Source organism: Flectobacillus major DSM 103 (genome assembly GCF_000427405.1).
Lineage (GTDB): Bacteria > Bacteroidota > Bacteroidia > Cytophagales > Spirosomataceae > Flectobacillus > Flectobacillus major.
In genome coordinates, this window is the sequence record NZ_KE386491.1 from 3472461 (window position 1) to 3530131 (window position 57671).

General features: G+C 38.7%; 46 protein-coding genes (2 of these 46 cut by a window edge). 22 read left to right on the forward strand and 24 right to left on the reverse strand.

Translation table 11 applies throughout. The features are described 5' to 3' along the window. The 4 genes from FLEMA_RS0131890 to FLEMA_RS0131920 form a co-directional block, all read right to left on the reverse strand. Window positions 1–25, reverse strand: partial view of a type III polyketide synthase gene (locus tag FLEMA_RS0131890; protein ID WP_044172204.1) — the start only. 1064 nt of this gene lie to the left of the window's left edge; the window shows 25 of its 1089 coding nt (coding positions 1–25); its start codon is at window positions 23–25; its stop codon lies off the left edge, out of view. Window positions 26–197: 172 nt separating this feature from the next. Next, complete coding sequence (locus tag FLEMA_RS70895; protein WP_044172207.1) at window positions 198–974, reverse strand: alpha/beta fold hydrolase; 777 nt, start codon at window positions 972–974, stop codon at window positions 198–200. Between the two features lie 207 nt (window positions 975–1181). Continuing rightward, window positions 1182–2615, reverse strand: a complete 1434-nt coding sequence (locus tag FLEMA_RS0131905) for an MFS transporter (protein ID WP_026997862.1) — start codon at window positions 2613–2615, stop codon at window positions 1182–1184. 184 nt (window positions 2616–2799) lie between these two features. After that, a complete protein-coding gene (locus tag FLEMA_RS0131920; RefSeq protein ID WP_026996403.1) occupies window positions 2800–3228 on the reverse strand; it encodes a Dabb family protein in 429 nt (142 codons plus the stop codon). 187 nt (window positions 3229–3415) lie between these two features. Here FLEMA_RS0131920 and FLEMA_RS70900 point away from each other — a divergent pair, with 187 nt between their 5' ends. After that, window positions 3416–3997 carry an NADPH-dependent FMN reductase gene (locus FLEMA_RS70900; RefSeq protein ID WP_044172210.1) on the forward strand — a complete coding sequence of 194 codons (582 nt, stop codon included), beginning with the start codon at window positions 3416–3418 and terminating at the stop codon, window positions 3995–3997. A 145-nt stretch (window positions 3998–4142) separates the two neighbouring features. Here FLEMA_RS70900 and FLEMA_RS0131945 read toward each other — a convergent pair whose 3' ends face one another. Further along, complete coding sequence (locus FLEMA_RS0131945) at window positions 4143–4844, reverse strand: molybdopterin-dependent oxidoreductase (RefSeq protein WP_044172212.1); 702 nt, start codon at window positions 4842–4844, stop codon at window positions 4143–4145. A gap of 484 nt (window positions 4845–5328) precedes the next feature. Here FLEMA_RS0131945 and FLEMA_RS70905 point away from each other — a divergent pair, with 484 nt between their 5' ends. The 3 genes from FLEMA_RS70905 (at window position 5329) to eutC (ending at window position 9124) form a co-directional block, all read left to right on the forward strand. Beyond that, a complete protein-coding gene (locus FLEMA_RS70905) occupies window positions 5329–6702 on the forward strand; it encodes an ethanolamine ammonia-lyase subunit EutB (protein ID WP_044172214.1) in 1374 nt (457 codons plus the stop codon). A gap of 380 nt (window positions 6703–7082) precedes the next feature. Beyond that, complete coding sequence (locus tag FLEMA_RS70915) at window positions 7083–7979, forward strand: YitT family protein (protein ID WP_044172219.1); 897 nt, start codon at window positions 7083–7085, stop codon at window positions 7977–7979. 380 nt (window positions 7980–8359) lie between these two features. Next, window positions 8360–9124 carry an ethanolamine ammonia-lyase subunit EutC gene (gene eutC / locus FLEMA_RS70920; RefSeq protein ID WP_044172224.1) on the forward strand — a complete coding sequence of 255 codons (765 nt, stop codon included), beginning with the start codon at window positions 8360–8362 and terminating at the stop codon, window positions 9122–9124. A gap of 72 nt (window positions 9125–9196) precedes the next feature. Here the strand turns inward: eutC and FLEMA_RS0132075 are convergent, their stop codons facing one another. After that, the gene (locus tag FLEMA_RS0132075; protein ID WP_229359467.1) at window positions 9197–9865 is read right to left on the reverse strand and encodes a metal-dependent transcriptional regulator; all 669 of its coding nucleotides are present in this window, start codon (window positions 9863–9865) and stop codon (window positions 9197–9199) included. 296 nt (window positions 9866–10161) lie between these two features. Here FLEMA_RS0132075 and FLEMA_RS70925 point away from each other — a divergent pair, with 296 nt between their 5' ends. Continuing rightward, window positions 10162–11472, forward strand: coding sequence for an Nramp family divalent metal transporter (locus FLEMA_RS70925; RefSeq protein ID WP_044172226.1), 1311 nt, complete (start codon window positions 10162–10164; stop codon window positions 11470–11472). Between the two features lie 254 nt (window positions 11473–11726). On the opposite strand, the gene FLEMA_RS0132150 is transcribed toward FLEMA_RS70925, so the two are convergent. The 3 genes from FLEMA_RS0132150 to FLEMA_RS0132170 all read right to left on the reverse strand — a co-directional run bounded on the left by FLEMA_RS0132150 (window position 11727) and on the right by FLEMA_RS0132170 (window position 15014). Next, the gene (locus FLEMA_RS0132150) at window positions 11727–12563 is read right to left on the reverse strand and encodes a phytoene/squalene synthase family protein (protein ID WP_026996404.1); all 837 of its coding nucleotides are present in this window, start codon (window positions 12561–12563) and stop codon (window positions 11727–11729) included. A gap of 85 nt (window positions 12564–12648) precedes the next feature. After that, entirely contained in the window at window positions 12649–14121 is a 1473-nt protein-coding gene (gene crtID / locus FLEMA_RS0132155) for a bifunctional phytoene desaturase/3,4-desaturase (RefSeq protein WP_026996405.1), read from the reverse strand. 380 nt (window positions 14122–14501) lie between these two features. Further along, entirely contained in the window at window positions 14502–15014 is a 513-nt protein-coding gene (locus tag FLEMA_RS0132170) for an RNA polymerase sigma factor (RefSeq protein ID WP_026996406.1), read from the reverse strand. Between the two features lie 389 nt (window positions 15015–15403). Between FLEMA_RS0132170 and FLEMA_RS70930 the strand changes: the two genes are divergently transcribed. Continuing rightward, window positions 15404–17728: a TonB-dependent receptor gene (locus tag FLEMA_RS70930; RefSeq protein ID WP_052354148.1), complete on the forward strand. Its 2325-nt coding sequence runs from the start codon at window positions 15404–15406 to the stop codon at window positions 17726–17728. 196 nt (window positions 17729–17924) lie between these two features. Here FLEMA_RS70930 and FLEMA_RS70935 read toward each other — a convergent pair whose 3' ends face one another. From FLEMA_RS70935 to FLEMA_RS0132270, 4 genes are all read right to left on the reverse strand, one after another. After that, window positions 17925–19499: a glycerol-3-phosphate dehydrogenase/oxidase gene (locus FLEMA_RS70935; protein ID WP_081681341.1), complete on the reverse strand. Its 1575-nt coding sequence runs from the start codon at window positions 19497–19499 to the stop codon at window positions 17925–17927. A 150-nt stretch (window positions 19500–19649) separates the two neighbouring features. Then, on the reverse strand, window positions 19650–20042 hold the full coding sequence (locus tag FLEMA_RS0132260) for a DUF3299 domain-containing protein (protein WP_374755632.1): 393 nt from the start codon (window positions 20040–20042) through the stop codon (window positions 19650–19652). A 141-nt stretch (window positions 20043–20183) separates the two neighbouring features. Then, the gene (locus tag FLEMA_RS0132265) at window positions 20184–21431 is read right to left on the reverse strand and encodes an ABC transporter permease (RefSeq protein WP_026996409.1); all 1248 of its coding nucleotides are present in this window, start codon (window positions 21429–21431) and stop codon (window positions 20184–20186) included. A 51-nt stretch (window positions 21432–21482) separates the two neighbouring features. Further along, the gene (locus FLEMA_RS0132270; RefSeq protein ID WP_026996410.1) at window positions 21483–22124 is read right to left on the reverse strand and encodes an ABC transporter ATP-binding protein; all 642 of its coding nucleotides are present in this window, start codon (window positions 22122–22124) and stop codon (window positions 21483–21485) included. Window positions 22125–22488: 364 nt separating this feature from the next. Here FLEMA_RS0132270 and FLEMA_RS70940 point away from each other — a divergent pair, with 364 nt between their 5' ends. Then, window positions 22489–23565: an alpha/beta hydrolase gene (locus FLEMA_RS70940; RefSeq protein WP_044172233.1), complete on the forward strand. Its 1077-nt coding sequence runs from the start codon at window positions 22489–22491 to the stop codon at window positions 23563–23565. 111 nt (window positions 23566–23676) lie between these two features. On the opposite strand, the gene FLEMA_RS0132325 is transcribed toward FLEMA_RS70940, so the two are convergent. After that, a complete protein-coding gene (locus FLEMA_RS0132325) occupies window positions 23677–24885 on the reverse strand; it encodes a GTP-binding protein (protein ID WP_026997865.1) in 1209 nt (402 codons plus the stop codon). Then, window positions 24861–25259, reverse strand: coding sequence for a MerC domain-containing protein (locus tag FLEMA_RS70945; protein WP_044172236.1), 399 nt, complete (start codon window positions 25257–25259; stop codon window positions 24861–24863). The genes FLEMA_RS0132325 and FLEMA_RS70945 overlap by 25 nt, the downstream gene beginning before the upstream one ends. Before the next feature lie 120 nt (window positions 25260–25379). Between FLEMA_RS70945 and FLEMA_RS70950 the strand changes: the two genes are divergently transcribed. Next, window positions 25380–25931, forward strand: coding sequence for a hypothetical protein (locus FLEMA_RS70950; RefSeq protein WP_044172239.1), 552 nt, complete (start codon window positions 25380–25382; stop codon window positions 25929–25931). 79 nt (window positions 25932–26010) lie between these two features. On the opposite strand, the gene FLEMA_RS0132360 is transcribed toward FLEMA_RS70950, so the two are convergent. From FLEMA_RS0132360 to FLEMA_RS0132380, 3 genes are all read right to left on the reverse strand, one after another. After that, entirely contained in the window at window positions 26011–27225 is a 1215-nt protein-coding gene (locus FLEMA_RS0132360) for an ATP-grasp domain-containing protein (protein WP_026996414.1), read from the reverse strand. 348 nt (window positions 27226–27573) lie between these two features. After that, window positions 27574–29034, reverse strand: coding sequence for a leucyl aminopeptidase family protein (locus FLEMA_RS0132370; RefSeq protein WP_026997866.1), 1461 nt, complete (start codon window positions 29032–29034; stop codon window positions 27574–27576). 88 nt (window positions 29035–29122) lie between these two features. After that, window positions 29123–29344: a DUF2795 domain-containing protein gene (locus tag FLEMA_RS0132380; RefSeq protein WP_026997867.1), complete on the reverse strand. Its 222-nt coding sequence runs from the start codon at window positions 29342–29344 to the stop codon at window positions 29123–29125. Between the two features lie 604 nt (window positions 29345–29948). On the opposite strand from FLEMA_RS0132380, the gene FLEMA_RS70955 reads away from it, so the two are divergent. Continuing rightward, window positions 29949–30689 (forward strand): copper homeostasis protein CutC, encoded by a 741-nt coding sequence (locus tag FLEMA_RS70955; protein ID WP_044172244.1) that lies wholly within the window; start codon window positions 29949–29951, stop codon window positions 30687–30689. 212 nt (window positions 30690–30901) lie between these two features. After that, on the forward strand, window positions 30902–31861 hold the full coding sequence (locus tag FLEMA_RS70960; RefSeq protein WP_044172247.1) for a glycosylasparaginase: 960 nt from the start codon (window positions 30902–30904) through the stop codon (window positions 31859–31861). Between the two features lie 274 nt (window positions 31862–32135). Here FLEMA_RS70960 and FLEMA_RS0132450 read toward each other — a convergent pair whose 3' ends face one another. The 3 genes from FLEMA_RS0132450 to FLEMA_RS0132470 form a co-directional block, all read right to left on the reverse strand. Next, complete coding sequence (locus tag FLEMA_RS0132450; RefSeq protein WP_026997868.1) at window positions 32136–35810, reverse strand: PVC-type heme-binding CxxCH protein; 3675 nt, start codon at window positions 35808–35810, stop codon at window positions 32136–32138. Window positions 35811–36043: 233 nt separating this feature from the next. Beyond that, window positions 36044–37159, reverse strand: a complete 1116-nt coding sequence (locus FLEMA_RS0132460) for a Gfo/Idh/MocA family oxidoreductase (RefSeq protein ID WP_026996419.1) — start codon at window positions 37157–37159, stop codon at window positions 36044–36046. A gap of 42 nt (window positions 37160–37201) precedes the next feature. Then, the gene (locus tag FLEMA_RS0132470) at window positions 37202–38029 is read right to left on the reverse strand and encodes a sugar phosphate isomerase/epimerase family protein (RefSeq protein WP_229359469.1); all 828 of its coding nucleotides are present in this window, start codon (window positions 38027–38029) and stop codon (window positions 37202–37204) included. 268 nt (window positions 38030–38297) lie between these two features. On the opposite strand from FLEMA_RS0132470, the gene FLEMA_RS70965 reads away from it, so the two are divergent. The 3 genes from FLEMA_RS70965 to FLEMA_RS70975 all read left to right on the forward strand — a co-directional run bounded on the left by FLEMA_RS70965 (window position 38298) and on the right by FLEMA_RS70975 (window position 43128). Then, complete coding sequence (locus FLEMA_RS70965) at window positions 38298–39182, forward strand: AraC family transcriptional regulator (RefSeq protein ID WP_044172250.1); 885 nt, start codon at window positions 38298–38300, stop codon at window positions 39180–39182. Between the two features lie 278 nt (window positions 39183–39460). Continuing rightward, window positions 39461–41284: a glycosyltransferase gene (locus FLEMA_RS70970; RefSeq protein ID WP_044172253.1), complete on the forward strand. Its 1824-nt coding sequence runs from the start codon at window positions 39461–39463 to the stop codon at window positions 41282–41284. 305 nt (window positions 41285–41589) lie between these two features. After that, on the forward strand, window positions 41590–43128 hold the full coding sequence (locus tag FLEMA_RS70975) for a GH3 auxin-responsive promoter family protein (protein ID WP_044172256.1): 1539 nt from the start codon (window positions 41590–41592) through the stop codon (window positions 43126–43128). Between the two features lie 89 nt (window positions 43129–43217). Here the strand turns inward: FLEMA_RS70975 and FLEMA_RS0132625 are convergent, their stop codons facing one another. Then, the gene (locus FLEMA_RS0132625; protein WP_026996425.1) at window positions 43218–43994 is read right to left on the reverse strand and encodes an outer membrane beta-barrel protein; all 777 of its coding nucleotides are present in this window, start codon (window positions 43992–43994) and stop codon (window positions 43218–43220) included. Between the two features lie 87 nt (window positions 43995–44081). Between FLEMA_RS0132625 and gldB the strand changes: the two genes are divergently transcribed. From gldB to FLEMA_RS71010, 7 genes are all read left to right on the forward strand, one after another. Next, window positions 44082–45107: a gliding motility lipoprotein GldB gene (gene gldB, locus FLEMA_RS70980; RefSeq protein ID WP_044172258.1), complete on the forward strand. Its 1026-nt coding sequence runs from the start codon at window positions 44082–44084 to the stop codon at window positions 45105–45107. Between the two features lie 119 nt (window positions 45108–45226). Beyond that, window positions 45227–47122: an ABC transporter ATP-binding protein gene (locus FLEMA_RS70985; protein WP_044172261.1), complete on the forward strand. Its 1896-nt coding sequence runs from the start codon at window positions 45227–45229 to the stop codon at window positions 47120–47122. Window positions 47123–47126: 4 nt separating this feature from the next. Continuing rightward, window positions 47127–47561 carry a Fur family transcriptional regulator gene (locus tag FLEMA_RS70990; protein WP_044172264.1) on the forward strand — a complete coding sequence of 145 codons (435 nt, stop codon included), beginning with the start codon at window positions 47127–47129 and terminating at the stop codon, window positions 47559–47561. Window positions 47562–47716: 155 nt separating this feature from the next. Beyond that, window positions 47717–48796 (forward strand): LptF/LptG family permease, encoded by a 1080-nt coding sequence (locus tag FLEMA_RS70995; RefSeq protein ID WP_044172267.1) that lies wholly within the window; start codon window positions 47717–47719, stop codon window positions 48794–48796. A gap of 298 nt (window positions 48797–49094) precedes the next feature. Further along, the gene (locus tag FLEMA_RS71000; protein ID WP_044172270.1) at window positions 49095–49988 is read left to right on the forward strand and encodes a DMT family transporter; all 894 of its coding nucleotides are present in this window, start codon (window positions 49095–49097) and stop codon (window positions 49986–49988) included. Between the two features lie 217 nt (window positions 49989–50205). Further along, on the forward strand, window positions 50206–51603 hold the full coding sequence (locus FLEMA_RS71005; protein ID WP_044172273.1) for a DUF6056 family protein: 1398 nt from the start codon (window positions 50206–50208) through the stop codon (window positions 51601–51603). A 27-nt stretch (window positions 51604–51630) separates the two neighbouring features. After that, the gene (locus FLEMA_RS71010) at window positions 51631–52593 is read left to right on the forward strand and encodes a glycosyltransferase (protein ID WP_044172276.1); all 963 of its coding nucleotides are present in this window, start codon (window positions 51631–51633) and stop codon (window positions 52591–52593) included. Window positions 52594–52640: 47 nt separating this feature from the next. Here FLEMA_RS71010 and FLEMA_RS0132870 read toward each other — a convergent pair whose 3' ends face one another. Next, on the reverse strand, window positions 52641–53600 hold the full coding sequence (locus FLEMA_RS0132870; protein WP_026996433.1) for an AAA family ATPase: 960 nt from the start codon (window positions 53598–53600) through the stop codon (window positions 52641–52643). A 233-nt stretch (window positions 53601–53833) separates the two neighbouring features. On the opposite strand from FLEMA_RS0132870, the gene FLEMA_RS71015 reads away from it, so the two are divergent. Both FLEMA_RS71015 and FLEMA_RS71020 read left to right on the forward strand, forming a co-directional pair. Further along, window positions 53834–55165: a DUF58 domain-containing protein gene (locus tag FLEMA_RS71015; protein WP_044172279.1), complete on the forward strand. Its 1332-nt coding sequence runs from the start codon at window positions 53834–53836 to the stop codon at window positions 55163–55165. Window positions 55166–56025: 860 nt separating this feature from the next. After that, window positions 56026–56379, forward strand: a complete 354-nt coding sequence (locus tag FLEMA_RS71020; RefSeq protein WP_044172281.1) for a LytR/AlgR family response regulator transcription factor — start codon at window positions 56026–56028, stop codon at window positions 56377–56379. Window positions 56380–56465: 86 nt separating this feature from the next. Here the strand turns inward: FLEMA_RS71020 and FLEMA_RS0132945 are convergent, their stop codons facing one another. Next, window positions 56466–57671: the 3' portion of a Glu/Leu/Phe/Val family dehydrogenase gene (locus FLEMA_RS0132945; protein WP_026997870.1), read on the reverse strand. Its footprint extends 69 nt past the window's final position; only the last 1206 of its 1275 coding nucleotides appear in the window; its start codon lies beyond the right edge, outside the window; it ends in the stop codon at window positions 56466–56468.

Sequence of the window (57671 nt, forward strand, 5' to 3'; positions counted from 1 at the left end):
TACCAATGGCGGTGATATAACTCATATATAAGTAGCTATGGGCGTTATGCTGTGGGCTATTAAAGGGATTTTTGATTTAGGCCTTCAATGGCTCACTAACAATTCTATTGTACAGATAATCTTTGGCTTACACCAATATTTGATATACGAATTTTGGCCTAAAATTGTTTTGAAATTGTCAACTATCTGTCTTTTTGTCAAAAAATACCGTTTTTCAAGTAATATTGATGCACTTTCTCTACAATCTTGGTGTGTCCAACTTCTAATATTACCGTTTTTTGCCGAGTAAGTTGTTTGCTAAGTGGTAAAATATTGTTGGGAGGCAATAAGCTGTCATATTTTCCTACAAAGAAATGAAATTGGGTTGTTGTTTTCTCTGCCAAATCTACTAAAGTATCTACTTTTACCGCAAGCCGATGAAAGCCTACCCAAGATTGATAAATCAATTGTTGCTGACGAGGAGTAGCAAGCATATTTTCGGCCAAACGAAGTACACTTTTATTGATAAAACCCATTTTTTGCATAAATCGACCTAGCTGCTGGAATTGCTTTTGGCGACCAATCACACGCCTAAAGATAGCTCGCCCCAAGCTTGAGTGGGTAGCCAATCTGTAAATAAGGCTTTGTTTGATACCATCTGGAGCAATCAATACTACGTCATCTATTTGACCTGAGCATGTAGCAAATGTAGCCAAGGCGAATCGACCGCCCATACTAAATCCCATAACAGAAAAACGCTCAATATGATTTTCGGTCAGAAATTGCCCTAAACTTTGTTGCCAAAGCTGAAGTGTTAGCCAGTCGTGTGGATGATATTGGTTTTTGCCATGAAAAGGCAAATCAAAAAGGTAGCAGGTATAAGTTTGTGAAAAACTTTTGGCAAAAGGAGCAAAACAAGAAAAATCCTGCCCAATACCATGAAAGGCGAGCAGGATTTTTGACCCATCCCCGATTTTTTGAAAAAGCAATTTCATTGCTATAATTTTGGAAATGAAAGGAATAAGTAAATATACTAAATGGTAAATACCGAGTTAGCGGTGAACAATATTTGGATATATTCTTTCGGATTTGTGAGGCTTTCTGCTCTTTTATCAATAGCAAGCATACAACCGCCTCACCCAAACCCTTCAATCCGATACAATATCCAAGGTTTTGTGCATTTCTAATGCTGTGCATTGAAATTAGTGCCCCTTACCACCACCTTTTACAACTTCTTTATCAAAGTCAATATTTTGTTTTCTGAGAACTGCCTGAACACGAACTCCAAAGAAGAACAAATAGGCAAAACATGCTACCGCCAATAAGTAAGATAACTGAATACCTACTTTATCAGCAATTACGCCTTGTACTACAGGAATAACAGCTCCGCCCAAAATCATCATAATCAAAAATGCAGCCCCTTGATTGGTATATTTTCCTAAACCAGCCGTAGCCAATGAGAATATTGAAGGCCATAATACCGAACAAAACAAACCACCACTAATCAATAAGAATAAGGCGATTTTTCCTGTAAAAATTACACCTAACAACGACGTTATGGCACCGCATGCCGTATAAATCAATAAAGTTTTTACGGGTTTTTCTTGGCTTGCAAAAAATGCCCCAATCATAATCAACACACAAAAAGCATACGGAAGTAAATCTGACACTTGGTTGCCTCCTAGTGCATTTACACCCAACACAATGGCAAATGCTACAAAAGGCACTACTACTTTGAGGATATTACGAGTGGTATCGCTAAAGCTAAAGTTTCCAATTGAGGCTGTCCAACGCCCCACCATCATACTTCCCCAAAACAAAGAAACGTATTTAGAAATCTGAGAAGATTCTAGGTTTTCGGTTACTTTTAGGTATTCGCCCAAATTACTACCTACTGTTACTTCAACACCTACGTACACAAAAATGGCTGTCATACCCAATACCAATTGAGGGTATTTCAATGCTCCTGTTCCAATTTCTACATCTTCATCATTGGTGATTCGTGGCAATTTCGACATTTTGAAAAATACCGCAAATAAGGCAAATACAACTCCAAGAATCAAATACGGTGCTTTTACTGAATCGATAGAAGCGTTTTTGGCAGCATCGGCAGAAATTGAACCAAAAATTGCATAGCTAATCAAGGCCGGGCCAATTGTACCACCAAGGTTGTTGACAGCCCCACCCAAGTTAATGCGTTGCGAACCAGTAGCGGGGTCGCCCAAGGCAATCATGAATGGCTGAGTAGCAGTTTGTTGCAAAGAAAAACCAAGGCCTACAATAAATAATGCTGAAAGAAGAATCGGAAAAGATTTCATTTCGGCAGCAGGATAAAATAAAATTGTACCCACAGCCGATATTATTAAGCCGTAAATAATACCATTTTTGTATCCAATTTTGTTCAGAACGTCGCCTTTGATAATTCCAGAAACAACAAAATAAAGAATTGATCCTACAAAATAAGCTGCATAAAAAGCAAAATCTACTAATTGTGCTTGCCACTGTTGAAGTTCAAATTTGTCTTTAAACAAAGGAATTAATATACCATTTGATGCGGCCACGAAACTCCAAAAAAACCACACTGTTACCAGGGTGTAAAGAGCAGACTGATTACTTTGGGTTGAAGAATTTGACATAGTTTAGTAATTTGTTAAAAAAAGAGAATAGACAACTTTTGCCTAAAACTACTACTTTTTCTAGCAAAAATTATCTATTCTTATCAAAAAGCACGTACTATATTTTATTTTTTTCAATAATATTACATATATTACCGATTTGTAAAATACCTACACTTTTTAGTCTTTATATTTTGTCAAAGCCTTAAATAGCTATTGAGTCGTATACAACTACTTTTGACCAAAGGTGCTTGTGGTCGTCTATGAATTTTTTGTGGAGAGGATGCACCAAATATTTCTCTTCGTCTTCTTTTGAAGCAAACAATAACAATACCGAAAAGGTATAAGAGGCATCGGTAACGGATTTATCAAAGTCGTTGATAGATGCTTTGCCAATATGAGCACTCTTGATTTGCTCAATTTTACCCAATGCTTTTAAGCCTGCCAATAATTGGTCATAAGCCTTTTGGTCTTTGTTGTTTTTCAACCAAAAGAAAACATGATGAGAAAACACAGGTAATGATTTTGATACAGCAGCTTCGGCTGTTTGTGTGGCAAGCGTAGCAATAACAGCTCCTGTAGCTAGGCTTTGTGCCGATTTCTCAATAAATGTTCTGCGAGATGAGTTTTCCATGATGATAATTTTCAAATTAAATATGATAAGCCAATATACTCATTACATTTGAAGAATCAGTAGGTTTGTGTGGGGCATTCATATATTTTGACTTTTGAAACCAAACTAATTCACGCATTTTGTAGTTAAGCCTTATATATTTGTCATTTAACCAAAACCACACTGTTGTTTTTTGATTTTCTCGCACATGAATATTTCAATCATTTCGACCTCTCCAAGAAAAAAAAGTAATTCACTACGTTTTTCTAAATACCTACAATCGCTGGTAAAAGACGCTGGTATAGCCTCTGTTGAGTTAGTAGATTTTGAAACCTACGATGTCCCTTTTTTTGGACAAGGGTATCTCAACAAGAATCATTTGAGTACTTTCCAAAGTACCCTCATTGCATCATGGGAAAAGGCCGATTTGATATTCATTGTAATGCCTGAATACAACTGGTTTCCAGATGCTGAATTTATTAATTTATTAAATCAACTTGGTGGTAAAGATTTTGCTCATTTATTTGGTGAAAAAACCTTTGCCTTGGCGGGTGTGTCGAGTGGGCGAGGTGGTAAATTGCCTGCAATTGAAATGACAACGATGCTTGGTAAGCTTATTAATTTCTTGAATCAATACTCGGTTATTTCGCCAAGAATTTATGAATCGCACGAAACGGCTATTAATGTAGATGAAAATGGAAATGCCACTGGCAACGAAGTGTATAATACAACTGTAAAAGCTTTTGTAGAGTATTCGATTGAAGTGGCTAAACGCTGGAAAAAAAATTAATTCATAACAACATGAGTCAGCCAGAATTTAGTTGAATGAGTGATTCTGCTATTGAACATAAAAACAGAAGTCGTCCCGATTTTTTTGATTAATAGTCAATAAATTATCCCAAAATTCGGGAGGACTCATGTTGTCACTATTGGGTCTAGCTATATCTATCATTCCGCCAAGGATAGGCCGTATTTGAATATCCTCTTTCCTCCCAAAATCCCAATTTATTTTCGGGCAAAAAAGCAATTCTTTTAATCCATTTTGAGCCTTTCCAGGCATATAATTGTGGCGTAATCATTCTTAATGGGCCTCCATGTTCAAGGGGCAATGCTTCGCCATCAACGGTATGTACCAACATTACATCGGGCTTTAGGGCTTCTTCCAACGACACATTGGTGGTATAGGTGTCATATCCATAGCACATAATATGGGTAGCAGTTTCTTTGGGCTGAACCAACGCTGCCAAGTCGAGTAGCCTTACGCCTTTCCAGGTCATATCGAGTTTTGACCATGTTGTTACACAGTGAAAATCAGATACGTCTTCGGTTTGGGGCAATGCCAAAAAGTCTTCCCATTTTAATACAACAGGGTTTTCTACCTCGCCATCAATCACCAAACGCCATTTATCTAAGGGAATTTGTGGATGATAGCCCAAGTCTAAAACAGGCCATTTTTTTGTTATTGTTTGCCCAACAGGTACTTGCGGCATCCCGTGTCGATTAATAGGGCCTTTTCCCATCGGATTTGCATCGGCAACGGAAGGTGTGGCCTGTATTTTGTCTTCAAAACGAGCCTTCAATTTCATTCTCGCTTCAATGATTTTATCTAACTTTTCGGAGTTTTGTTCACCTGCCATTTGTATCAACCATTATTAAGGTTATATTATATCTGCTAAATTCAGAAATTTATTCTATTGAAAAACACATCCTAAGCCCAAAAGTTCATAAATTAAGGTAATGACAGCTATATATCCTATAAATTAAGGAGAATAGGCTATCAATATTTACTGTTACAAATAATAGGTTTATATGTACAAACGGCCTATTAGAGGATATTTTATGATATAGAATGAAGTAGAGGTAAGATATACTAAGCATTCGGTATTGATATTAAATATTTGACTATCAGTACATTAACAAACCTTCAATCTAAATTTAATAATCAACTATTTATTATCAAAAATCAGTACTCGTAATTCAGTAATCCTACTCATTTTGCTGAATCTCGTATATCTATTTTGCAATACTATTTTTTCTGCAAATAAACACTTGTCTGTAGTAGCTCAATTCGCTTATTTATTACAGAAAGATAAATAATATTTTCAACAAAAATATTGAAATATGTACCGTCAAAGCATTAAAAGCAAAACTTATACTTTTGCCGACCTTAAAACACTACTTGCCAAGGCTACTCCCAAGCGTTCGGGCGATGAACTGGCTGGTGTAGCAGCAAAAAGTGCCGAAGAGCGGGTAGCAGCTCAAATGATTTTGGCCGATTTGCCCCTAAAGGTCTTCCTTAATGAAGCCCTAGTGCCTTACGAAAAAGACGAAGTAACAAGGCTAATTATAGATACGCACGACAGCGAAGCCTTTAGCTCTATTAGTCATTTAACGGTAGGTGATTTTAGAAATTATTTACTCAACGAAAGTACTCATTCGGGTACGTTACAAACCATACAGAAAGGTATTACCCCCGAAATGGCAGCGGCAGTCTCAAAAATTATGCGTATTCAGGATTTGATTACGGTGTCGGCCAAGTGCGAGGTAGTTACCCAGTTTCGGAATACCATTGGACTAAAAGGGCGTTTTTCGACCCGCCTACAACCCAATCATCCTACCGACGACTTTAGGGGAATCGCCGCCAGTATGATAGATGGCCTTTTTTATGGCAATGGCGATGCTGTTATCGGTATCAATCCGGCTACCGACAACGTCCCGACGGTTATTAATCTATTAACCATGTTAGACACCGTACGCCAAAGATTTGATATTCCTATGCAAAGCTGTATTTTGAGCCATATTACCACTACCATCAAGGCCATAGAACGCAATGCTCCTGTAGACCTAGTATTTCAGTCTATTGGTGGCACAGAAGCTACAAACTCATCCTTTGGCATCAATCTTGGCATATTGCAAGAAGGCTATGAAGCGGGGTTATCGCTCAATCGTGGTACAGTTGGCAACAACCTAATGTATTTTGAAACAGGGCAAGGCTCGGCACTTTCGGCCAATGCTCATCATGGCCTAGATCAGCAAACCTGCGAAGTTCGTGCATATTCGGTAGCAAGACACTTTAACCCTTTGCTAGTAAATACCGTTGTTGGGTTTATTGGGCCAGAGTATCTGTTTGATGGAAAACAGATTATCCGTGCTGGACTAGAAGACCATTTTTGTGGCAAACTATTAGGTTTGCCAATGGGAGTTGATGTATGTTATACCAACCATGCCGAAGCCGACCAAGACGATATGGATACCCTACTGACACTCTTGGCAACAGCAGGATGCAATTTTATCATGGGTATTCCTGGTGCCGACGATGTAATGTTGCATTACCAAAGTACCTCTTTTCATGATGCTCTCTATATACGGCATTTATTAGGGCTTCGGCCAGCTCCTGAGTTTGAAGAATGGCTATTACGTATGAATATTTTAGATACAAAATTTCAACTAAAACCCATTCAAAATGAACACCTACTATTACAACCAATCTTGTAAAAATTATATTCTAATATCTTTACACTCAAATAGCTCTACGGTATTTTATTAGAATTTTATTAGAATACCTTATTCAAGTAAACCATTTGGAGTAAAAATGAATATTATTGTGTTTGTTATATACGTAAAGCGTGTAACCTGATTAGTAATTATGAAAAGAAAAACTATCCTATTCTTGCTTTTCGCTAGTTCATTATCATTTTTAGGCTGCTCAGAAGTACAAGAACGTTCAGTAGAAAATGTTAAAAAAATGCGAGAAACCCCTCCTGACTATAACATCGTTATAATAGACGGATGCGAATATCTGCGACTAGAGCATACTCATGGTTATGCAAGCTTAACCCATAAAGGAAACTGTAAAAATCCAATTCACTGCTATAATGAAACAACTCATATTCAAAGCTCTCGACATTAAGGAAATCAATTTGGCACAAAGTGCTAAGAACATCTCGCTCATCATCGTCGGAATCATCTCGGCGGGTATTGGGCTAAAAGGTTTTTTATTACCGAATCATTTTCTTGATGGGGGTGTAATGGGGATTTCGCTACTTATTAGTATCACCAGCAATTTACCTCTACCTTATCTTATCGTTATTGTAAATGCCCCTTTTATCTTTTTGGGCTATCACCAAGTTTCTAAATTTTTTGCCATAAAAACCCTTCTTGGTATTATTGGTTTGGCTATTTGTATTGCCTTTATCGAAATACCTCTGATTACTTCCGACAAACTGCTTATTGCTGTTTTTGGTGGTTTTTTTCTTGGCGCAGGTATTGGACTTTCTATCCGAGGTGGTGGCGTACTCGATGGTACAGAAGTACTGGCACTTTATATTAGCCGTAAAACTGTTTTTACTGTAGGTGATGTCATTATTATTATCAACATTATTATATTCTCGATAGCAGCATTTTTGATTAGTATCGAAACAGCTCTTTATGCTATGCTAACTTACTTGTCAGCTTCCAAAACCATCGACTTTATTATTCATGGTATTGAGGAATATACAGGTGTAACCATTATTTCTGAAAAAAGTGAAGAAATACGCGTTATGATTATCGAAAAACTGGGGCGTGGTGTAACCATCTTCAAAGGCAAAAGAGGCTTTGGCAAAAGAGGGAAAAAAGATGAAGATTTGGACGTAATATATACCGTTCTTACTCGTCTCGAATTACAAAAACTCAACAATGAAATTGAAAATATAGATGCTACAGCCTTCGTTGTTCAACAAAGTATCAATGACGTAAAAGGCGGTATGATTAAAAAGTTGCCATTACATTAATCTTTGGGGGCAAAAACATGAGTCAGCCCAAATTTTAGGTAATATTAAAAGCCCTCCCCTATTTGTGTTTGTTGGGATTCATAAGGTCGTCAAGCAAACTTTGATAAGGCTTATCAATTGCTCAAATGATAGAAAATTAGAGACTATCCATGCAAAAGGCGTTCGAAATTAGTTTTCCGAACGCCTTTTGCATAGTAAATATCACAATGACTCATCTTTAGCCCCAAAGCATTGCGTCTTTACTGGTGAAAAGTATATTCAAAAATAATCACTCATTTGCACACTCACCATTCACTAAATTTGGGATGACTCATGTTTGATAGCTTTGATCTATACACTAAGTTATCTTTTTGCTTATATTTAGGCTAAAATATGGCATTATGAGCAATCAGAAAGGTATTACAAGCCCTGTCCAAAAAGACATTTGGACTTTTCTTCAAGAATTTACGCCAGCACGTATTGCACGTGGACACGCAGGCCACAGCCTTCCAACCAAAGAATTACTGTTATTTCAGGCCGACCACGCTCAAGCTCGTGATGCTGTGTATTCGTCATTAGAACTTGCCACTTTTCAGAAAAAAATCTTACATCCTACGATTGTTTTAACAAGCCAGATTACAGAGCGGACTCAGTACTTACAACGACCCGACTTGGGCCGAAAACTATCTGATTCTTCTAACAATACCCTTCAGGTACTGCCTCCTCAATCATACAATATCTGTATTGTTGTAGCCGACGGCCTATCGGCCAAGGCAATCAATCATCATGCTATTCCTGTTGTAAATGGGCTAATCAGTGTATTCCAAACGTATGGCTGGTCGGTTGCTCCAGTATGCTTGGTACAACAAGGCCGTGTAGCTATTGCCGACGAAATTGCGGTAGCCCTCCATGCCGAAATTGTTTTGATTTTGATTGGCGAACGCCCCGGACTGAGTTCGCCCGATAGTATGGGAGCTTATATTACCTATCAGCCCGAAATTGGTATTACCGACGAGCGTCGCAATTGTGTGTCAAATATTCGTCCAGAAGGATTAAATTATGAAATGGCGATTGAAAAAATTGTGTATTTGCTTCGAGAAATGAGTGTACAAAAAATCAGTGGAGTAAATCTAAAAGATGAAATGCAAAACCGCCTTGAACAGTAAATCGTTATTACTTGTCTTTATACGGGCTTCTACCGATATACCACACGCTATTATCGGTAGAAACGACTGAACCTACTTTACCACTTTCACCAATAAATTTTTGGCTACCTCGTGGCTTAAAAACTGAGGAATATTTTGGGCAATCTGTACAGAAAGAGATTTATCAAAGTCGTTGATTTCTAGCACCTTGATTTCAGAACCCAGATTAACCCCGCATTTGGCAAGGTATTGCAAAAATGCTGAAGAATGTTCAGAAACCCCCATCATCAATACCAACTCACCCTGTCGTATTTCGGCCAAATTTTGATACCGAAGCTCTGGCATTTGTCCGTGGTGGTCAGGAATAGGGTCGCCATGAGGGTCAAATTTAGGATATGCCAAAAACTCGTCTAGCTTTTCTACCAATTCTTCCGAATCGATATGCTCTAACTGTTCGGCAATATCATGAACTTCGTCCCAATTAAACCCCAGTTTATCTACCAAAAACACTTCCCAAAGGCGGTGTTTACGAATTACCTTCAAAGCTACCTGCCTTCCCGACTCGGTAAGGCGTACCCCTTGATATTTTTGGTAATTAACTAATTGCTTTTCAGACAACTTCCTCAACATATCCGATACCGAAGCTGCTTTGGTTTGGGTAAGTTCTGCTACGGCATTAGTACTAACCTCTGCATCGGTTTCGGCAGAAAGTTTATAAATTATTTTAAGGTAGTTTTCTTCGGTAAAGGAAGTGATTTGCATGCAAAAAAAATTTAGTAACAGTCTATCTTATAAAACAGACAATAATACAAAGGTAATTTTTTACCTTTAGAAAAGTAAATTTTAGACTAACCTAAAAAAATATTTTGAATTATAAAAAATACATTCTATGTTTGTTACACTAAATAATAAATGCTTAATACACAAAAGATAAAGAGAACGATAAGAAATCACGTAGCAAATTGACCGATACCTATATTGCTCAAAACTTATCATCATTGAATAGCCTACTAGATTAATTGATTATATATTACAAAAACCTTGATTGTAAAGAACCAATGACTTGGAAAAACAAAGAAATAACACCTTCATTGCCAGAAGTATATGCGTCTATCAATGTACCTAAAACAGGTTCGTTTTGGCGAAAACTTTGGGCTTTTACAGGCCCTGGCCTAATGGTAGCCGTTGGCTATATGGATCCAGGCAACTGGGCTACCGACATAGCTGGAGGAGCTAAGTTTGGCTATACCCTTCTTTCGGTTATCTTAATTTCCAACTTATTTGCTATGCTCTTGCAGCATCTTTCACTCAAGCTAGGTATTGCCACTGGAAAAGACCTAGCCCAAGCCTGCCGAGATGCTTACTCAAAACCCACAGCTATAGCCTTATGGGTACTCTGCGAGGTGGCCATTGCTGCCTGCGACTTGGCAGAGGTGATTGGCTCGGCTATTGCCCTAAATTTATTGTTTGGCATGCCTTTATCGGTAGGAGTATTGGTTACAGTACTAGATGTATTGGTATTGCTTTACTTTCAGGGAAAAGGCTTTAGGATGCTCGAAAGTATTGTTGCGGGTCTTATTGTAATGATTTTTCTCTGTTTTGCGTACGAAATTGCGGTTTCTCAACCTTCAATAAGGCTTATCATGGGGAATCTTTTACCAAAACCCGAAATCATTACCAACCCAGATATGCTGTATGTAGCAATTGGGATTTTGGGTGCAACAGTAATGCCTCATAATTTGTACTTGCACTCAAGTATTGTACAAACTCGAAATTTTGACAAAACAACTGAAGGCAAACGCTTGGCCATTAAATTTGCCACAATCGACTCAACGATTTCTTTGGCTTTTGCTTTTTTTATCAATGCTGCTATTCTTATTGTTTCGGCGGCCTCTTTTCATACTTCTGGCAACCAAAACGTAGCCGATATTCATGATGCTTATCATTTGCTCGACCCTGTTTTAGGGGTAAAATTTGCAGGTATTTTCTTTGCTGTAGCCTTACTGGCTTCAGGACAAAACTCTACTTTGACGGGTACTTTGGCAGGACAAATTGTAATGGAGGGTTTTCTAAACCTCAGGCTAAAGCCATGGATTCGTCGTCTTATTACACGTTTGTTGGCGGTAATTCCTGCACTGATTGTAACACTTATTTATGGCGAAAAAGGTACAGGCGAGCTTCTTGTGCTTAGTCAGGTGATATTATCGCTTCAATTAAGTTTTGCGGTAGTACCTTTGGTAGTGTTTACGGGGTCTAAAAACAAAATGGGTGAGTTTGCCAATTCCAAAACTACTCAAATCATAGCTTGGGTTGTTTCGATAATTATCATTGTTTTTAACCTTTATTTACTTTGGGATACCTTTAGATAGCCGAATTTAGTAAATGAGTGATTATTTTTGGATATGATTTTTACCACTAACGACACAATACTTTGTGGCTAAAGATATATCATGCTGATATTTGATATGAAAAGGCGGTCGAAAAACAATTTCCGACCGCCTTTTTTATGAATAGCAAGTTTTTATCATTTGAGCAATTGATAAGCCCACTTAACGACCTTATGAATCACAAACAGGAGGTCTCTTTTAATATTACCTAATATTTGGGGTAACTCATGTTTTGTTTACAATACATTCAATCTAAACTGAAAATATGTTTTAGCCAGCAATGCCAGCTTTTGAAAGTCAGGTACACGAATCCGTTCATTTTGAATTTTGGAAGCAGGACAACCTTTTATTTTATCAAATAGCCTCAAATAATACTTATAGGCCAAATAAACCCCTGCTTTTGCCCCTTTGGGCAACTGCAATATACCTCGATAGCCCGCATCAAAGTCGGCCTGAATATCGGCCTCGATCAACTGCTTATCGGCAAGGGTAAAATTGCTAAAATCTACATTAGGAAAATACGTTCGACCTCGCTCCTGAAAATCAGATTTAATATCTCTCAAAAAATTTACCTTCTGAAAAGCCGAACCCAAACGACGAGCATCTTCTTTGAGGCTCTGGTATTGAGCTTCATTACCTTCACAAAAAACCCTTAGGCACATCAAACCTACCACTTCAGCCGAGCCATAAATATATTGTTCATAACCATCTTGACTGTAATCTGAATTATACAAATCCATTTCCATCGAATACAAGAAAGCCTCAATCAGCTCGTGGTCGATATGGTATTCATTTACAACGGCCTGAAATGAATGTAATACAGGATTCAAGCTTATTTTATCTTCAATAGCTTGGTAGGCATCGGCCTTGAAGGCCAACAACAATTTCTTTTTATCAAACCCATGAAATGTGTCTACTATTTCATCGGCATAACGTACAAACCCATAAATGGCATATATAGGAAAGTGAAAACGCTTGTGGAGCGTCTTAATTCCTAAAGTAAATGAAGTACTGTAATGCTCGGTAATGAGCTTACTACATTCAAATGTGGTGGTACTATACAAATCCATCATATTAATTGTGCGTCATAGCTTTTAAGGTTATTCTATCGGAATGCCATCGGCTATTGGCTTGAGGCGGTGGTTTATTATATCTTTATCAACTATTCAATTCTTTATCTACTTCGCTGGCTACCAACAACCCCGAAATCAATGAAGGAGGTACACCTGGCCCTGGCACAGTCAACTGACCTGTATAATAGAAATTGTCTATTTTTTTGCTTTTTAGGGTAGGCTTTAGCAAAGCAGTTTGCATTAGGGTATTGGCCAAGCCGTAGGCATTACCTTTGAAGGCATGATAATCGCCCTTAAAATCATTGTGGGCATAACTTCTTTTATATACTACTGCGTCTCGAATAGACGTACCACAATATTGTTCGAGGCGTTCCATTATCATCTGGTAGTATTTCTCACGCATGGCCTCGGTATCTTCCAAATCAGGAGCAACAGGAATCAACAAAAACAGGTTTTCAGAGCCTTCTGGAGCTACACTATTGTCTGTTTTTGAAGGTGCTGAAGCATAAAATAACGGTTTTGAAGGCCATTTCGGCTCGGTATAAATTTCGTGAGCGTGCAATGAAAAATCTTCGTCGAAAAATAAATTATGATGCAACAACTTAGGAATCCGTTTGTTGACCCCCAAATAAAACAACAACGACGACGGAGCCATTACACGTTTATCCCAATAGGCTTCGTCATAATTACGATATGAGTCTCCTAAAATTTGTTCTTCCACATGGTGATAATCGGCACTAGCCACTACGGCATCGGCCTCAAAAACAGCTTTTTCAGTAATTACTTTTTGTACTTTATGTTGTTGAACCTCTATATTCTTTACTTCATGATTATACAAAATCTTAACCCCTTTTTCTTGGGCCAAGGCCACCATACCTTTTACAATTTGATACATACCTCCCATCGGATACCAAGTGCCTAATTGCATTTCAGCATAATTCATTAGGCTATACATAGCGGGTGTATTTTCGGGTGTAGCTCCCAAAAACAAAATAGGGAACTCCATTAGTTTTAGGATTTTATCATTTTTGAAAAACTTTCTAATATGACTAGAAAAAGACTGAAAAACATCTAATCGTACCACATCATAAAGTAACTTCAAGCTCAAAAATTCAGTAATACTTCTCGAAGGCTTCCACACAAACTGATTAATTCCTACATCGTACTTATAAGCTGCTTGGCTCAGAAAATCCCTGAACTTTTCGGCACTTCCTTGTTCCATACTCTCAAACAAATCGGCTAGATTGTCAACCCCTGCTGGCAAATTAATAACTTCATTGCCTTTCAAAATAACCGCATAAGAAGGGTCTAAACGTACCAAGTTGTAATAATCGGAAGTCTTCTTATTAAATTTAGCAAAATAATTATCAAAAATATCAGGCATCCAGTACCAGCTTGGCCCCATGTCGAAAGTAAAACCTTGTGTTTCAAAAACCCTTGCACGTCCACCAGCCATACTATTTTTTTCGAGAATGGTTACTTCATAACCTTTATCTGCCAAGCCCGTTGCTGCCGCCAAACCCGAAAACCCTGCACCAATTACAATTACTTTTTTCATCTAAATGTATTATCGTTATAATGGGTATGAAAATATGCTATTGTTTTCTGTAATAGAAAAATCGAAGTAATATAAAACTGGCTGTATACTTTGTTGTATTTACGCTCCATTTTGCCAATAGTTTCTAGCTTCATTATTAGAATAACCAGATAACCGACAATTTGTTTTGTAAAACGTATAGTTTGTTAAAAGTTAAACAAAACAAAAAAGTCGAGCAAATGCTCGACCCTTTGCAACTTTCTTCTGTTAACCAAAAAACTAATCAATTATTTAACAATTGCCGTTTTTGGAGTCAATGCCTTTACAGTTGATGAAATGTAACTCCAAACAGAACGACTAGTCCTAATTAATTTTACTTGCCAAGATACTAGGTTTGGCTGTTAATTCCAATAAGCATACATGTGAAGCTTATCTTTTAATTCTTTACGGGCTATATGAATTCTGTTTTTTACTGTACCAATCGGAATATCTAATTTCTCTGCAATTTCATGGTATTTAAACCCTCTAAAATACATCATAAATGGCATTTTATAGGCTTCATCCAACGATTTTACGGCATTATCTATATCGTTCATCGCAAAAGTACTCATAGCGGTATTGTCGGTACTCGACTCCATAGAGTTGATATAGTGCAAATTGTCGGAAGTATCGATGAAGGTATTTTTTCTCACCATTCTTTGATAATTGGTGATAAATGTATTTTTCATGATAGTGTATAACCATGCCTTTAGGTTGGTTCCTTCTGTATATTTATCACGATTGGTGAAAGCTTTCAACAATGTGTCTTGCAACAAATCATTGGCTTCTTCGTAATCTCTGGTCAACTTCATGGCAAAGGGTTTCAATGATTTAGAAACTTTTCCTATATGGAATGAAAATTCAACAGCTGTCATAGTCGTTTTGCGTTTATTTGTTGATTTGTTTAACAAACATAAGTAATGATTAAACAAAAACAAAATATATTTACTCATTTTTCACAAAAAATAAATTCAAATTCGTAACTATTAAAAGCAAAAAAGGGCTTTTTTATTAGAATAATTATATTCAATATAAAAAACAAGTTTGAAAACGTACAATAAAAACCGTTTAATATAAATAAAAAAACATTAAACATAATTCATCAAAACGTTTTGTTGAACTTATATACCCTAAAATGTTAAACAAAAAGCAGGTCTATTGTCTTGGAAAGATACAATTATCAAAAAAATACAAATGCAACATCATTGCACATTTAAACACAATTATACTTACCTTTGCTACACAGCTTTATTAATCAGCAAACGTGAAAAAGATTCTATTGATACTTACGGTAATCATGATAGTGTGGTTGCCTACATGGGCACAAAACAACAACTGTACTTGTGTTTTGAAAGGAGTGGTTCATGAAACCAACATTCATAATCCTATTCCTGGGGCGGTGGTGTACTTAAAGGGCACAAAATACGCCGAGTATACCAATGCTGAAGGAAAATACAACTTCAAAAACCTTTGTCAAGGCACATATACGCTAGTATGTCAGGCTGTTGGTTATCAAAAGGTTGAAGTAGTCATCAATTTGTCGAAAGAGCATTCAGAAGAACTAACCCTCAACAATTCCGACGAGCATTTGCAGGAGGTAATTGTGGCTGGCAAAAAACTCGAAAATAATACCCATACCAAAAATATTATTGAGGGTGATGCCCTTGAACAAAGCCGAGGGCAAAACCTTGCCGAATCGCTGAAGGCTGCTACGGGTGTTACTACTTTACAAACTGGTAGCAGTATTGCCAAACCCGTTATTCATGGGATGCACTCTAATCGTGTATTGATTCTCAACAATGGTATTCGTCAAGAAGGCCAGCAATGGGGTAGCGAACACGCTCCTGAAATCGACCCATTTGTGGCCAAAAAATTAACGGTAGTAAAAGGTGCTGCGGGTGTTAGGTATGGCTCGGATGCTATTGCAGGTGTAATTATGGTAGAACCCAACCCTTTGCCCGATTCGGCTAAGATACATGGCGAAATCAATACTGTGGCTTTTTCTAATGGCCAACAAGGGGTTGTTTCGGGGATTGTAGAAGGTGGTATTTCTAGTATAAAAGGACTTGCTTGGCGGCTTCAGGGTACTTACAAACGTGGCGGCGATATCAAAACAGCTCAATATTATTTGGCTAATACAGGGATTCAGGAGCGGAATTTCTCGGTTGCATTGGGCTATAATGCTATCCATTGGGGTACAGAAGCATATTTTAGTTATTTCGACACCCAACTGGGTATTTTTGCTGGCTCGCATATTGGCAATATTACTGATTTGCTCAATGCTATTGATAACCCTCGTCCTAGTAGCGATTATACACCTTCGTCGCCAAGTTATACAATCAATCGCCCCGACCAAGATTTAGCTCATAATTTGCTCAAAATAAAGTCATTTTTTATTGCTGAAAACCTAGGAAAATGGACATTGACACTTTCAAGACAGTACGACTGGCGACTTGAATATGATATTCCTCGTGGCAATAGAACCTTAAATACCCTCAATTTTAAGCTTACCAGTTATCAGGGTGAGCTTATTTTGGAACATAAACCTCTTTGGGGGATTTTGAGCGGTACTGTTGGGCTGAATGGCTTATGGCAAGAAAACCTTTCATCGTCATATCAGTTAGAAAAGCCTTTGACTAATACCGTTCTAATTCCTAATTATCATACTAAAAGTGCGGGGTTGTTTTTGATAGAGCGGTATGTAAAAAATAAATGGGAGATCGAAACGGGGCTTCGCTACGATATTCGCAATTCGGAGGCCTATGGTTTAAGTTTCAACAATACCATTTTTCACCATTCATTTACTTTCAATAATGCCTCTGCTACCGCAGGCTTGGCCTATAATGCTTCTAGCAAGCTTACTTACAAAGCCAATGCCGCAATTGCATGGCGTGCACCCAATATGAACGAGCTGTTTTCAAATGGCGTACACCATGGTGCAGCAGCTTATGAAAAAGGTAATATTGATTTAGTACCCGAAGTAGCTCATAATATATCGGTATCGGCAGAGTATTCTGGCGATCGGTGGGCTTGGGAAGTTGCTCCGTATTTTAATTATATCAAAGATTTTATTTATCTAAAACCAAGAATTGAAAATGGTGTTCTACAAACTGTTTTATCGGTACGTGGAGCATTTCCTGCTTTTGATTATACTCAGGTAGATGCTGTGTTTGCGGGGGTAGATGCTTCGCTGAAATACATGATTACGCAACAGTTGTCTATTTCAGAAAAATATTCGATGGTAAGAGCCAAAGATGTTCGCAACGATAGCTATATGGTCAATATTCCAGCCAACCGCCTCGAAAGTACCCTAAAATATACTTTCTCTAAAAAAGATGCATATATTAGTATTAGTAATTTATGGGTAGCTCGTCAAAGCCGTGTAGAAGCCAATAGCGACTTTTTAGCTCCTCCTGCTGGCTATAACTTATGGAATTTGTACGCAGGGTATCCAATCAAAAAAGTAACCTTAGGCTTGAGTGTAAGCAATCTTTTGAATACCGCCTACCGTGACTATATGAACCGTTTTAGGTATTTTACAGATGAAATGGGCCGAAATATTTCCTTGAGACTACAATACAAATTTTAGGTTGAATATTATCATGGATTGGAGATTGCTACTTTGGGGGTTTAGATAAGATGGCTGTGTTGTTCATAAAATATATGTAGAAAGCATTTCATTTACCCAATAATGTTCTATTAGTAAGAGTACTGAATCATGAATAAAAAGTACCAGAAAACCATCTGGTTATCACTTTCTTTCATTATTCAGTACTCTTTTTGAGCTAGGCATTTTGTAACACCTCCTCCACAAATGAAAGAGCTTTTAGGGCCGCTTTTTCATCCCGCAGTTTTAGTCCTAATCTTCTTTCCAATATATCGTCGGCAGTACAAGCCATCTCGTATTTTACAGCATATACCACTTCGGCTTTGATAAAGGGATGCTCGGCAACCAATAGCGATTTTAGCGAGCTGTCGTCGATGGTGAGTTCCAGTACTTTTGAAGCATAACTACCATATTTTTTCATCAAATGCTGAGCTACATAATCGGGAATAGTGTATTTAGCTACCAGTTTTTTCCAATCATCAAATTGATAATTTTCAGCTCCATACAACAATTGATGGTCGGTAGTACAAGCCGAAACCGCTTGTTTGAGTACATTTTCTTGTACCATATCTACTGTATCTTTGGCCATTAAACGATAAGTAGTCCACTTGCCCCCCATAATACTTACTAGTTTTGACCGCTTATCTATTTCGACCTCGTGGTCACGTACCAACGACTTGGTATCTGAATCTAAAGCCGAATGTAGTTGAGCTTCCAGCAAAGGCCTCAAGCCCGCAAAGCCCGAAGTAATATCGGCTTCGCTCACTGGCTTTTCCAAATACCGATTTACGTAGTCTATTAAATAGCCTTTTTCATGCTGTTCTAGCTTAGGCACTTCCGAAAGGTTATCCTCTTCGTCGGTAGTACCTACCAAAAGCTGATCTTGCCAAGGAATCATAAAGATTACACGTCCGTCGTCGGTTTTAGGAACTAAAATAGCGGTTTCGCCTTGTAGAAAAGTTTTGGGCAATACAATATGAGCCCCTCTACTTACTTTGATTCGTGATTTGAGTTTGGGATTAGCCAATTTCCGAAGGTGGTCGGCAAATGGCCCAGTAGCATTAATAAATGCTTTGGCACTAATATGTAGCTCGGTATTATTCAACAAATCTTTTGCCCAAAGCGATTTTAGCCTACCAGTATCTTCATTTTTGCTAAATTTCAATGCCTGTGTATAATTTAAGGCCAAAGCCCCTTTGTCTACAGCTGTTTGGATTAGGGCTAAACAATACCGTGCATCGTCCAATTGTCCGTCATAATATAATACTGCCGAATTGAGGTGCTTCTTTTTGAGTTCAGGAATTAGCTCCAAAGCTTCTTGTTTTGAAAGCCGCTCACTTTTAGCAATATTTTGAGAACCTGCAATCCATTCATACATTTTAAGCCCAATCGTGTAATAAATACTTTCGATAAAGCTAAAACAAGGTGTTAAAAGGGCAAGCGGTCGAGAAAGATGTGGAGCATTTTTGAGTAATATTTCCCGTTCTTTCAAAGCTTTTCTTACCATTTTGTACTGTTCCCAATCCAACTTTTTAACGGCTTGTTCAAGATACCGAACACCTCCATGAATCAATTTGGTAGATTTAGACGACGTTTGAGCAGCAAAATCATACTTATCGATTATTATAACTTTTAGGCCTCTGAGGGTAGCATCCAAGGCAATACCTGCACCTGTAGCCCCTCCTCCAATAATACAAATATCAAATTGTGGCGTGTCATGAAGTTTGCGGAGTTGTTCGTTACGATTCATCATAAAACTAACATTAAAGCTATTTAAGTGGGATTGGACAATGTTTATAAAAAGGATGTATAAAGAATTGGATAGTGTATTAAAAAAGGTCTCGCTAAACTAACGAGACCCTTTTTAAAATGCAACATAAAGTTATTAAAATCCAGTTGATATTTATTCAATTACTTCAGCTTCTTCCAGAATATAATTCATTTCATAAATATCGTCGGCATTCAACTTTAATTTGCCAGTGAAAGTGTGCATTTCATCGGTCTTGTATTTCTTTGAAGCTCCTTTTTTAGGTTTCAACGACATAACTGATTCGGGGCCTGCACCACCACAAAAAAAGCATTGGCTATAAGGAAAAGCCGACAATACATATACATTGGTAGCGGCATCGACAGGTATTACGTACCCTTTGATTGTCACTTCTTTGTTTTCTAATTTTTTTACACCAGGCCCAAAAGTAGGGTACAACATATAAATAGATTCTTGAGGATACCATTTTTTCTTAAAGGTAACGTCTTTGAGCATATCCCAAGTAAGTTTATCACTTGGCAAAGCCATCGTTTTGCGGTTGGCAGGGTCTATAGCCAATGCCGACTGACTCAATAACACAATCAGGGCAAGAAAGCTAAATATTTTTTGTTTCATAACTGTTGATGTTTGGTAGTTTGTGTACAGGGTTTTTTATTTCAAGTAAATTTCTTAATCGTCGGCTAATGTTCTGGAAATATCTATTTTATAAATACCTATCGACGGAATTGCAGCGGCCAATAAACCTATAATAAGAGCCCCCAACAAAAGCCAGAATTCTTCGGTAAGCAAAGATAGAACGTTGAAATCATAATGAAAATTTTGTTCGACATTCTGTGCCATTACCCATACGCCCAATCTACTTAGCAAAACGCCAACAACATAACCTATTATACTGATTATCAATCCTTCTGACAACAAAAGAAAAAACAATTTTGTTCTGCTAGCTCCCATCGAAAGCATCAAGGCCATTTCATATTTTCGCTCTTTCAACGAATTATACAGCGATACAAACACACTAATACCCGATACCACTATAATAACAAGGGCTATTAGTTGTAGGGTTTCGATACCCAAACCCATCAAAGCAAACAAACGGTTCATTTCAATAGCTGGCGTAGCTGTTTGCATGGTCGAGTTTTGATTAATACTTCTCGAAATCATCATACCCATTGCTGGATTCCTGAACTTGACCAGCATGGCGGTAATTTCTTTTTCTTCCTCGTGGTGTTCATCCTCGTGGTGTTCATCTTCTGTTAATAACTTCAAGGCATTTGCTCCTTTGCCTGCCTCCTCTTCTTCATGATGCTCGTGCAATGCCCATACGCTTTCGAGTGGCGTAATCAACAATTGGTCTAGCACCGAATTGGTGGTTTTTAGAATACCTACCACCTTAAATTTATTATTGTCGTGATGATGCCCTTCGCCATCGTAACCATGCTGGCTGGCAAAGGTATCTCCTACTTTTAAGCCCAGATTTTTAGCAACTTTTGCCCCTAATACCATGTCGAGAGATTTTTCAAAAATTCTACCTTGCTCAAATTCGCCTTGAAAATGGCTGATATACTTTTCATTTGTACCTACAATTCTATAGCCCTGATAGCTGTCGCCCATAGAAAGCGGAATAGCCGATTGTACCATAGGGTTTCGGGTAAACTGGGAGGCTTCGGCCAAACTGATATTGCCTGTCGGGGCATCGATTTGATAAATACTTGCCAAAATCAATTGTAAAGGACTCCCTTTTGCTCCTAGCACCATATCAATACCTTGTACATTGCGGGTAAACTTCTCTTCGAGCTGCTTACCTACCAACAACAATAACGATATAATGGCAATACCCAACGCCATAAGCAAAATACTCAGGAAGCTAGTAAGGGGTTTATCTTTAATATTTTTCCAAGAAATATTGAGTAAATTCATTTGTGTATTTAGTGCTATATAAAGTGCTTTCGCACCAATGGTCATGATTAATTAAAGAGAAAGTTGATGCTCAAATACATCTTTCAATCGTTGGTCGTGGGTTACTACGACTAAACTTGCTCCTATTTCTTGTGTCTGACGTTTTAGTAAATCAATCACTTTAAGGCAGTTATCATCGTCGAGATTGGAAGTAGGCTCATCGGCCAAAATCAGCGAAGGGTTGTTCATCAAAGCCCTAGCAATACTTACTCGCTGTTGTTCACCTTGCGACAGCTGCGTAGTTTTTTTGTTGAGGTGGTCGGCAAAACCCAAACTTTCGGCCAAATGAATAGCATTTTGCTTAGCAAGTGTTTTTCCTGCCAAATAATTGGCCAACAACAGATTGTCTAATACCGAAAGAGCGTGTACAAAATGAGGTTTTTGGTAAACAATTCCTACATGGGCAGCACGAAAGCTAGCAGCTTCAGAGGCCGACAATCGGCTGATTTCTTGGTGATTAATTTGAATATTTCCGCCTGTTGGTTTTAGCAATAAGGCCATCAAATGAAGAAATGTAGTTTTTCCTCGACCCGATTTACCCAAAATCAGCATGGTTTCGTGGTCGGCACAGGAAAAATCAGGGAAAACGAATTGTTTTGTAGGAACTCCTGGTTGAGCTGGATACGCAAAAGTTAGTTGTTGTGTCGAAATCACAGTTGATGAGTGTTATGTTGCTAAAACTTTTTTTCGTTAAACATTGTTAGGTATTTACGCTTAATATTTCATTATCAAGTACTTAACACTAAGTTATTCAATCATTATACAAATATACGCATTAGCTATTGAAGAAATTGGCAAAAATGTGAATTTGAAAATTTGATAACTTAGGAACAACAATTTACAAAAATTGTCTTTATTTTTTGTTATATCCTATCTGGTTGACGAATATGGCTGTAGCCTCTCTATCAGATAAAATGCTAATTTATTATATAAGTTTTTCAAAATAGAATAGTACAGAACAGCTAATTTGCTAAATTTGCGTCCACTTTTGAGAAACAGACGTTTATGTGTTGAAATTATGAGTAATAATATTTTGTATTTTGAACTAACCACTCCAGTTGAAGACGACCGACCAATATATATATCTGGTAATTTTAACGGTTGGCTTCCTGACAAAGAAGACTTTCAGCTTAAAAAAGTTGAAGAAGGTAAATATGTATTAAAATTCCCTACAAGCCACCCAGTACCCGAAACTATCGAGTATAAATATACTAAAGGAGGCTGGAACCAAGTAGAACTTGATGAGTTTGGTAATCCTACCAAAAACAGAACGGTTCAACGAAAATTAGGGGTATTGCATGATTTTGTCCCTCACTGGCGACTCGATGGTGCTAACCTCAACAACAATTTGATGCCCAACATCAGATTGATTTCGGACTCGTTTGAAATGCCGCAATTTGACACCAAACGTGCCGTTTATATTTTGTTGCCTCATAATTATGAGCAAAGCGATAAAAAATACCCTGTTTTGTATCTACAAGATGCCCAAAACCTTTTCTTAGAAGGTTCGGAGTTTGGCAACTGGGGTATCGACAAACAATTGGCGGTATTGGCCTCACGAGGGCATGGCGATGTGATTATCGTAGCAATTGCTCATGGTGGCGAAAATCGTTTTAAGGAATATTCTCCGTACCATAACCCCAAAATGGGTAAAGGCGAAGGGCGTAAATATGTACAATTTATTAGTAGAACCCTCAAACCCTATATCGACGCTAATTTTCGAACCCTCCCCGACCGTGAACATACAGGTATTGGCGGAAGTTCTTTGGGCGGTTTGGTGAGTATTTATGCTGGCTTGATGTACCCCGAAGTATTTGGGCGGCTCATGCTATTTTCGCCATCGTTATGGGTTTCACCTAATATTTACTTCGATGCTATCGACTTCTTGAGTCATTTACCTGCCAAAATTTATGTATACGCAGGCGGAGGCGAAAGCTCAACGATGATTCCTAATGTAGAAAAGCTCAAGCAAACTTTACAGCGACAAGGCAATAAAAAGATAGATATTCATTTGTCGCTCGACCCCGACGGTAAACACAGCGAAGTACAATGGGGCAAGGAGTTTCCGAAGGCTGTAGAATGGCTATTCTTCTAAATGATAAAAACCCATACTCCAAAAGAATATGGGTTTCTGCATCACACTACCTTTATTGTAAAAAAATTGACCTGTTCATTGTCAACGGAGTTAGTGACTAACTCCGTTATACTAGCCTAATACTGGGAATGGGTCTGCAAATTTTTTCTTAGCATTCATCCATACTATTTCCTCCTCAGTACATAAACACGACCGTAACTCATCCAAGATAAGGCTTTGGTCCAAATCTTGACCAATAATAACCAATTCGTTGATTCGGTCGCCAAAACGTTTATCCCATCGTTGCATAATTGTTTTTTTAGCTTCTTGCCAAGCTGGGTAAAACGGTCGTTCCCAATCGGGTACACCTGCCCACCATGTACCTGCGGCATCAGCCCGCAACGATCCCCCCGCTTGCCCCCAATTAAGGGCATCTTTGGGCCGAGAAGCCAACCAGAATAACCCTTTAGAGCGAATAATACCCGCTGGCCAGTTTTGATTGATATATTGCCAAAAACGTTCTGGATGAAATGGCCGTGCATCTCTAAAAACAAAAGAAGTAATACCGTATTCTTCTGTTTCGGGGGTATGATTACCCTTTTCTAGCTCTTTGAGCCAACCTGCCGACTGTGAAGATTGCTCAAAGTCAAACAAACCAGTATTGAGGATTGCCTTAGGACTGACCTTTCCAAAAGTGGATTCTACAACCTGAGCATCGGGATTGAGCTTTTTGATAATAGCTTTTAACTCACCCAAACGATTGGCCGACAATAAGTCGGTTTTATTAAGAATAATTACATTGGCAAACTCAATTTGGTCAGTCAATAAATTCACGATTGTCCGAGTGTCGTTAGGGTCATCATCGTTTAGCCCACGAGACCAAACGGTATCTATCGAACCAAAATCACTTGGAAAATTAAAGCAATCTACTACTGTAACCATTGTATCTAAATGAGCAAATTTGGATAAATCAATACCACTAGCTTCGTCAACATAAGAAAACGTTTGAGCCACAGGCAAAGGCTCGGAAATACCCGTTGATTCAATAATCAAGTAATCAAAGCGATTTTCTTTAGCTAGTTTTTCTACTTCTACCATCAAATCCTCTCGTAGTGTACAACAAATACAGCCATTCGACATTTCGACAAGCCGTTCTTCAGTTCGTGACAAAACATTTTCTTGCTGTACCAACTGAGCATCTACATTGATTTCGCTCATATCGTTGACAATAACCGCCACCCGTAGGTTTTCTTTATTATGTAAGATATGATTAAGTAAAGAGGTTTTTCCTGCTCCCAAAAAACCACTAAGTACCGTTACTGGAAGTTTTTTATTTGACATTTTTTACAGAATCTAATATTGAAAAAATGAATAACAATCAAAGCCAACGAGGCTATATACCCAACATACTGTAGAAACGGAAGGTCATCTTCAAAAATAATAGCCACCGCAAAAGCCAAAAAAGCTAACCAAAACGCTCGTACAATACGAATAGATACACAAGACCGAGTTGTAGAAAACACAGCAATAAAGCAAAGTAAAACAAATACATAATCCCAGCAATCGTGGGCTTCGTCGAGGGCTACCTGTGTTTGAGAATACTGATAATATGCTTTCAAAAACATTATTATCGGTGTAGCCAAACAATGTACCAGGCATATTGCCGAACTGAATATGCCTAAATAATCGTACCAAAAGTTGAGTTTCTTTTCCATATTTGCAACATTGTTGCAAATATAAATATTCTATTTTCATTTTTGCAACATTATTGCGTAATATTCAAAAAGAAATACTAAATTTGCAACATCATTGCATTAATAAACTTATCATAAAATATGAAACTCGTACGTAATAGAATTTGGGTAATGGCATTGTTGGCCACATCGTTGTTGGCTGGCTGTAAAAAAGATGAGCCTTCGCCTGTAGAAGACAGTGAAAACCTTACTACTTTAAAATTGATATTTACCAATGGTGGGGTTTCAACAACTTATGCGTTCAAAGACCTTGACGGTATTGGTGGCAATGCCCCTGTTATTGATAAAATCAACCTAGATGCCAACAAAACTTACACAGTAGCAGTAGAGGTTTGGGATGAAAGTAAAACGCCTGCAGAAAATACCACAACAGAAATAGAAGAGGAAAGCTTTGAACATTTATTTGTGTACACTCCTACTCCTAGTAATTTATTGACCGTTACACGTACCGATAAAGACAACCGTAATTTGGAAGTAGGCTTAAAGGCAAGTGTACAAACTAACGCCGCAGGAACAGGAAAGTTGAAGGTGGTTTTGTATCATCAGCCTCCTCAAAATGGCACGCCAATCAAAGATGGTACAGCCAAAGGAAGTACCGACTTTGAAGCAGAATTTGATGTAACAGTAAAATAGGAATACCAAACTATGACAAATGCCCCATTCTTTCCTATTCGGAAGGCAATGGGGCATTTTATTGAAGTACCAAAATTCATTAATTGGCTGGCTTGTCAGGAACTGGTGCCGAAGCGTGAAAATCACTATAAACCACTTTGGCATATTTTTCTAGCAGCTCAATTACCCTTTCTCGATTATCAGCCTTAACGATTACCCCAATGTGATACTCTTCATCCATCCGCCAATAAATTTCGGGGTCATCAAAAGCCATTACATTGGGATACTGCTGGCGAGTTAATGAAATCAGAATACCTGAATAATGATTTTGAACCTCTGGCAGTACATATTTTGTCCCTTTGGCCATAGCTGTTTCTATATTGGCCCACTCACGCCATAGATTAATACCCGAAGAAGCCTCAACCATTTCGGCCAAATGAGCCCCCCCTACACGCGAAGCCGTTTCCAAAAAGATAAAATCTCCTGTTTCGTGGTCACGGATATATTCAGAATGGCTAGCACTATAGTTCATCCCAAAGGCTTTCATTACTTGTGAATTAATCTCCTGCAAGGCTTTGTCATCTTCCGAACCAATAGGCACAGTTACCGAGCGAAAAATACCGCCGCCATGTGCTACGTCCATTGGTGTAGAGAGGTATTGGCTCGAACGTGTAAAGATAATTTCGCCTCCTATCGAAAGCGAGTCAACATGAAATACATCGCCAGGGCGAAATTGTTCAACTAAGTATTCTGGCCGACGGTCGCCCAAATGATGTACCACTTCCCAAAGCTGTTCAGCATTATACACTTTTCTGATACCTGTAGCCGAAGCCTCTGAGCGAGGTTTTACAACACAAGGGAAAGTTACTTTTTGAGTAAATTCAAAGATTTCATTATCGTTGAACAATGCCGAGAACATAGGCACATGAATACACGCTTCGGCGGCTTTCATTCGCATAGCCAGTTTGTCACGAAAATGTCGGCTTGTGGTTTGTCCCATTCCCGAAATCCGAAAATGTTCACGCAGATAAGCCGCTTTTTCAACGTCAAAGTCGTCTAACGCCACTATTCGGTCTATTTTACGAGAACGCATTACATAAGCTAAGCCCAATGTAATTTCATTAATATCAAAACTTCCATCGTAGCGTTCTTCTACATAAAATATCTCGTCTATCGACTCCCTTGCCCATGGACGATGTTCTAGTTTTTTGTTGGTTAAAAGGTACACTTTATTACCTGCTTGTTTACAAGCACGTAAAAATTCATTGCCTTTAAAATAGGTAGATATACAAAGGAAAGATAGTTCTGCCGACATAGTAACTGAGTTTTATAATCAAGAGTCTAAACTAAATTTAAGGATAAATCCCAAAATTTGAAACAATGATATAGTAAAACTATTAAAAAACTATCGGAAATATTTCTAAAAGGAGCTGTTCAAAATGAGTAGGTATATAATAAAGCTGCTTCAACTTATTTCAAGTTGGGTTGATTGTATGAGTCTGCAATCGCTAAAATACTACTTGGTATCAAGATTTTTCAGGTAAAACAATTTTACTTGAACATACACTAACTTCTTTTACAAAAGTTGAAACAGCCTTTATATCAATCAGTAATTGAGCAAATTAGAGTACCTTTACAGGCTCGCTAATTCGCCCAATGAGTACTATGATAATGTACTTAAAAAGTTAATTAACAAACGTATTCCATACGCTGTACCTGCACGTTGCGAAGCAAAATCAGCATCGCCATAGGCAGTACCTGCAATATCGAGGTGAGCCCATTTGGGGTGTTTTTCGGTAAATGCTTCCAAGAATTTAGCAGCCGTAATAGCCCCAGCCAAAGGTTTTCCTGAATAATTGCGTAAATCAGCAATATCCGAGCTGAGGTCTTCATTGTAGACATCCCACAAAGGTAAACGCCATAAACGCTCGCCAGTAGTATCGCCCGCCTGCACCAATTGAAGAGCCAATGTATCGTTATTGGTAAACAACCCTGCAGCATGATACCCCAACGTAGCAATACAACTCCCTGTTAGAGTTGCCAAATCTATCAGAACATCGGGAGTATAGTTTTTCACCATATAACCCAACCCATCGGCCAATATAACCCTACCTTCGGCATCGGTGTCGATAATTTCGATGGTTTTCCCCAAATACGAGCCAATAACATCGCTAGGTTTAAATGACTTAGCATCTACAGCATTTTCACAGGTAGGTACAATCCCAACAAGGTGAACAGGCAATTGAAGTTTGGCCGCTAATTCTACCGTACCCAATACAGCTGCTGCCCCTCCCATATCAGATTTCATCAAGTGCATATTGCTCGACGATTTGATAGAAATCCCTCCTGTATCGAAAGTAACTCCTTTGCCTACCAAACCAACCGTTTTTCCTGCATTCTGACCTCTGTATTCTACAATAATCAGGGCCGAATCATGCTCACTTCCTTGCCCTACAGCCAACAAAGCCTCTAAGCCTTGTTCTTGTAAGTCTTTTTGGTACAAAATTTTGGTATCATATCCATATTTTTTTGCCGATTCAATAGCCCAATCTACCAATACTTGTGGTGTTTTTTTGTTGGCAGGAGCATTCATCAAGTCAAATATCTGAATTTGCGTTTCGGCAGTTGCTTGTCCTTTTTGAACAAAATGCTGTACAACATCAAGTTGTGCTGGCTCAACCAATAGCTTTACCAGAGCGTCCTCGCCATATATTGCAGGCACACTCTTTTCATCGGTTTTATAAAGCTTAATGTCATAGCCCCCCAAAACAATACCATTGACTATCCATTCGATTTGTTGGGTTGGCAAGTGATTTGCCACAACGGTTACTTCGTTGGGGAATTTGCTTTTTTGTTGTGCAAACAATGTTCTTACGGCACGAATCACTTGTCCAGAATCGCTATTTTTCCCCAAACCTAACAAGATGATTTTGGTAGCATTAGGAGTATAAAAAGATAGGATTTCTTTCCAGTCGGCTTTGAAATCATTTTGAAGTAATTCAACCTCTACTTGGTTTTGTGAAGCAATGGTTGTCAATTGCTGGGCAAGGTTTTCGTTTTGCCAAAGCAAATAAATAGCCACCTTATTGGTTTGCGATATTTCGGAGAAAAGCTGTATTTGCATAAAAGTATTGTGTTATGAACAAAAAATGCCACCTGATAGGTGGCATTTAGGGTTTGGATGGACTATTAAATCCTTCCATGAATGTCAATCAATATTCATCTTCATTAAAGAAGAAATCGTCTTTAGTCGGATAATCTGGCCAAATTTCTTCGATACTTTCATAAGGCTGACCGTCATCTTCTAATTCTTGTAAGTTTTCGACCACTTCCAAAGGCGAACCTGTACGGATAGCATAGTCAATTAATTCATCTTTTGTTGCAGGCCATGGGGCATCTTCTAAATATGATGCAAGTTCGAGTGTCCAATACATATTCTTTCTCTAAATTTGGTTACTGTTTAAGATTAAGGTAATAGCACAAAGTATTGAAAATAAATACATTATGGCTTTATATAATGCTTTTTCTAAAAAAATACTGTACCCCACCCAATAGGATTGCAAAAGTACAAGTTTTTTGAAATTACAAAACAATTATGTTTTAAATTTCTCATGCGTAATTAACTAATTTTTCTATAAAAAAGTACATTTTTTAAACTCTTTTTTTCAAATCCAACAGAGTATAATCTTCAAAGAGTAAGTTATTACTGATAACAGGTTGATAGTGAAGGCCTCCAGATGAGGACACTCGCTTCCTTGTTTTTTTCTTGATTTGCGACTGGTCTATCTGAAAAAAGTAATTAAATTTGATGATTTGGCCATTTTTTTCTATTTTGTGATATACAGACCCAAAGCAATTCATTGTAATATTGGGGGACAACGATTGTAAACCCAAAATATTGTTGATGTTTTGGCTGTTACTCTGTTATTTATTAAAATACGCCTCTATGACTTTTGTTGGTAGAGGTATAAGGTTTGAAAGTACCTTTACGCTAAAATTCACTCAATTTTACTTATAAATATATTTATCAACACTCTTATGAAAGTAGAAGTTTGTGCTTACTCCTTTGAGTCTTGCTTGGCAGCAGAACAAGGAGGAGCCAACCGTGTAGAGCTATGTGCTTCGCCATACGAAGGCGGAACAACCCCTTCAGCAGGACTCATCCAACTTGTAAAAAAAAATCTTTCGATAGAAGTTCATGTGATGATTAGGCCAAGAGGTGGCGATTTTTGTTATTCAGACCACGAAATTCTTGTAATGGAACAGGATATTCTTATGGCAAAACAACTAGAAGCCAATGGAATTGTTTTGGGTATTCTTCAAAAAAATGGGCAAGTCAATATTCAACAAACAGCTCATTTGGTACAATTAGCTCATCCCATGACAGTTACCTTCCACCGAGCTATAGATATGACTCCCGATTACTTTCAGGCACTCGAAGATATTATTGAAGCAGGCTGCCACCGAGTACTAACCTCGGGACAGGCAAATTTAGCTATTGAAGGTATCAAAAACCTAAAAAAACTAACACAACAAGCCGCAGGCCGTATCCAAATCATGATTGGTAGTGGCGTAAATACCCGAAATGCCTTACAACTGGCTTCATTACAACCCGATGCCCTACATTTTACAGGGAAATCAACACGTGATTCTGTCATGGAATTCAGGAAAGAGGGTATTGCTATGGGTGGCCTTTCTGAAGTGCCTGAATACGAAATTATGTATTCCGACGTTCAGAAAATCAAAGCTATGGTAAACTTGCTACACGAGGCTGTGTAATAGAACTGGCTTGATTTTGAAAATGATACTGTCGGGGCTAACGCCCAAGGAAATATAGTATGCTATTTTCTTACCTTAACAGAAAAGCTGAATACTCTGGAGAATTATTTTTTAGTCTCAAAACTCAGCACTAAGTATTGCTATTAACAACCCAATTTAATAATTAGTATATTTTCACAGATATTCAATTAGTCTATAAAAACTACCATTTTATGAAACGTCGTACCTTTATACAACAAACTTCGGCTTTGGCTGGTATTTCGGCATTAGCTAGTAATCAATCTGTTGCATCGAATAATACTGCTGCTGAATTCCCTGTCGTTATTTCGACTTGGAAAAATGAAAAAGCCAACCAAGCAGCTTGGGCTTCACTTCAAAAAACAGGTCGTGCATTAGATGCCGTAGAGGCTGGAGCACGAATCCCAGAAGCCGACCCTAACGATACTTCGGTAGGCTATGGTGGGTTTCCAGACCGTGATGGTAATGTAACCCTCGATGCCTGTATCATGGACGAAAAAGGCAATGCAGGTTCTGTAACCTTTCTTCAGCATATTATGCACCCGATTTCGGTAGCAAGAGCCGTAATGGAAAAAACCCCTCACGTAATGCTTTCGGGCGAGGGAGCTCTGCAATTTGCCCTTTCGCAAGGTTTTAAAAAAGAAAACCTTTTGACTGAAACAGCCAAAAAGGCTTGGATTGAATGGAAAAAAGAATCAAAATACGAGCCTAAAATCAATATTGAACGCCACGATACAATTGGCTTGTTGGCATTAGGAACAAAAGGCGAAATCTCTGGAGCTTGTACAACAAGTGGATTGGCCTTTAAAATGCACGGTCGTGTTGGCGATTCGCCAGTAATTGGTGCTGCAGTATTTTGCGATGATGAAGTGGGCGGAGCTTGTGCTACTGGCTTAGGCGAATTTGTTTTAAAAACCCTTGGCTCTTTCCTTATTGTAGAATTAATGAGAAATGGTCGTACACCACAACAAGCATGTGAAGAAGCTATTATGCGTATTGTAAAAAGATACAATTATAAAGAGTTTCAGATTGGATATTTGGCAATGAACAAAAAGGGCGAATATGGTGCTTATGCTATCCAGAAGGGTTTTAATTATACCCTCACAAAAGCTGGTATTACTAAGGTTTATGAATCAGATTATTATATGAAATAAGATAAGTAATAGTATAAAATTCGTTTGGGTTTCTGTACTAGTAAATAGGTAGGGGTAACTTTTGTAATTAGCCATACTCTAATGGCAGCCGCAAGAGTTACCCCTGCCTATTTTTAAGGTATTTATAAAAAATCGCTACCCTTATCATCCAGATATATTTAGCTTTCTGTTTTGACAACCTACTGGATACTTTGATCTTATAAACATTATTCAAAAAATAAACGCCACAATGAAGCATTGTGACGTTTCTATTACTATCCAAAAAAATTAATTATTATTTCACAACTTTCATTACCCCAGCCATAATACGCCAGTGGCCTGGGAAGGTACAAATATAAGGGTAGTCACCTACTTGTGCTGGAGCTGTAAATTTAAGTTTATAGCTTTCGTCAGGATTCACGAGTGGCGTAGCGGCTAATATCTGAGGAATAGATGGCACATAGTTTTTCTCTGCTCCATCTTTTGCTGTAATCATTTTGTCGGCTGCTTTACCAATAATCTCTACGGTTTTGGGTTTGCCTATTACCAAGTTGTGCTGCATAGCATCGGGGTTCTCAAACACAATCTCAACAGGCTGTCCAGCTTTTACGGTAAATGTTTTTTTGTCGTATTGCATGGCTTCTCTAACGGCCTTAATCACTATTCTTTGAGTATTTGGGGCGGCCTCCTCGGTTTTGATAGCCCAACCTTGCAACAACTTCTTCAGTCGGTCGTCGGTACTATAATTTTTGCTTAGACTTACCAAAAATTGCTTATCGTTTTCGCTAAGTGCTACGCTACGTTTGTAGTTCCAGCCTTCCGACAGCCCCTTTATCAATGCTCTGCTATCGGTTGCATCCATATTTGGTATTAGCTTGAGAATAGCGATTACCGAATCTAATGGGGCGTTATAAGCATAACTTCTTACGGCTCTTTCTACTGCATAACTAGCCAAGCTAAGAGGAGCTTGATAAGTAAGCTTATAAGTAAAAGTATTGTTATTTTTGGTTTCGTCTTTTAGGACATTCTCTTTATCTATTTCTACAGTAATCTTATAATCGCCCGCTACATCCGACACAAAGTTCATACCTCCTACCCAAGGGCCATTATTGTATTTGTCGATAGTAACTGTTTCGTTAGGGGCAATACCCGCATCAAAGTTTTTGCTTATCCAGTTGATAAGACGACCCTGACCTTCCAAACGGATAGTTACTGGTACAACTGTTCCTTTAGCAATGGCTTTTCCTCCTTGATTTTTTATATCAAATGATACCTGAATCGGCTCTCTAACCGAAGGCGAAGCTGGGTTTGTACGTACATTAGTCACTACTAAATCGGCTGTCTGGCTATTGGTAGAAGTATTCTTTGTTACTGTAGTAGCCGCCGCTACCATTGCACTGTGGTCGTGGTGTGCCATTTCGCTGTGGTCGTGTGTTGCTTGCTTTTGTTTTTTACCTAAACGGTTCAATTCTTCTTTCAGCAACACTCGGTTGTGGCTTGTTAAAGCACTAGCAAAGGCATCGGGTAACCAGCGGTCGTTTACATCTGAGCTAGTTTCTAATTTAGCCAGAATCGCACTTTTCGACTCGTTAGTCAATGGCATCTCTGACAAGGCCAATACTGTATTCATCACTACCAAAGGTTCTTGGTCGTCGAGGGCTTTATTATTGAGTAAAGCCGTTACAGATGCTTGCGTTCTTGGTAATACTTGTACTACTGTTTTGCGGACACCATGACAAGGGTGCTTTAAGCAAGCCGTAACAGCACTGAGTACCTGTGGGTCGGTCAAAGCCCCCAACCCTTCGAGCGTTCTGATAGCATGAATAACCGTTGGATTAATGCCAGTTTCGTCTAAAGATTGGTCTTTTAACAAAGCCACAAGCTGTGGCACAACGTCTTTTTGTCCACGTTCTACCAACAAACGCTGTGCTTGCAAACGCCAAAACATATTGGTACTACTTAGGGCTTTGATTAGTTCTTGAGGATTATTTCTGGACAAAGCTATAGCCTGATAGTTAGGAGCATCTTTCCAGCTTACTCGATAAATACGCCCATGAGTATAGTCTCTCAGAGGAGTTTCGTAAGCATTTCCTGCACCATTAGAAAAGCCTTTGGGAGTTGGATTATGTTGAATAATATAGCTATACCAATCGGCAATCCAAACGGCTCCGTCGGGGCCTACTTCTGCAAATACAGGCGACACCCATTCGTCGGCACCAGCCAATAAATTAAAAGCCTCTGCATCTACATAATCTGTCCCTTTTTTGACCATATTGTTTTGGTGAACTACGTGGCCTGTAGGCTCACATACAAAGGCTATTTTGTTCCAGTATTTTTTGGGAAAAGCCCTTGCTGTATAAAAATTATGCCCAGCAGCAGCAGTAAACCCGCCAAAAACATCTACCTGACGAATTTTGGGCGTAATAGGCTTCATATCTTTATGAGTATCGGTAGCTTTGCCACCATTGTCGATAGCTGGTGCTGACAAGAAATTACGGTGTGGAATAGCCATATACCAGCCGTGTGCATTATTGGCTGTTGAACCAAATACATCACCCGTTTCGTTGAAGGCAAAACCCCAAGTATTATTAGATGTCGATGTCATGTGCTCAAAAGCTGAACCATCGGGCTTGAAACGGAAAAAGCCTTGTGCAAATTTTACCGAATCAGCTCCAGGAAATTTGCCTTTAAAGCCAGCATATCCCACACAACCCCAAATCCAGTTATCAAAACCATAGTGCAAGTTTGAAGGCCCTGCGTGTGTGTCGAATGTGCCAAAACCCGAGAAAAGGATTTTCTTTTCGTCTACCTTATCATCGCCGTCGGTATCCTTCAAAAACAGCATGTGAGGAGCTTGCGAAACAATTAGGCCACCATTGGCAAATACCATACCTGTCGGAATACTCAGACCATCGGCATATTTGGTAAATTTATCAGCCTTGCCGTCGTTGTTGGTGTCTTCGCAAAGCAAAATATAGTCGCTACCTCCTGTTTCTTTTCGTTCATTGGGATAATCTTTAGTTACCAGCACAAACAAACGACCACGCTCATCCCAAGTCATTGCAATAGGGTGCATTACGTTAGGTTCATGAGCAAATATTTCGAAGTTGAAATCAACGGGTACTTGAATATGCTTTTTTGATTCTTCTGGCGAAAGTGGTGCTTGACGCAACTGTGGGTCGGGGCGTTTTTCGTAGTTAGGCAACTGAGCTTCGTTGTAAGTAAAAGCCTGAAACTGCAACGCTTCATGTGCTTTTCGGGCATTGTCATCTACAGCCCACAGAATACCTTTGTACAACAACTCTAAGAAATCTGGGTTGTCCCAAGTACGTTCGTCGTGTCCATAAGCTGTATAAAAAACACGCCCTTTTCCATAGCTACGAGTCCAAGTATAAGGCTCGGTAGCAGTATTCGGCTTATCTTTTGCTTGGTCGCTTTTGATTTCACGAGTCATCAACACATTATTGTCGGGCTGTAATTGCGAGTGCAAATACGTTTCGTCGAAAGCCTTAATACCTTTTATTCCTTTTACGGCTGGGTGATTAGGCTGAGTAATAGCCACCTGAATAGTGTCCATGCGGTGTCGCCAAAACTGCCCTCCTACCATTTTCACATATTCTGGCGAGTTTCTAAAACAAAAAGAAGCACAGTGAATAGGTAAAATACCCTTGCCCGAAGCCACATACTGCAACAATGCTTTTTCGGCTTCTGGGGTGATTTCGTCCCAATTGGCATAAATCATCAGGGCATCAAATTTATTGAGGTAATTGGTATTGAGGTCTTCTAGCTTGTCGGTATAGGTAAAGTTGACACCTTTTGTACCAAGTGCCGACATCACCGAAGGAATTCTTTCAATGGGTTTATGGTGTCCATTATCACCTAGAAACAGAATTTCTAAACGTCTTGAATTTTGAGAGGAAACGGTCGTCCATGAAAACAATAGCATGACAACCAAAATTAAATTTTTCATGGAATATTTTTTTAAAAGAAAATGGAGATAAAACGGGAATTTTATTCAATAGAAATATTTATCTGGGCGAGTTGTCGCTGACAATCAGCCCAAATACAGGCATTCTTTTATGAGAAGTGTACGAAAGTTTGGATTTTGAAATATCGCCCAAAATGGAATAAGGCTAATAAATCCCCGAACGACTGTTCAACCTCTAAAATTTTCAACCTTTCGTACACGACTAACTCAGATTGTTAAAAATCTGGCAAATACATGATTTCGCCACCTTTGAGGGCCGATTCATGAGCCAATATACCCACACAAGTCCAGTTGGCAGACTGTTCGGCATTTGGGAAAGGTTCACGGTTTTTGATGATAGCATCGACAAACTCATGTACCAAATGTGGATGCGAGCCACCATGACCCGACCCCTGCACAAACGACAAATGTTGGTTTTCGTCTATATCATACACCCCTTGTGTCGTAAATCGTTGGATTTCTTCGGGCAAATAATGAGCATAATCGGGTACTTCTACTTTTTCTGGGATTTCGTGTTCGGGCTTTTTAGCGGTATGAATTACATGCTCTTCGCCTTCTATCAACGACCATTCAAAAGATTTTTTTGAGCCATATACCTCAAAACTTTCACGGTACTGACGAGCCACATCAAATAACGAACGATATACCAAGGCACTCAAATCAGAACCCTTAAACTTGATATGAGCCGACTCAATAGCAAATGGTGAATTATAATATTGGTGTAACTCTTCACGAATTGTTCCCGACCCAAAGCACGATACATATTCGGCTTGTAGCTGTAATAAACCCGCCACTGGCCCCACACAGTGCGTAGCATAGTGCATCGGTGGCAAACCTGGCCAATACCCTGGCCATCCGTCCATATCTTGTTGATGACTTGCTTTCAAAAATTGAACTTTTCCTAACTCTCCTTTTTCGTATAGTTCTTTCACAAACAAAAACTCACGGCTATATACCACCGTTTCCATCATCATATACTTTTTGCCTGTACGACGAGTAGCCTCCACAATAGCCTTGCATTCTTCTACCGATGTAGCCATTGGTACTGTACAAGCCACATGTTTGCCTGCATTCAAGGCTTTTAGGCTTTGTTCGGCATGGTTATGAATCGGTGAGTTGATATGCACAATATCTACTTGCTCGTCTTTCAGCAATTCATCAAAATCGGTATAACGTTTTTCTACCCCAAAAGCATCACCAATGGCATTGAGCTTTTCGGGTGTACGCTGACAAATAGCGTACATATTGGTGTTGGGGTGGCGTTGGTAAATTGGAATAAATTCAGCTCCAAAACCTAAGCCAACAATGGCAACATTTAATTTCTGGGTCATGTTTATGTCTAGGGATAAGTAATATAAAAATTGTATCGAGGTTTAGGCTTTATCTTTCAAAAAAGCCAAGCTATCTGTCATAAGCTGGGTTTCACTATCAAACATCGGCCTCCAGATATTGGCTACAGCTAATTTTGGGCTAAAAGCCTCCACCGACAACCAACCTTGGTACTGCACTTGGTTGAGGGCTTCAAATATCTGAGGCCAATTAACATTGCCTTTGCCTACTGTACTTCTGTCATTTTCCGAAACTTGTACATGTACCAAATGCTTGCTCAAAAGCCTGATGGCATCGCCCAAGTTTTTCTCCTCGATGTTAGCATGAAACGTATCAAACATAATTTTACAAGCTGGATGATTAATATCTTCGACCAAGCGAAAAAGCTCGTCGGCACAAGACACCAAATAGCTTTCAAAACGATTGAGGTATTCTAAACCCAATACTATATCTTTCAACTGAGCATATTCGGCCAATTCCCGAAGGTTGTCGACCGCCCAATTCCATTCCTCTGCTGTGGCGGGCTTACCCGAAAAAACGCCCAATGCCGAGTGATATGGCCCATTGAGCAACTTAGCTCCTAATACTTCGGCACAGTCTATTGCCTGTTTGTTACGTTCGAGAGTAGCTTTTCGCATAGCGGGGTCGGCACTAATCTGATGAAAGTCTGAACCGCATATCGTTACAGCAATACGAGCCAATCCTAATTCGTCGAGCTTATTGCGCCATACCTTCCAATAGTCGGGATTAGTGTCAAAAATGGGTACTTCTACCCCATCATATCCCAATTCTTTGATTTGCTCCAACACAGGAAAAAGATTTTCATCAATGGCATTCCCCCAGAGCAGGAGATTCATTCCCAATTTTCTCATTTACTTTGTTTTAAAATTGTTTGATGGTACAAGACCCCTAGGTTTTTTGTTTTTTCAGCCAAAATCTTCTCCTTCTCCACTCCATTTTTCCTGAATCAACTTGGTAATTAGTTTGTCGGAAGACAGGCTCACAACAGACCACTTATTTTAAGTACAAATTAATCTTTGTTTTTTCACAAAAATTTCTTTTAATTTGACCAGTTATAACTGTATTTTGACCATATTTGTCAAATAGTAAAATATTATAAGTAAAAATAAGCTATAAGTTATGCGAGCACCCTTAAATAAGAGTATCGGGTCGCCCAATCACTCATATACGATTCTTGAGCTAAAAGCACCGTACTTTGACCCCAACTGGCACTTTCATCCACATTACCAGCTTTTTATTGTTTTGGAAGGCTCTGGTACACGATTTATTGGCGACAACATTGCTCATTTTGAAGCAGGCGACATGGTTTTTTTGGGCCCTGATGTACCACACCTTTGGCGAAACGACGATTTATATTTTAGCGAAAACAGCCAAGGTACACACGGTATTGTGATTTATTTTACGGAAGAGTTTTTGGGGAAAGATTTTTTTGAGAAACACGAGATGGCTAAGCTGAAAAAACTTTTGTATAATTCGAGAAGTGGCCTAGAAATTTTTGGGAATACTCGTCAGCAACTAATAACAATGATGCAGCGGCTCATCGAACTTCAGGGGTTTGAGGGTATCCTGGCATTGCTAGAGATACTCCATACTTTATCGGTATCGAACGAATACCATACCATTACAAGCATTGGGTATTCAAATCCCTACAAGCTTTCAGAAACCGAGCGAATGCGTAAAGTTCATGAATACGTTTTGGCCAATTATCGCAGTTCGTTGAGCCTCGAAGAAGTAGCCTCCTTAGCAGGAATGGCCCCGGCGGCATTTTGTCGATATTTCAAAACACGAACCAATAAAACCTTTTCAGATTTTGTTAGCGAGCTACGCATTGGCTATGCCTGCAAGCTACTCATGAGCGACCAATACAATATTACTCAGATTTGCTACGAAAGTGGCTTTAATACGCTATCAAATTTTAATAAACAATTCAAAGAAATAATTGGACAAACCCCACGTCAATATAAATCTGCTTATACAAAGCCATTTAGCCAAAATAGTAAATAATAAAGGTTGACAACTTTAAATAAAATGGTAAATTATGCCAATGATTTGACAGACAAGTTGTTAAAGCCCAAGCAATCTACAATTGGTATTGTATTTAGTTGATTTGAAGGACTTTGTACAAATTTGGGCGTTATTAGATTTTATTGAGAAAACCCCTAAATGGGCTATTTTTCGCAAAAACAGAAATTTCGCAGTAAGTTTCTTATTAACTGAATATCATCCTATATTAGCAATCAATTAGCTTGGTACAAGCAGCCAAACCTTATAACTAAGAGCCGATGGAAATACAAAATCCTTTACAATCTGCTACCCAAAAACAAAAAATATTAATAGAAATTGCTTGGGAAACTTGCAACCAAGTAGGGGGAATTTACACAGTAATACGCACCAAAGTACCTTCAATGGTAGAAAAATGGGGCGATGATTACTTTTTATTAGGCCCCTATTTCCCACAGACTGCTTCTGCCGAGTTTGAGCCTATTCATGATTTGGATGATTCTGTGTTAGGCAAAACCATTCAGAAAATGCGTTCTATGGGCTATGGTGTTCATTATGGATACTGGCTCGTTACTGGCAAACCTCGTATTGTTTTATTTGATTTCTGGTCTATCTATGAAAATGTAAATGCCCTCAAAGCTGGGCTTTGGGAGCGTCATCAGGTATCAACCCTGAATGCTGAAGAACTTGTTGGCCATGTTATTGCCTTTGGCGAAATGGTGAGAGTTTTTCTGACTGAACTGGCAAAAGAACAACAAAACAAAACTGATATTATTGCCCACTTCCACGAATGGATGGCCGCTTCGGCAGTTCCAGACCTAAGAAAAGACCAAGTAAAAGTTGCTACCGTATTTACGACTCATGCTACAATGCTTGGACGCTATTTGGCTGGTAATGTGCCTAATTTTTACGAAAAACTTAGCACATTCGACTGGCTCAAAGAAGCCAAACATTATGGAATAGAGGCTCAGGCGAGTATTGAACGGCTTGCGGCTCAAAATGCCCATTCAATGACCACCGTAAGCGATGTAACGGCTCGTGAATGCGAATTCTTGTTGGGTAAAGTACCCGACCTGATTTTGCCCAATGGCCTCAATATTACTCGCTTTTCGGCGATGCACGAACACCAGAATTTGCATACCAAATACAAAGACCGAATCAATGAGTTTGTGATGGGGCATTTTTTCCAAAGCCAACCTTTCAACCTCGAAAAAACTTTGTATTTCTTTACCTCTGGGCGTTATGAATATAGCAACAAAGGCTACGATTTGACCTTAGAAGCTCTGGCTCGTTTGAACTGGAAAATGAAACAGGCCAAAATTGATAAAACGGTGGTTATGTTTTTTATTACCAAACAGCCTTATCATTCTATAGACCCCGAAGTGTTGCACTCTCGTGCTGTAATGGACGAAATTCGGGAAACTTGTAATGCCATTGAAAAACAAGTGGGCGACCAGCTCTTTAGAGCTTCGGCATCGTCGAGCGATTTGAAAATGCCCGACCTCAATAGCTTTGTGGATGAATACTGGCGTTTGCGTTTGAGAAGAACAATCCAAACTTGGAAAAACAATAAACGCCCTAAAGTAGTAACGCACTTGCTTAAACAAAATGATGGTATTACCGACTTTGTACAGAAGGCCAATTTGATGAACAACCCCGACGACAAAGTAAAAATTGTTTATCATCCCGACTTTGTGGTTTCGTCAAATCCATTGTTTGGACTTGACTACGGGCAGTTTGTACGAGGCTGTAACCTTGGCGTATTTCCTAGTTATTACGAACCTTGGGGCTATACACCTCTCGAATGTATTGCTCGTGGTGTGCCTACTATTACATCCGACCTTTCGGGCTTTGGCGATTATATGATGCAAATCATGCGTGATTATGAACATTGGGGCGTTATGGTTGTCAACCGTAAAACCCAGGATTTTTATAAAGCAGCCGAACAGCTTTCGGAAATGTTATTGAAATTTGTCAAACAAGGTCTCAGAGAACGAATCACCCAAAGAAACCGTGTTGAAAGTATTTCGGATACCTTCGACTGGTCTAATCTAAGAACTTATTATGACACGGCTCATGATTTGGCCTTGAAAAGACGTAAATAAGAAAAGAGGAATAACGAAGTAAGTCATTTATTTTTCAATAGATTTACAACCTGCAATTTCCTCAAAATACTTGCATTGTTATTATTGACAAAATACTGACATACAAACTATTAACTTCGTACCTATACGCTTCTCTTGATATTTCTAAGATAAAAAATACCCACACAAAGCTTGAAGTGTTCAAAATTTGTGTGGGTACTTAATCAATTTCAATCTAATAGCTGGCATTCATTATCAAGTAATATTGACACAGTCAATTTATTCTGTTAAGTTTGCTAACAACAAACACCATTAAATATTGAAGAATGGATCTTCTCAATGAAACACTTGTTTGGCTAATGAAAAGGCGGCTTCCCCGTATTCAGGCGTTTATGAATCGTCCAATGGATACCCAAGAAGTTGTTTTTTGGCAATTGATACAGTCAGCCAAAGGAACTGAGTGGGGGAAGAAATATGACTATCGGAGTATTGCTTCTATTCGTGATTTTCAGCAAAGAGTTCCTATTTCAGCTTACGAAGACTTATTTCCCTACATTGACCGTATCATGAAGGGAGAACAGAATATCCTTTGGCATTCAAACATTCAGTTTTTCTCCAAATCTTCTGGTACTACCAACGCTCGTAGTAAGTTTATTCCAGTATCGAAAGAATCACTAGAGGATTGTCACTTTATGGGAGGCAAAGACATGATGACTTTGCTAGTAGAAAACAAACCCGACACCGAGGTTTTTAGTGGAAAAGGGTTATCTATTGGAGGTAGCTTATCGTCTAATCAATTGAACTCTCGAAGCCTCATGGGCGATGTTTCGGCGGTTGTTATGAAGAATTTGCCCGTTTGGGCACAGCTTATCCGCACGCCCTCTTTGGATGTGGCATTGATGGATATTTGGGAAGAAAAAATCCAGAAAATGGCCGAGGTTACTTCACAAGAAAACGTAACCAGTATTTTGGGGGTACCTACATGGACTTTGGTTCTGATTGATAAAATCTTAGAAATTACAGGAAAAAGCAATATTCTTGAGGTTTGGCCTAACTTTGAGTTTTTTATTCATGGAGCTGTCGCTTTTCAGCCCTATCGAGAAATGTTCCACAACAAGGTATTTCCTTCTAGTAGCGTCAATTACCTTGAAATTTATAATGCGTCGGAGGGTTTTTTTGGAGTACAAGACGACATTAGCCGCCACGACGAAATGATGCTGATGCTCGACTATGGTATTTTCTATGAGTTTATTGCCATAGAAGACCTCGACAACGAGCAGCCCAAGGCTGTTACTTTGGGCGAAGTAGAATTAGGCAAAAACTACGCTATTGTGATTTCGACCAACGCAGGGCTATGGCGTTACAAAATTGGTGATACCATTAAATTCACTACCAAAAATCCTTATCGTTTTAAGATTTCGGGACGAACCAAACAGTTTATCAATGCCTTTGGCGAAGAAGTTATTGTCGAGAATGCCGATTCGGCAATTACCAAAGCCTGCGAAGCTACAGGGGCAATTATCAATGATTACACCGCTGGGCCTGTGTATATGGACGATGGCCAAAGTGGCTGTCATGAATGGATTATTGAGTTTGATAGAGAACCCGACAACCAAGCTACTTTTAATCAAGTACTCGACGAAACCTTGCGGGCTATCAATTCAGACTACGATGCCAAACGTTATAAAGATATGGTACTAACACCCCCAAAAATCAATATTGTACCTCGTGAAACCTTTTATGCTTGGATGCGGAGCAAAGGAAAATTGGGAGGCCAACACAAAGTACCAAGACTAAGCAATTCGAGAGAATACCTTGATAGTGTTTTGTCGATGACCCCACAAAAACATATTTTTTCGATTTAAGCAATCGTAGAAATAATCTGAAAACTCATTGATAGCCTGAATATTATCAAAAAAACAACAATCTTAGCTTAATAAAAAAATAGCATTCATTAAAACTTTATTCCAAAATCAATCACCAGCTGACCCGTTTTGGTAGCCAAATTATCAAAGGCATTACCCCGATTGATTTCGCCCAGGCCTCTTTGGTATTGTAGCCCAAAGAAAAGGGCATCTGTTCCTTGTCCGAAGGGCTTTTCAAATCCTATACCTAAAAGCAAATTGGCACTCCCAAAACCATATATACTTGAGTTGGCATCTACTCTGTCACGGTAATGCACCAAAGCATTTTTCACAGGGTTAATTGCTTTCTCGGCTATTTTCACATCGAGTGTTCCTCCAAACTGAATAAACATAGGCATATCAGGAATAACCTGCCCACTAAACATTTTAATGGTAAGAGGTACTTGCAAGTATTGTAAATTAAATTCTGCCGACGAAGCTTTGATTTCATCGGAAGTGAGTGGTTTTTGCACAAATACCTGCGAGTCATAAAAGCCATTATACACATTATACGAAAGCCCTTTCACGGTATACCAAAGTCCTGTACTGAAGGCATATTTTTCGGCAAAATAAAAATCAGCAATAGGGCCGACAGTCATACGTAATTGTGCCGAACCCGACGACATATTTTTGAAATCCTTGGATGCGTCGAGCGAATTAAAGGTAATAGATGGTGAAAATTTAAACCCCAACGACATATTACTAAACCGCCCACCCCAAAACTCCTTGGTCATAGCTTGATACGACGAACCTATCAGATAATTCTGGGCATTTGCCTTTGCTATTATCAATAGAATAAAAAGGACTAAAAATGCGTTTTTCTTCATAATTTTGTATTTCAGTGTTTAAAGCACTTAGATTTAAAAATAAATTAATGTATAACTCAGCTTATTGCCTAGAGCATATCCAACAGCATGAAAATTATCACAAAAATAGGGTTTCTGTTGCTTATTTCTGTATTTGTTTGGTCGTGTAAGCAAGAAGAAGCAAGCGACCCCGATGTAAGTAACGTACAAGTTCAGGTAAATATTCAACGATTAGATCAAGAATTATTTGCTTGTAAAACCAAAAATGACCTTTTAGCTTTTCTCCAAAAAAACCAATCGTTTGTCAATACCTACTTCCAAGCCCCGCCCGAGGCATTTGAATCGCTAGCCCAAAAGTTACTTGTGCTAGTAACCAATCCAAATTTAAGAGCCTTCTACGAACAATCGCAACAAGCCAATTTTTATGGCAATCAGGTTTTGGAAACGGATTTTAAAGAAGCCTTTCAGCACCTCAAATACTATTATCCTTCCTTCAAAGAGCCTAAGATATATACCATCTTCACAGGTTTTTTGGGACAAGGAGCATTGCCCAATCCCGAATTACAGGTTTCTGATTCTACCATTATTATTGGCTTGGATTATTTTATGGGTAAAAAGGGCAAGTATTTACCCGATGTATATGATTATCAGATTAAAAAGGTTTCTCCTCAAGCCATTGTTCCTCAGGCTATTTTACAGTTATCGAGCCGTTATAATGCCACCAACCCACAAGACAAATCGCTGTTGGCCGAGATGATATGGTACGGCAAAAGCTATGTTTTTGGCAAAACCATGCTTCCTTCAAAATCAGATAGCCTTTTTCTGGGCTATACAGGCGAACAATTAGCCGCCACCTACGACAACCAGTCGGTAGTATGGGCTTATTTTATCGACAATAAACTTTTGTATTCTACCCAAGACCCCGTTAAAGGTAAATATATTGGCGAACGCCCTTCTACCCCCGAAATCGGAGCAGCGTGTCCGGGCGGTATTGGTCGTTGGCTGGGCTTTAGGATTGTTTCTAAGTATTATTATGAAGACGAAAAGCTGACCATTCAAGACCTCATGAAGAACCCCGATGCCCAAAAAGTATTTGAAGCATCTAAATACAAAGGTTTACCCGACGACGAATAGCAATTTCATGGCACAAAAGCCAACCAAACCATTCAATATTACGTTAGATATACAGCAATATATTAAATAGATAAAACCATCAATAGCTTTGTGGTTAAAAGCTATATCCGAATTCAATCATGGCCAAACGAAGTGAAAAATTTGGAGCAGACGTTGCTCCTGCCGATAAGAAAAAAATCAACAAAGAAGGTCTTAAAAAAGCTATTTCTATTTTTAAGTTTACAGCTCCTTACAAAGGCACATTTGCCATTGGTTTTATATTCTTGATATTATCGCAGATAACCTCCATGAGTATTCCTTTGCTAATGGGACAAATGGTATCTTCGATTTTGTCGCCAAGCGAACAAAGTACCAATCCAATGGCCAATATGAGCCAAATGAGTCCGATTGGTCAACAAATGCAGGGGTCTATTATGGGGCTACCCAAGCTGTCGCTCGACCAAATGACCTTGTTATTTTTGGTTATTTTGGCAGCACAAGCCTTGTTTTCTTTTTTCAGAGTATATACTTTCTCTAGGGTTTCTGAAAAGTCGATGCGCGATGTCAGAAAAACATTGTATTCAAAAATGATTTCATTACCTACTACTTTTTTTGAGAAAAATCGTGTGGGCGAACTAATGAGCCGAATTACCTCCGACGTCACCCAACTCCAAGATGTATTATCAATTACATTGGCCGAGTTCTTCCGTCAGATTTTTACGCTTATTGGTGGGATTTGTTTGATTATTTATTTCTCAGGAAAGCTCACTTTATTTATGCTTTCTACATTTCCATTTTTAGTAGTTGCGGCTTTTTTCTTTGGTAAGTTTATTCGCAAAAACTCAAAAAAGGTACAAGAAGAACTAGCTCAAACCAATGTTATTGTAGAAGAAACCCTGCAGTCGGTCAATGTAGTAAAAGCCTTTACCAACGAAACCCTCGAAGTAAAACGTTATACCACTTCGCTTGAAAAAGTACTTTCATGGGCTTTAAAAACAGCTACCTATCGTGGTTCGTTTATCTCGTTCATCATTTTTGTGCTATTTGGTGCTATTGTGGGTGTAGTTTGGTACGGTGGGCATTTGGTACAAAACCATGAATTATCATTCGACAAACTTCTTACCTTTATCATTTATACGGGTTTTATTGGTGGCTCGGTGGGTGGCTTGGGCGATATGTATGCCCAAATTCAAAAAACCATTGGAGCTTCTGAGCGTATTTTAGAAATCTTGGGCGAAGAAAGCGAAGTAGAAATTACCGACCACACGAAGTCTGTTGACCTTAAAGGCGAGATTACTTATAAAAATGTGGCTTTTGCCTATCCGTCTCGTAAAGATATGGAGGTATTGAAAAATATATCTTTTGAGGTAAAAGCAGGCGAAAAAATTGCTTTAGTTGGCTATTCGGGCGGTGGCAAGTCAACGATTGTATCTTTGCTTATGCGATATTACAAACTATCGGGTGGACAAATTTTGGTAGATGGCAAAGACATCACCGACTATGATATTACAGCGTTGCGTCAAAATATAGCCATTGTACCACAAGAAGTAATGCTTTTTGGCGGTACAATCAAAGAGAATATTGCTTATGGTAATCCGAACGCCAGCGATACCGAAATCAGGGAAGCTGCACGTAAGGCAAATGCCCTCGACTTTATTGAGTCGTTTCCAGAACAATTAGAAACCATCGTGGGCGAGCGTGGCGTAAAACTATCGGGTGGACAACGCCAACGTATTGCAATTGCACGTGCTATTTTGAAAGACCCAGCTATCTTGATATTGGACGAAGCCACCAGTGCCCTCGACTCTGAATCGGAAAAGCTAGTACAAGATGCCCTCGATGCCCTTATGCAAAACCGCACAACCATTATTATTGCTCACCGATTGGCTACTATTAGAAATGTAGATACGATTTATGTTTTGAAAGAAGGCGAAATAGCCGAATCGGGCAAACACGAAAATTTACTTTTGGTCGAGGATGGAATTTATGCTAACTTGGTCAAGTTACAGTACGAGACAAGCTTAATAAGCGAGTAAAACGATGAATACTACCACCATAAAAAATACATTGAAGGCTTATAGCCTCCGACAAACTGAATGCCGAGAAGAAATTTTAGATATATTTCTTACAAAAGCATACGCTTTGGCTCATGCCGATGTCGAAACTCAAATGTCAGAAAAATTTGACCGTGTTACTGTTTATAGAACACTCAAAACTTTTTTGGACAAAGGCTTAATTCACAAAGTACTCGACGACGAAGGAGGTATCAAATACGCCCTTTGTAAAGACGATTGCCATACTTCCGACCATAAGCATCACCACGACCACGTGCATTTTAAATGTACTAACTGTGGGCTTACAACCTGCCTCGATCACGTTGTGATTCCTACTATAGCCCTGCCAGAAGGCTATAAACGCCAAGAAACAAACTTGTTGGTACAGGGTGTTTGTAAAGACTGTAGTAAGACGGCTTAGGCACTGTTAAGAAACTTTAACAGGCCAGCTTACCAATATCCAGAAACCTCTCCTAGTAAAGAGAGGTTTTTTATTTGTAGCTTTGTAAAAAATTAGTTGTATTGAAAGCTGACCCAGTCACGTTTATCTAGCTTATAAACATAGCATTATCCGAAATGAAGATTCTGGATTTATATATTCTCAAGAAGTTTCTGAAAACTTATGTTTTCGCTGTACTCATTATTGTAGCCATCATTGTAGTCATTGATTATACCGAAAAGGTAGATGATTTTATCAATAAAAAAGCCCCAACTTCGGCTATTCTTTTCGACTATTACCTCAACTTTATTCCTTACTGGGCTAATTATATTAGTCCGTTAATGGTATTTATTTCTACGGTATTTTTTACGGCCAACTTGGCGGCCCGTACCGAAATCATTGCTATTCTGAGTACTGGGGTAAGCTTTTTACGCCTGATGCGTCCTTACTTGATTGGTTCTACATTGGTGGCTATTATTACCTTTTTTATGGTAGCATGGATTATCCCGATTGCCAACAAAACCCGTATTACTTTTGAGCGGAAGTATGTAAAAGATACTTATTATTTCAGCGGTAGAGATGTTCATATCAAAATTGCTCCAGATGTGTATTCGTACATGGAAACCTACGACAACAACTCGAATGTTGGCTACCGATTTACCCTTGAAAAAATCAGCGACAACCAAATCAAAAGTAAATTATTGGCCGAGCGTATTACTTGGGACTCTACTCGTAGCAAATGGACAGTTCATGATTATCGTATCAGAACATTTTTGCCCGATGGCAAAGAAACCCTCAGCTACGGTACAAAGATTGACACGACGATTAATTTATCGCCTAAAGATTTTGATAGTAATTATCAGCTTCACGAAACCTTTACACTACCCGAGCTGAATCGCTATATTGACAAACTCAATTCGAGAGGGGCTGATGGCATAGAAATTTATATTGTTGAAAAATATATCCGCTTTGCCAATCCTTTTTCGATTATTATTCTTACCATGATTGGCTTGATTGTATCTGCCCGTAAATCGCGTGGTGGAGTCGGGTTTCAAATTGCCTTGGGCTTTATGTTGGCTTTTGTGTATATCATGTTTTTTATGATGAGTAAAGGCATGGCCGAGTCAGGAACAATGCCGCCACTACTGGCAGTTTGGCTTCCTAATATTATTTTTGGTGGTATTGGGGTTATCTTGTATTATACGATTCCGAGGTAAAACGAGTGTCAGGTAGATATTTGTTTTGATACCCACAAGAGGTTTTCTAAAAAACGATATGGCATTTCGCCAGTATTTTTTATGGTATATTTTCCAAAACAGTGCTGCTGCACAGCCTTATAGCATATAAGCTGTTTAATCGTTTGTCACTGGCAAATGTATTCGCTAGCTGATACGAAGATACTTATTATAGAAACTAGCGTATTTTCAGAAAGCTTAAAAACCCTGATTCCGAGCAACGTATCGGGGTTTTCATCAGCCTAACCAACAATAAGTTTAAACAGCTTCAATATTTATCATGCAACGACCACTAAAAGACTACCTTCAGTTACATTTCATTATCCTTATTTTAGGATTTACAGCCATATTAGGCACGCTTATTTCTATCCATTCTGTAAGTACCGTATTTTTCAGAACGTCGATTGCTACCATTGGCATTTATTTTTTTCTAAAAGCCCGCAAAGTCGATTTGAGTATTACCAGTACAGCCAAAGTCAAATTACTAGCAGTAGGATTTTTGATTTCGTTGCATTGGTTTTTGTTCTTTTTTGCTGCCAAAATTTCTACAGTAGCCATTTGTTTGGCGGGTTTTTCTACTGGTTCGTTATGGACAAGCTTTATCGAGCCATTTTGGTACAAAAGGAAAATTCGTATTTACGAGGTAATTCTTGGCTTGGTCGTTATAGGTGGATTGTATCTTATTTTTCTTTCCGAAGTCAACCATATTTGGGGCTTATTACTAGGAATGTTGGCGGCAATGCTTAGTGCCTTATTTTCGGTTATCAACTCAACCCTTACCCAGCGTTATCCATCTTCGCTAATTACTTTTTATGAAATGATGGGAGCAGCCATTACCTCTTTTGTTCCGTTGGTAATATTAGCACTCAACCACACCCTCAGCCTTGACATGATTATACCTCAAGGGTTAGACTGGCTATGGCTGGCTATTTTATCGTTGGTGTGTACGGTATACGCATTTACCGCAACAGTAGATTTATTATATAAATTTTCGGCATTTACCTTTAACCTTGCCCTCAACCTTGAGCCTATTTATGGAATAATATTTGCCTATTGTATTTTTGGCGAGAAAGAACAAATGACACAAGGATTTTATTGGGGTGCTACTATTATTTTGGCTTCTGTGTTGGTATATCCTTTGTTTAGTCGCCTCAGTCAGAAAAAGATAGCCTAAGTTTATAAATAGCCCAATCCTCAAATCATTTAGCATATTTATTAAACGGCTAGCCATATAATATATTAAATAGGGTAAATTTGTTGCATATTTGGCATCTTGAATCCAGTCAGGATACATTCCTTTTTTTGTTCAATGGCACTTGGACTCCTAGTTGTTTTTATCATTTGCCGTATTTTTTTGGTTTTAGCAATCTTATAAATATCGTTTATTTATTTTGAAACTCATACAAAGTAAAAGTTTTTCGCACTCTATCATTTGGGTCATTTTTTTGTTTACGGCTGTACCTATAGGTATCTTGGCCTTATACAATCATCCTTCAGTAGCCGACGACTATTGTTTTGCCTACATGACCCGTGATTATGGTTTTTGGGAAGGCCAAAAACTCTATTATGAAGGCTGGTCGGGACGGTATATTTCCAACATGCTTTTCCATGCAACGCCCTTAGCATTTGGTTATTTTGGCTTTGTCAAAGTAATGCCCTTTCTTATTTTGGCACTTCTTTTTCATTCGTTGTATGTTCTTTTGGGAGAATTGATTCCTACGAGTCGGCAAAATAGGCTTTTACTAACCCTTGTCTTTCTTAGCTTATATATATCGCAGTCGGCGAGTGTTCTTGACAACTTTTTTTGGTACACTTCGGTTTTTATTTTTCCTATTTCCATTTGTTATTGGCTGTATCTTATGGCGGTACTTATCCGATATTATCAGCCACAGTACAAGCATTTACAATGGGGTATCGGCAGCCTATGTGCTACTTTGGTATTTTTTATTGTAGGCTCCAATGAACTCATGATGCTATTTATTGTAGGTTTGTTGGCCAGTATTTGGGGGTATTGGCTAATATTTGAAAAGCGAATAGACAAACTTCTAACTATATTATTGATTATTGGAGCATTTTGTGCCTATTTCTTGGTAATCAAAGCACCCGGTAATCAAATCCGCATGCAAGGGAGTGTCCTTGGCGGTAATATTGTAGAGTCGTTGACAGATGCCCTGAAATCGGTTATAAAAGATGGCATAAAATGGACATTCCTTTCGCCACTGATTCCGCTGAGTATTTTGTTTATAGCTTGGTATCAAAAATTTGTGCCTCCAAGCAAATCTTACTTATTCCGTGCCAATCCTATTATTACTTTGTTAGTCCTATTTGGGTTGTTACTGGTCATGTTCTTTTCGATACATTATGGCAATCGTGATGGCGTACCTGACAGGGTCAAAAACGCCATATTTGCATTCTTTCTTTTTGGCTGGTTTTATCATCTTTTAGCTTTGATGACCCAGTTTCCACGCTTTTTTGCTTGGCCACTCAATAGCCAACTTATTGGTTTTGGGCTTATACTTTGGAGTATTTTTTTCTGGTATAAAAGTAGTAATATTCAAACTATGTATACCGACATTGTGTCGGGAACAGCCAAAGGGTATAGCCAAGAAATGGATGCCCGCTACCAGCTAATCCAAGCGACAAAGCGTGATACGGTGTATGTACAGCCTTTGAAAAATAGCCCAAAATCACTGTATTTTGATGAAATCAAAGACTCGCCCGACCACCTTTGGAACAAGTGCTATGCAACGTATTTTAATAAAAAGACTATTATTCTAAAAAATAAATAGATTATAGCCCATATAAAGCTCTTATCAATGCCTGAACAACACAATTTATTTATTTCAATCATTATTCCTTGTTTCAACGAGGAACAGGTTATTCGTCATACCTATCAACGAGTAACCCAAGCTATGAATAGCTTTACTCATGGAGGTTATGAATTGGTATTTATTAATGATGGTAGCCGAGACAGCACGTTGCTGATTTTGAAAGAACTTGCCCAAAACGATATACATGTAAAGATTCTGGGTTTTTCACGCAACTTTGGTCATCAGCCCGCTGTTACGGCAGGAATTCAGGCTTGTACTGGCGATGTTGCTATTATTATTGATGCCGATTTGCAAGACCCCCCTGAGCTTTTTCCTGCAATGGTACAAAAGCATATCGACGAAAAAGCCAATGTGGTATATGGTATGAGGGAAAAACGCAAAGGCGAAACATTCTTCAAGAAAATCACGGCTAGGGCTTTTTATAGAACTATCAATTTCTTGTCTGATACTCCCCTCCCTGTTGATACAGGTGATTTTAGGCTTATCGACAAACATGTGATTGAGGCATTCAAAAGCCTTCCCGAAAAGAACAAATACATTAGAGGCTTAATTACTTGGGTTGGTTTTAAGCAAGTACCTATAATGTATGTGCGAGAAGAGCGTTTTGCTGGCGAAACCAAATATCCACTTTCTAAAATGATAAAGTTTGCTTCTACAAGCTTACTATATTTTAGCAAAAAACCGCTCAAATTAGCTCTTGGCTTAGGCTCGCTTAGTATATTAGTGGGTATTTTATTGGCTATTTGGGTAATTTCAGGACTTATTTACCGCCCCAACACAATTGTACCGGGCTGGTCGTCGACGGTTATTGCGGTTATCTTTTTTGGAGGAGTTCAATTACTGACTATCGGTGTATTAGGAGAATATTTGGGCAATATGTTTGAAGAAATCAAAAATAGACCTGAGTATATTATTCATGAAAAAATCAATTTCACGAATTTGCCATAGGTTTTGTATTGAGTGTGGCGGCCTGTCACACTCAATACAAACTAACATTAGCGACCAATAGCCACTCTTCTCAAAATTGTATCAATTACCTGCATAGTAGTAATACCATCAGCTTCGGCTTCGTAGTTGAGCATAATACGGTGATTTAGCACATCTGGAGCAATTTCCTTGATATCTTCGGGCAATACATAGTCACGTTCGTCCAAATAAGCCAATACTTTTGAGGCCAAGTTCAGGTTGATAGTAGCCCTTGGCGATGCCCCAAACTGCACGTATCGGGCTTCGTCACGCAAACCATAATCACCGGGCTTTCGGGTCGCAAATATCAGTTCAATAATATAGCGTTCGAGGGTTTCGGAAATGGTTATTTTGTTGATTTCATTTCGAATTTCGGCAATATCTTCCTTGGTCAAAATTACCTTGGGTTTATAATTAAAATTCATGTTGGACATTTTTTGCATTACCTCCAGCTCTTGCTCTTTGTTGAGATACCCCATAAATACTTTGAGCATAAAACGGTCTACCTGAGCCTCGGGTAATGGGAAAGTCCCTTCTTGTTCTACGGGGTTTTGAGTAGCCAAAACCAAGAAAGGTTTGTCCAAAATATAGCTTTCATCGCCAATCGTTACTTGCTTTTCCTGCATGGCCTCCAAAAGTGCCGACTGCACTTTGGCGGGGGCACGGTTGATTTCATCAGCAAGGATAATATTAGCAAAAATAGGCCCTTTCCTTACCTCAAAGTCATCTAACTTACGGTTATAAATCATAGTACCGATAAGGTCGGCAGGAAGTAAGTCGGGTGTAAATTGGATTCGATGAAAGTTTAAATCCAAAATTTTGGCAAGGGTATTGATTGATAACGTTTTGGCAAGCCCGGGTACGCCTTCCAGCAAGACATGCCCTCCTGTGAATAGCCCAATAAGCAATCGGTTGGTCAAACGCTCATGACCAACTACGATTTTACCCATCTCTTCAAAAACTTGCTTTATTTTTGTCCGTGGAGTCATTATTCTATAAATAGTTGAAATATTAAAAGAAAGCAAGATAGCTTTGCCAGATAAAAATACCCAAAGGGCATGCTTCTTGACAATTTTACGAAAAAAAAGGCAAACCGCAAATCCTTCCTTACTTTATAGCAAGCCCTAGCCCAACAACAATTCATGAAACAATCCTTGAATTTGTCATTTGAAAGTGCAAATTTGGTAGAAAGTAATTAGTTTGCAGTAAAAAAAATAAAAAAGTGAAAACCATAAAGTCTATCTACCTCGCACCACTGGTATATTACAGCCTTGTAATATTGATATTACTATTTATTTTGGCTTTTGTTTTTCCTTTTGTATTCAACTTCGCCTTGCTATTTACCAGTATTTTTGGCCTATTATTGGTTACAGATATTTTTATTTTATATGGCACTCCTAAGGGTATTTTTGCTCGCAGGGCCGTTCCCGAACGCCTTTCCAATGGCGATACCAATGCTATATCTATTTATTTAGAAAACCATTACGCTTTGGGTATGAGCCTTGAGGTTATTGATGAAATTCCTTTTCAGTTTCAAAAAAGAGACTTATTGTTTCTTACCCAATTAGCTTCTGAAACAACCCAGATTATACAATATACCCTTCGCCCTACCAAACGTGGCGAATATAGCTTTGGGGCGGTTAATATTTTTGTAAAAAGTCCGTTGGGATTACTCAAAAAACGTTATCAGTTTTCTCAGGAAAAAACAGTAGCTGTATATCCGTCTTTTCTACAAATGCGTGAATACGAACTAAAAGCCCTTTCTAACCGACTCACCGAAACAGGTATCAAAAAAATTAGAAGAATAGGACATAGCCAAGAATTTGAGCAAATTCGACAATACGTCCAAGGCGACGATATTCGTACTATAAACTGGCAAGCTACAGCCCGCCGTAGCGAACTTATGGTTAATACTTTTCAAGACGAAAAATCTCAGAATATTTATTGCCTAATCGACAAAGGAAGAGTTATGAAAATGCCTTTTGAGGGGTTGTCGCTATTGGATTATGCGATTAATTCGACTTTGGTATTGGCCAATATTGCTTTACAAAAGCAAGATAAAGCTGGCGTTATTACTTTCTCTAATAAAATCGACCAAACCCTTTTGGCCGACCGCAAAGCTGGGCAACTTGTCAAGATTTTGGATTTGCTCTACAAACAAAAAACACTATACAGCGAAACCGACTATGAGGCTGTTTATATTCATACCAAAAAATACCTCAAACAGCGAAGTTTATTGATTTGTTATACCAATTTTGACACCTTATCGTCGATGAAACGTCAGCTTCCTTTTTTCCGAAAGTTGGCCAAAGAGCATTTGGTATTGGTTGTATTTTTTGAAAATACTAGCCTAAAAACTTTGTTACAAACTCAACCCACTACTACCGAAGAAATTTATCAAAAAACAATTGCAGAAAAGTATTTCTACGAAAAACAATTGATTGTAAAAGAGTTAGAGAAATTTGGGATTCAGGCACTCCTAACAACGCCTCAAAATCTTTCTATCAATACAATTAATAAATACTTGATGTTAAAAGCCCGAGGTGCTATTTAGCCTCAAATAATTTTGAAAGTTTAATTTCAGTAATTTACCGATAAGCTAATTATCACATTGAAGCTCAGGAGGCTAGTTAGCCATTTCTTTTCCTACGATATACCATGTATATCCTTCACTCATGGTATTCTGGAAGTTTACTACCGTAAAAACGCCCTTTTTTTTTGTTTTTTTTACCACTTACTAATCAGTCTTATCACGATTGCGTATATACTCATGAAAAGAATATATTTGTAATAGCAAACAACCAAATAGCATTGTCGTAACAAGTGCTTTTTATGAGGTTAATACCCCCCGATTTTCAAACAAATTATTCTATAAAAATATACTCGGTACATCCTTCAAATAATGATAAATTTTATACTTAGTTAAAAGTGTATAAACGATAATTGTTTACGATACACCCTACTTTGGGTTTGAATGAACGATTGATAGCAAGACTGGGGATGCACCTTTATGGTATTACTGAAGCACAAACTGACATAAAAACACACAGTCAGCTTTTTGTTACTGAACCCAAGACAATACAAACTCCTGATTAAGGGTATGACCGACAAACAGATTACTGCTAGGCTTGTATTGGCTTATAAAATGGCATCAGATCATAAGAAAAGTATTGTGGGCTAGCGTACAAACGGGTATCTCGATTATTTATTTTTATAAATTCTACTCCTCAAAATACCGCAAATATGGTATTTCCTCGACCCCTAAGTTTGTAAGGAATAATCCATAAAATACCATTCAAAGATTTTGCCTTGATTATTTTCTCTTATATCGAAAACGTACTATTGGTCTGTATCGAAAAAAGTTATTTGGTTTCTGACACGATTTTGCTTTATAAAACTCTATCCAATACAAGAATGAACTTACAATTCACACTACAACACGAACCTATATTGGGAAAAAACAGAATCCCAATCCGTCAGATTGTTTTACTGGAAGGTGATATTAATTACACCTACTGCTACTTGGGAAATGGACGCAAACTAGTATTTTCTACCACCCTCAAACATTTTGAATCCTTACTTTGTCCTTATGGTTTTTTAAGAATACACCGAGCCTATATCATCAATCCCCATTATTTACTTCATTGTGATATTGCTTTAAAATCAGTACACCTTGTCAATGGTATGACAGCTACTATTTCACGCAGAAAATGTAAGATACTGTCAAGTTTTACCAAAAAAAAGGCCTCATTAATGAATAAACAATAATGAGACCTTCTATTATCAAGCCAGTAAGTAGTTCTATACTTTATTAAATTCGTACAAAAGCGAGCCGAATGTAAACCCCATGTGGCTTAATATCCTCCTCTAAATTTGTAAGTATCAGCCACCTTTTTGATTGCTACAATATAAGCAGCAATACGCATTGGTACATTGAACTGCTGAGAGGTCAAAAAGACTTTATCGAAAGCGTCCTTCATAATTCTGTCAGAACGGCGGTTGATTCTATCAAGATTCCATTTATAGCCCATACGATTCTGTACCCACTCAAAATAAGATACAGTTACACCACCCGCATTAGCCAAAATATCGGGAACTACCAAGATACCCTTGTCATTGATAATATCATCGGCCGAGGCAGAAGTAGGGCCATTAGCTCCTTCTACAATCATTTTTGCCTGAATATAAGGTGCATTATCATGTGTAATCACATCTTCTTTGGCAGCAGGTACAAGTACGTCTACTTGTAGGGTTAATAAATCTTCGTTGGTAATTTTGCCAGCACCAGGGAAATTCTCTAAAGTACCTTTATTCAAATCTCTGTATTTAATTGCCCCGTCGATATCAATACCATTTTCGTTGTAGTATGCCCCCGATATATCAGAAATAGCCACAACCTTAACCCCTCTTTCGTGCAGCAATACTGCCGCATGCGAGCCAACATTACCAAATCCCTGTACAGCCGCAGTAGCCTTATAAGGATTGATTTTCAGTTTGTCCATACCAGCCAAAGCCGATACCATAACACCACGGCCAGTAGCCTCAGTACGCCCCAGCGAACCACCCAACACCAATGGCTTTCCTGTCACTACGGCATTGACAGTCATACCTTTAGCCTTTGAGTATTCATCCATTAGCCATGCCATTTCACGAGGGCCTGTTCCCATATCAGGGGCAGGTATATCACGGTCGGGGCCAAAAACATCTAACATTGCTACCGTATAGGCACGCATCAAACGCTCCATTTCGCCAGCCGACATCTCTCGTGGGTTACAAGCAATACCACCTTTTGCACCTCCATAAGGAATATCTACTACGGCACACTTCCAAGTCATCCAAGCAGCCAATGCACGTACCTCGTCAATATTTACGGCAGGGTCAAAACGTATACCCCCTTTGGCTGGCCCAAGGATATTTGAATGTATAACTCTGTGACCCTCAAATACTTTAATACGCCCATCATCCATTGTAATAGGTAAGCCAACCGTTACCTGACGAGCAGGTACTTTCAAGATATAATACATTTCTTCAGAGATCCCAAGTAGCTCGACAGCCTTGTC

Coding starts and splice junctions, on each gene's coding strand:
- FLEMA_RS70900 (WP_044172210.1), top strand. CDS start 3,416: ATGAATATTTCAATCATTTCGACCTCTCCAAGAAAAAAAAGTAATTCA.
- FLEMA_RS70935 (WP_081681341.1), bottom strand. CDS start 19,499: ATGATGAATCGTAACGAACAACTCCGCAAACTTCATGACACGCCACAA.
- FLEMA_RS0131905 (WP_026997862.1), bottom strand. CDS start 2,615: ATGTCAAATTCTTCAACCCAAAGTAATCAGTCTGCTCTTTACACCCTG.
- FLEMA_RS70950 (WP_044172239.1), top strand. CDS start 25,380: ATGAAACTCGTACGTAATAGAATTTGGGTAATGGCATTGTTGGCCACA.
- FLEMA_RS70990 (WP_044172264.1), top strand. CDS start 47,127: ATGAATACTACCACCATAAAAAATACATTGAAGGCTTATAGCCTCCGA.
- FLEMA_RS0132870 (WP_026996433.1), bottom strand. CDS start 53,600: ATGACTCCACGGACAAAAATAAAGCAAGTTTTTGAAGAGATGGGTAAA.
- FLEMA_RS0132470 (WP_229359469.1), bottom strand. CDS start 38,029: ATGAGAAAATTGGGAATGAATCTCCTGCTCTGGGGGAATGCCATTGAT.
- FLEMA_RS0132370 (WP_026997866.1), bottom strand. CDS start 29,034: ATGCAAATACAGCTTTTCTCCGAAATATCGCAAACCAATAAGGTGGCT.
- FLEMA_RS70925 (WP_044172226.1), top strand. CDS start 10,162: ATGACTTGGAAAAACAAAGAAATAACACCTTCATTGCCAGAAGTATAT.
- FLEMA_RS71010 (WP_044172276.1), top strand. CDS start 51,631: ATGCCTGAACAACACAATTTATTTATTTCAATCATTATTCCTTGTTTC.
- FLEMA_RS70945 (WP_044172236.1), bottom strand. CDS start 25,259: ATGGAAAAGAAACTCAACTTTTGGTACGATTATTTAGGCATATTCAGT.
- FLEMA_RS70960 (WP_044172247.1), top strand. CDS start 30,902: ATGAAACGTCGTACCTTTATACAACAAACTTCGGCTTTGGCTGGTATT.
- FLEMA_RS0132360 (WP_026996414.1), bottom strand. CDS start 27,225: ATGTCGGCAGAACTATCTTTCCTTTGTATATCTACCTATTTTAAAGGC.
- FLEMA_RS70975 (WP_044172256.1), top strand. CDS start 41,590: ATGGATCTTCTCAATGAAACACTTGTTTGGCTAATGAAAAGGCGGCTT.
- FLEMA_RS0132075 (WP_229359467.1), bottom strand. CDS start 9,865: ATGCAAATCACTTCCTTTACCGAAGAAAACTACCTTAAAATAATTTAT.
- FLEMA_RS70940 (WP_044172233.1), top strand. CDS start 22,489: ATGAGTAATAATATTTTGTATTTTGAACTAACCACTCCAGTTGAAGAC.
- eutC (WP_044172224.1), top strand. CDS start 8,360: ATGAGCAATCAGAAAGGTATTACAAGCCCTGTCCAAAAAGACATTTGG.
- FLEMA_RS70995 (WP_044172267.1), top strand. CDS start 47,717: ATGAAGATTCTGGATTTATATATTCTCAAGAAGTTTCTGAAAACTTAT.
- FLEMA_RS0132625 (WP_026996425.1), bottom strand. CDS start 43,994: ATGAAGAAAAACGCATTTTTAGTCCTTTTTATTCTATTGATAATAGCA.
- FLEMA_RS70915 (WP_044172219.1), top strand. CDS start 7,083: ATGAAACAACTCATATTCAAAGCTCTCGACATTAAGGAAATCAATTTG.
- FLEMA_RS0132150 (WP_026996404.1), bottom strand. CDS start 12,563: ATGATGGATTTGTATAGTACCACCACATTTGAATGTAGTAAGCTCATT.
- FLEMA_RS70905 (WP_044172214.1), top strand. CDS start 5,329: ATGTACCGTCAAAGCATTAAAAGCAAAACTTATACTTTTGCCGACCTT.
- FLEMA_RS71020 (WP_044172281.1), top strand. CDS start 56,026: ATGAACTTACAATTCACACTACAACACGAACCTATATTGGGAAAAAAC.
- FLEMA_RS0132265 (WP_026996409.1), bottom strand. CDS start 21,431: ATGAATTTACTCAATATTTCTTGGAAAAATATTAAAGATAAACCCCTT.
- FLEMA_RS70965 (WP_044172250.1), top strand. CDS start 38,298: ATGCGAGCACCCTTAAATAAGAGTATCGGGTCGCCCAATCACTCATAT.
- gldB (WP_044172258.1), top strand. CDS start 44,082: ATGAAAATTATCACAAAAATAGGGTTTCTGTTGCTTATTTCTGTATTT.
- FLEMA_RS70985 (WP_044172261.1), top strand. CDS start 45,227: ATGGCCAAACGAAGTGAAAAATTTGGAGCAGACGTTGCTCCTGCCGAT.
- FLEMA_RS0132450 (WP_026997868.1), bottom strand. CDS start 35,810: ATGAAAAATTTAATTTTGGTTGTCATGCTATTGTTTTCATGGACGACC.
- FLEMA_RS0132260 (WP_374755632.1), bottom strand. CDS start 20,042: ATGGCTTTGCCAAGTGATAAACTTACTTGGGATATGCTCAAAGACGTT.
- FLEMA_RS0132380 (WP_026997867.1), bottom strand. CDS start 29,344: ATGTATTGGACACTCGAACTTGCATCATATTTAGAAGATGCCCCATGG.
- FLEMA_RS70955 (WP_044172244.1), top strand. CDS start 29,949: ATGAAAGTAGAAGTTTGTGCTTACTCCTTTGAGTCTTGCTTGGCAGCA.
- FLEMA_RS0131945 (WP_044172212.1), bottom strand. CDS start 4,844: ATGGCAGGTGAACAAAACTCCGAAAAGTTAGATAAAATCATTGAAGCG.
- FLEMA_RS0132460 (WP_026996419.1), bottom strand. CDS start 37,159: ATGACCCAGAAATTAAATGTTGCCATTGTTGGCTTAGGTTTTGGAGCT.
- FLEMA_RS70970 (WP_044172253.1), top strand. CDS start 39,461: ATGGAAATACAAAATCCTTTACAATCTGCTACCCAAAAACAAAAAATA.
- FLEMA_RS71000 (WP_044172270.1), top strand. CDS start 49,095: ATGCAACGACCACTAAAAGACTACCTTCAGTTACATTTCATTATCCTT.
- crtID (WP_026996405.1), bottom strand. CDS start 14,121: ATGAAAAAAGTAATTGTAATTGGTGCAGGGTTTTCGGGTTTGGCGGCA.
- FLEMA_RS0132325 (WP_026997865.1), bottom strand. CDS start 24,885: ATGTCAAATAAAAAACTTCCAGTAACGGTACTTAGTGGTTTTTTGGGA.
- FLEMA_RS0132170 (WP_026996406.1), bottom strand. CDS start 15,014: ATGACAGCTGTTGAATTTTCATTCCATATAGGAAAAGTTTCTAAATCA.
- FLEMA_RS0131920 (WP_026996403.1), bottom strand. CDS start 3,228: ATGGAAAACTCATCTCGCAGAACATTTATTGAGAAATCGGCACAAAGC.
- FLEMA_RS70895 (WP_044172207.1), bottom strand. CDS start 974: ATGAAATTGCTTTTTCAAAAAATCGGGGATGGGTCAAAAATCCTGCTC.